The 56,320-nt window shown below is 64.3% G+C and carries 54 protein-coding genes and 4 pseudogenes (2 of these 58 cut by a window edge); 35 read left to right on the top strand and 23 right to left on the bottom strand.

Annotation, left to right across the window (positions count from 1 at the left end; translation table 11 throughout):
* On the bottom strand, positions 1 to 163 hold the 5' portion of the coding sequence (locus G6N43_RS05210) for a helix-turn-helix domain-containing protein (protein WP_083155353.1). Its footprint begins 488 nt before the window's first position; 163 of the gene's 651 nt are visible here — the first part of the coding sequence; the start codon lies at positions 161 to 163; its stop codon lies beyond the left edge, outside the window.
* An 88-nt stretch (positions 164 to 251) separates the two neighbouring features.
* On the opposite strand from G6N43_RS05210, the gene G6N43_RS05205 reads away from it, so the two are divergent.
* Complete coding sequence (locus G6N43_RS05205) at positions 252 to 449, top strand: helix-turn-helix transcriptional regulator (protein ID WP_074377345.1); 198 nt, start codon at positions 252 to 254, stop codon at positions 447 to 449.
* A 181-nt stretch (positions 450 to 630) separates the two neighbouring features.
* Entirely contained in the window at positions 631 to 2,847 is a 2,217-nt protein-coding gene (locus tag G6N43_RS05200) for an AICE element replication initiation protein (protein ID WP_083155356.1), read from the top strand.
* Between the two features lie 158 nt (positions 2,848 to 3,005).
* Here the strand turns inward: G6N43_RS05200 and G6N43_RS05195 are convergent, their stop codons facing one another.
* A complete protein-coding gene (locus G6N43_RS05195; protein ID WP_244960512.1) occupies positions 3,006 to 3,230 on the bottom strand; it encodes a hypothetical protein in 225 nt (74 codons plus the stop codon).
* Between the two features lie 444 nt (positions 3,231 to 3,674).
* Between G6N43_RS05195 and G6N43_RS05190 the strand changes: the two genes are divergently transcribed.
* From G6N43_RS05190 to G6N43_RS05180, 3 genes are all read left to right on the top strand, one after another.
* The gene (locus G6N43_RS05190) at positions 3,675 to 3,962 is read left to right on the top strand and encodes a hypothetical protein (protein ID WP_083155362.1); all 288 of its coding nucleotides are present in this window, start codon (positions 3,675 to 3,677) and stop codon (positions 3,960 to 3,962) included.
* A 108-nt stretch (positions 3,963 to 4,070) separates the two neighbouring features.
* Positions 4,071 to 4,232, top strand: coding sequence for a hypothetical protein (locus G6N43_RS05185; RefSeq protein ID WP_163657898.1), 162 nt, complete (start codon positions 4,071 to 4,073; stop codon positions 4,230 to 4,232).
* A 361-nt stretch (positions 4,233 to 4,593) separates the two neighbouring features.
* Entirely contained in the window at positions 4,594 to 5,082 is a 489-nt protein-coding gene (locus tag G6N43_RS05180; RefSeq protein WP_234810188.1) for a hypothetical protein, read from the top strand.
* Positions 5,083 to 5,351: 269 nt separating this feature from the next.
* Here the strand turns inward: G6N43_RS05180 and G6N43_RS30630 are convergent, their stop codons facing one another.
* Entirely contained in the window at positions 5,352 to 5,645 is a 294-nt protein-coding gene (locus tag G6N43_RS30630; protein WP_234810189.1) for a hypothetical protein, read from the bottom strand.
* 320 nt (positions 5,646 to 5,965) lie between these two features.
* Positions 5,966 to 6,496 (bottom strand): hypothetical protein, encoded by a 531-nt coding sequence (locus G6N43_RS30625; protein WP_234810190.1) that lies wholly within the window; start codon positions 6,494 to 6,496, stop codon positions 5,966 to 5,968.
* A 28-nt stretch (positions 6,497 to 6,524) separates the two neighbouring features.
* On the opposite strand from G6N43_RS30625, the gene G6N43_RS30620 reads away from it, so the two are divergent.
* Both G6N43_RS30620 and G6N43_RS05170 read left to right on the top strand, forming a co-directional pair.
* Positions 6,525 to 7,592 (top strand): EspK C-terminal domain-containing protein, encoded by a 1,068-nt coding sequence (locus G6N43_RS30620; protein ID WP_234810191.1) that lies wholly within the window; start codon positions 6,525 to 6,527, stop codon positions 7,590 to 7,592.
* Entirely contained in the window at positions 7,589 to 8,065 is a 477-nt protein-coding gene (locus G6N43_RS05170; protein ID WP_083155372.1) for a hypothetical protein, read from the top strand. The genes G6N43_RS30620 and G6N43_RS05170 overlap by 4 nt, the downstream gene beginning before the upstream one ends.
* Positions 8,066 to 8,076: 11 nt before the next feature.
* Here the strand turns inward: G6N43_RS05170 and mobF are convergent, their stop codons facing one another.
* On the bottom strand, positions 8,077 to 10,914 hold the full coding sequence (gene mobF, locus G6N43_RS05165) for a MobF family relaxase (RefSeq protein WP_083155375.1): 2,838 nt from the start codon (positions 10,912 to 10,914) through the stop codon (positions 8,077 to 8,079).
* Between the two features lie 504 nt (positions 10,915 to 11,418).
* Between mobF and G6N43_RS05160 the strand changes: the two genes are divergently transcribed.
* The 3 genes from G6N43_RS05160 (at position 11,419) to G6N43_RS05150 (ending at position 13,451) form a co-directional block, all read left to right on the top strand.
* The gene (locus G6N43_RS05160; RefSeq protein ID WP_133056564.1) at positions 11,419 to 11,751 is read left to right on the top strand and encodes a hypothetical protein; all 333 of its coding nucleotides are present in this window, start codon (positions 11,419 to 11,421) and stop codon (positions 11,749 to 11,751) included.
* A 164-nt stretch (positions 11,752 to 11,915) separates the two neighbouring features.
* The gene (locus G6N43_RS05155) at positions 11,916 to 12,242 is read left to right on the top strand and encodes a hypothetical protein (RefSeq protein WP_133056565.1); all 327 of its coding nucleotides are present in this window, start codon (positions 11,916 to 11,918) and stop codon (positions 12,240 to 12,242) included.
* 12 nt (positions 12,243 to 12,254) lie between these two features.
* A complete protein-coding gene (locus G6N43_RS05150) occupies positions 12,255 to 13,451 on the top strand; it encodes an Rv0964c family protein (RefSeq protein ID WP_083155382.1) in 1,197 nt (398 codons plus the stop codon).
* A 7-nt stretch (positions 13,452 to 13,458) separates the two neighbouring features.
* On the opposite strand, the gene istB is transcribed toward G6N43_RS05150, so the two are convergent.
* Both istB and G6N43_RS05140 read right to left on the bottom strand, forming a co-directional pair.
* Positions 13,459 to 14,313 (bottom strand): IS21-like element helper ATPase IstB, encoded by an 855-nt coding sequence (istB, locus tag G6N43_RS05145; RefSeq protein ID WP_083157897.1) that lies wholly within the window; start codon positions 14,311 to 14,313, stop codon positions 13,459 to 13,461.
* A pseudogene (locus tag G6N43_RS05140) lies at positions 14,310 to 15,660 on the bottom strand (IS21/IS408/IS1162 family transposase). The gene istB and the pseudogene G6N43_RS05140 overlap by 4 nt, the downstream one beginning before the upstream one ends.
* 88 nt (positions 15,661 to 15,748) lie before the next feature.
* On the opposite strand from G6N43_RS05140, the gene G6N43_RS05135 reads away from it, so the two are divergent.
* Both G6N43_RS05135 and G6N43_RS05130 read left to right on the top strand, forming a co-directional pair.
* Positions 15,749 to 16,306 (top strand): alpha/beta hydrolase, encoded by a 558-nt coding sequence (locus G6N43_RS05135; protein WP_083156505.1) that lies wholly within the window; start codon positions 15,749 to 15,751, stop codon positions 16,304 to 16,306.
* 137 nt (positions 16,307 to 16,443) lie between these two features.
* Entirely contained in the window at positions 16,444 to 16,926 is a 483-nt protein-coding gene (locus G6N43_RS05130; protein ID WP_234810242.1) for a hypothetical protein, read from the top strand.
* A 326-nt stretch (positions 16,927 to 17,252) separates the two neighbouring features.
* Here G6N43_RS05130 and G6N43_RS05125 read toward each other — a convergent pair.
* The 3 genes and pseudogenes from G6N43_RS05125 to G6N43_RS05115 all read right to left on the bottom strand — a co-directional run.
* Positions 17,253 to 17,652: pseudogene (locus G6N43_RS05125) on the bottom strand (transposase); the annotation flags it as partial.
* Positions 17,653 to 17,700: 48 nt separating this feature from the next.
* A complete protein-coding gene (locus tag G6N43_RS05120) occupies positions 17,701 to 19,056 on the bottom strand; it encodes a protoporphyrinogen/coproporphyrinogen oxidase (RefSeq protein ID WP_083156509.1) in 1,356 nt (451 codons plus the stop codon).
* 20 nt (positions 19,057 to 19,076) lie between these two features.
* Complete coding sequence (locus tag G6N43_RS05115; protein ID WP_083156511.1) at positions 19,077 to 20,174, bottom strand: LLM class flavin-dependent oxidoreductase; 1,098 nt, start codon at positions 20,172 to 20,174, stop codon at positions 19,077 to 19,079.
* 442 nt (positions 20,175 to 20,616) lie between these two features.
* Between G6N43_RS05115 and G6N43_RS05110 the strand changes: the two genes are divergently transcribed.
* The 3 genes and pseudogenes from G6N43_RS05110 to G6N43_RS30615 all read left to right on the top strand — a co-directional run.
* Positions 20,617 to 21,729, top strand: a complete 1,113-nt coding sequence (locus tag G6N43_RS05110; RefSeq protein WP_083156512.1) for a phosphotransferase family protein — start codon at positions 20,617 to 20,619, stop codon at positions 21,727 to 21,729.
* A 148-nt stretch (positions 21,730 to 21,877) separates the two neighbouring features.
* Positions 21,878 to 22,891 carry a DUF7064 domain-containing protein gene (locus G6N43_RS05105; protein ID WP_083156515.1) on the top strand — a complete coding sequence of 338 codons (1,014 nt, stop codon included), beginning with the start codon at positions 21,878 to 21,880 and terminating at the stop codon, positions 22,889 to 22,891.
* Between the two features lie 511 nt (positions 22,892 to 23,402).
* Positions 23,403 to 23,773 (top strand): annotated as a pseudogene (locus G6N43_RS30615) (hypothetical protein); the annotation flags it as partial.
* Here the strand turns inward: G6N43_RS30615 and G6N43_RS05100 are convergent.
* The 3 genes from G6N43_RS05100 to G6N43_RS05090 are packed head-to-tail and all read right to left on the bottom strand — an operon-like array spanning position 23,758 to position 25,556.
* Complete coding sequence (locus G6N43_RS05100) at positions 23,758 to 24,072, bottom strand: cytochrome C oxidase subunit IV family protein (RefSeq protein ID WP_083156516.1); 315 nt, start codon at positions 24,070 to 24,072, stop codon at positions 23,758 to 23,760. The pseudogene G6N43_RS30615 and the gene G6N43_RS05100 overlap by 16 nt on opposite strands.
* Positions 24,073 to 24,090: 18 nt before the next feature.
* On the bottom strand, positions 24,091 to 24,705 hold the full coding sequence (locus G6N43_RS05095; RefSeq protein ID WP_083156519.1) for a cytochrome c oxidase subunit 3: 615 nt from the start codon (positions 24,703 to 24,705) through the stop codon (positions 24,091 to 24,093).
* 14 nt (positions 24,706 to 24,719) lie between these two features.
* Positions 24,720 to 25,556: a hypothetical protein gene (locus tag G6N43_RS05090; protein ID WP_133056579.1), complete on the bottom strand. Its 837-nt coding sequence runs from the start codon at positions 25,554 to 25,556 to the stop codon at positions 24,720 to 24,722.
* 181 nt (positions 25,557 to 25,737) lie between these two features.
* Here G6N43_RS05090 and G6N43_RS05085 point away from each other — a divergent pair, with 181 nt between their 5' ends.
* Positions 25,738 to 26,334: a TetR/AcrR family transcriptional regulator gene (locus G6N43_RS05085; RefSeq protein WP_083156523.1), complete on the top strand. Its 597-nt coding sequence runs from the start codon at positions 25,738 to 25,740 to the stop codon at positions 26,332 to 26,334.
* 22 nt (positions 26,335 to 26,356) lie between these two features.
* Here the strand turns inward: G6N43_RS05085 and G6N43_RS05080 are convergent, their stop codons facing one another.
* Entirely contained in the window at positions 26,357 to 27,154 is a 798-nt protein-coding gene (locus G6N43_RS05080) for a TetR/AcrR family transcriptional regulator (protein WP_163658007.1), read from the bottom strand.
* 187 nt (positions 27,155 to 27,341) lie between these two features.
* Here G6N43_RS05080 and G6N43_RS05075 point away from each other — a divergent pair, with 187 nt between their 5' ends.
* The 4 genes from G6N43_RS05075 (at position 27,342) to G6N43_RS05060 (ending at position 31,359) form a co-directional block, all read left to right on the top strand.
* Positions 27,342 to 28,553 carry a Rieske 2Fe-2S domain-containing protein gene (locus G6N43_RS05075; protein WP_163658005.1) on the top strand — a complete coding sequence of 404 codons (1,212 nt, stop codon included), beginning with the start codon at positions 27,342 to 27,344 and terminating at the stop codon, positions 28,551 to 28,553.
* Positions 28,550 to 28,702 (top strand): hypothetical protein, encoded by a 153-nt coding sequence (locus G6N43_RS05070; RefSeq protein ID WP_163658004.1) that lies wholly within the window; start codon positions 28,550 to 28,552, stop codon positions 28,700 to 28,702. Before G6N43_RS05075 ends, G6N43_RS05070 begins: the two co-directional genes overlap by 4 nt.
* Before the next feature lie 17 nt (positions 28,703 to 28,719).
* Positions 28,720 to 29,715 (top strand): flavin reductase family protein, encoded by a 996-nt coding sequence (locus G6N43_RS05065; protein ID WP_163658002.1) that lies wholly within the window; start codon positions 28,720 to 28,722, stop codon positions 29,713 to 29,715.
* Between the two features lie 66 nt (positions 29,716 to 29,781).
* Entirely contained in the window at positions 29,782 to 31,359 is a 1,578-nt protein-coding gene (locus G6N43_RS05060; protein ID WP_083156528.1) for a phytoene desaturase family protein, read from the top strand.
* Between the two features lie 70 nt (positions 31,360 to 31,429).
* Here the strand turns inward: G6N43_RS05060 and G6N43_RS05055 are convergent, their stop codons facing one another.
* A complete protein-coding gene (locus tag G6N43_RS05055) occupies positions 31,430 to 32,053 on the bottom strand; it encodes a TetR-type transcription factor C-terminal domain-containing protein (protein ID WP_083156529.1) in 624 nt (207 codons plus the stop codon).
* A gap of 274 nt (positions 32,054 to 32,327) precedes the next feature.
* Here G6N43_RS05055 and G6N43_RS05050 point away from each other — a divergent pair.
* From G6N43_RS05050 to G6N43_RS05040, 3 genes and pseudogenes are all read left to right on the top strand, one after another.
* Positions 32,328 to 33,298, top strand: a pseudogene (locus G6N43_RS05050) (thiolase family protein).
* A 4-nt stretch (positions 33,299 to 33,302) separates the two neighbouring features.
* Complete coding sequence (locus G6N43_RS05045) at positions 33,303 to 34,370, top strand: acyl-CoA dehydrogenase family protein (protein ID WP_083156531.1); 1,068 nt, start codon at positions 33,303 to 33,305, stop codon at positions 34,368 to 34,370.
* Positions 34,371 to 34,434: 64 nt separating this feature from the next.
* Complete coding sequence (locus G6N43_RS05040; RefSeq protein WP_083156532.1) at positions 34,435 to 35,229, top strand: alpha/beta fold hydrolase; 795 nt, start codon at positions 34,435 to 34,437, stop codon at positions 35,227 to 35,229.
* Here the strand turns inward: G6N43_RS05040 and G6N43_RS05035 are convergent.
* The 3 genes from G6N43_RS05035 to G6N43_RS05025 are packed head-to-tail and all read right to left on the bottom strand — an operon-like array spanning position 35,226 to position 38,478.
* Positions 35,226 to 35,792: a TetR/AcrR family transcriptional regulator gene (locus G6N43_RS05035; protein WP_083156533.1), complete on the bottom strand. Its 567-nt coding sequence runs from the start codon at positions 35,790 to 35,792 to the stop codon at positions 35,226 to 35,228. The genes G6N43_RS05040 and G6N43_RS05035 overlap by 4 nt on opposite strands.
* A gap of 43 nt (positions 35,793 to 35,835) precedes the next feature.
* Positions 35,836 to 36,984: an acyl-CoA dehydrogenase family protein gene (locus G6N43_RS05030; RefSeq protein ID WP_083156534.1), complete on the bottom strand. Its 1,149-nt coding sequence runs from the start codon at positions 36,982 to 36,984 to the stop codon at positions 35,836 to 35,838.
* A complete protein-coding gene (locus G6N43_RS05025; protein WP_234810243.1) occupies positions 36,985 to 38,478 on the bottom strand; it encodes a carotenoid oxygenase family protein in 1,494 nt (497 codons plus the stop codon). It abuts the gene before it with no gap.
* A 333-nt stretch (positions 38,479 to 38,811) separates the two neighbouring features.
* Here G6N43_RS05025 and G6N43_RS05020 point away from each other — a divergent pair, with 333 nt between their 5' ends.
* The 11 genes from G6N43_RS05020 to G6N43_RS04970 all read left to right on the top strand — a co-directional run bounded on the left by G6N43_RS05020 (position 38,812) and on the right by G6N43_RS04970 (position 50,782).
* Positions 38,812 to 40,053, top strand: coding sequence for a cytochrome P450 (locus G6N43_RS05020; RefSeq protein WP_083156535.1), 1,242 nt, complete (start codon positions 38,812 to 38,814; stop codon positions 40,051 to 40,053).
* Positions 40,046 to 40,252: a ferredoxin gene (locus G6N43_RS05015; RefSeq protein WP_308206477.1), complete on the top strand. Its 207-nt coding sequence runs from the start codon at positions 40,046 to 40,048 to the stop codon at positions 40,250 to 40,252. Before G6N43_RS05020 ends, G6N43_RS05015 begins: the two co-directional genes overlap by 8 nt.
* A gap of 2 nt (positions 40,253 to 40,254) precedes the next feature.
* The gene (locus G6N43_RS05010) at positions 40,255 to 41,808 is read left to right on the top strand and encodes an aldehyde dehydrogenase family protein (RefSeq protein ID WP_083156537.1); all 1,554 of its coding nucleotides are present in this window, start codon (positions 40,255 to 40,257) and stop codon (positions 41,806 to 41,808) included.
* On the top strand, positions 41,808 to 43,622 hold the full coding sequence (locus G6N43_RS05005) for an AMP-dependent synthetase/ligase (RefSeq protein ID WP_083156539.1): 1,815 nt from the start codon (positions 41,808 to 41,810) through the stop codon (positions 43,620 to 43,622). Before G6N43_RS05010 ends, G6N43_RS05005 begins: the two co-directional genes overlap by 1 nt.
* Positions 43,619 to 44,764 carry a CaiB/BaiF CoA transferase family protein gene (locus tag G6N43_RS05000; protein ID WP_083156541.1) on the top strand — a complete coding sequence of 382 codons (1,146 nt, stop codon included), beginning with the start codon at positions 43,619 to 43,621 and terminating at the stop codon, positions 44,762 to 44,764. The genes G6N43_RS05005 and G6N43_RS05000 overlap by 4 nt, the downstream gene beginning before the upstream one ends.
* A 370-nt stretch (positions 44,765 to 45,134) precedes the next feature.
* Positions 45,135 to 45,800 (top strand): cytochrome c oxidase subunit 3, encoded by a 666-nt coding sequence (locus G6N43_RS04995; RefSeq protein WP_083156543.1) that lies wholly within the window; start codon positions 45,135 to 45,137, stop codon positions 45,798 to 45,800.
* A 28-nt stretch (positions 45,801 to 45,828) separates the two neighbouring features.
* Positions 45,829 to 46,158 carry a cytochrome C oxidase subunit IV family protein gene (locus G6N43_RS04990; protein WP_083156544.1) on the top strand — a complete coding sequence of 110 codons (330 nt, stop codon included), beginning with the start codon at positions 45,829 to 45,831 and terminating at the stop codon, positions 46,156 to 46,158.
* A 10-nt stretch (positions 46,159 to 46,168) separates the two neighbouring features.
* A complete protein-coding gene (locus G6N43_RS04985; RefSeq protein WP_083156546.1) occupies positions 46,169 to 46,966 on the top strand; it encodes a hypothetical protein in 798 nt (265 codons plus the stop codon).
* Positions 46,963 to 47,853 (top strand): SDR family NAD(P)-dependent oxidoreductase, encoded by an 891-nt coding sequence (locus tag G6N43_RS04980; protein ID WP_163658000.1) that lies wholly within the window; start codon positions 46,963 to 46,965, stop codon positions 47,851 to 47,853. The genes G6N43_RS04985 and G6N43_RS04980 overlap by 4 nt, the downstream gene beginning before the upstream one ends.
* A 47-nt stretch (positions 47,854 to 47,900) precedes the next feature.
* Positions 47,901 to 49,433, top strand: a complete 1,533-nt coding sequence (locus tag G6N43_RS04975; protein WP_110810516.1) for an AMP-binding protein — start codon at positions 47,901 to 47,903, stop codon at positions 49,431 to 49,433.
* A 176-nt stretch (positions 49,434 to 49,609) separates the two neighbouring features.
* On the top strand, positions 49,610 to 50,782 hold the full coding sequence (locus G6N43_RS04970) for an acyl-CoA dehydrogenase family protein (RefSeq protein ID WP_083156551.1): 1,173 nt from the start codon (positions 49,610 to 49,612) through the stop codon (positions 50,780 to 50,782).
* Between the two features lie 153 nt (positions 50,783 to 50,935).
* Here the strand turns inward: G6N43_RS04970 and G6N43_RS04965 are convergent, their stop codons facing one another.
* Genes G6N43_RS04965 through G6N43_RS04945 form a run of 5 tightly spaced genes read right to left on the bottom strand, consistent with a single transcriptional unit; the run spans position 50,936 to position 55,672 of the window.
* Positions 50,936 to 51,232: an LLM class flavin-dependent oxidoreductase gene (locus G6N43_RS04965; protein WP_163657999.1), complete on the bottom strand. Its 297-nt coding sequence runs from the start codon at positions 51,230 to 51,232 to the stop codon at positions 50,936 to 50,938.
* Between the two features lie 50 nt (positions 51,233 to 51,282).
* A complete protein-coding gene (locus tag G6N43_RS04960; RefSeq protein WP_083156554.1) occupies positions 51,283 to 52,533 on the bottom strand; it encodes a cytochrome P450 in 1,251 nt (416 codons plus the stop codon).
* 12 nt (positions 52,534 to 52,545) lie between these two features.
* Positions 52,546 to 53,310 (bottom strand): enoyl-CoA hydratase/isomerase family protein, encoded by a 765-nt coding sequence (locus G6N43_RS04955; RefSeq protein ID WP_163657997.1) that lies wholly within the window; start codon positions 53,308 to 53,310, stop codon positions 52,546 to 52,548.
* Positions 53,311 to 53,341: 31 nt separating this feature from the next.
* Complete coding sequence (locus tag G6N43_RS04950; RefSeq protein ID WP_083156557.1) at positions 53,342 to 54,454, bottom strand: NDMA-dependent alcohol dehydrogenase; 1,113 nt, start codon at positions 54,452 to 54,454, stop codon at positions 53,342 to 53,344.
* Between the two features lie 39 nt (positions 54,455 to 54,493).
* On the bottom strand, positions 54,494 to 55,672 hold the full coding sequence (locus tag G6N43_RS04945) for an acyl-CoA dehydrogenase family protein (RefSeq protein WP_083156558.1): 1,179 nt from the start codon (positions 55,670 to 55,672) through the stop codon (positions 54,494 to 54,496).
* A gap of 94 nt (positions 55,673 to 55,766) precedes the next feature.
* Here G6N43_RS04945 and G6N43_RS04940 point away from each other — a divergent pair, with 94 nt between their 5' ends.
* Positions 55,767 to 56,320, top strand: partial view of a TetR/AcrR family transcriptional regulator gene (locus G6N43_RS04940; protein ID WP_083156559.1) — the 5' portion only. It continues 52 nt past the right edge of the window; the window shows 554 of its 606 coding nt (coding positions 1–554); it begins with the start codon at positions 55,767 to 55,769; the stop codon falls past the right edge of the window.

Here is a 56,320-nt window from a genome sequence, read left to right as displayed (position 1 = left end):
CGATTCGTGTAACGGCCGAGGGGTCGAGTCGAACACCTTGGCCTTCCAAAGCCTCTGCGAGTTGCCTCTGACTCCAACCCCTTTGTCCGCGCGCTATGCGCATGTTCCGCCCAAACGTCTGGCTGAAGTCTTCGTCAGCGCCCGGAGGAGGATCATCATGCACAAATCACACTGTATTGCTTGACCCACACCAAAGAAAGTGCGATCGTTGGCGGTGTTGATTCAGCATTATGATGTGAAAGGAACATCAAATGAGCATCATGTCAGCCCGCCAAGTCTCGGATCTCACTGGTGTGCCAGTGGGCACTCTCCGGTACTGGCGCCATGCCGGGACGGGACCAGCAAGTTTCACGTTGGGGCGTCGAGTTGTTTACCGACGCAGCGAAGTCGAGCGATGGATCGCCGAACAAGAGAGCGCAACCCGCCGTGGAGGTGACGGCGCCGCCTGAAGCAATGAAAATGAGAGACCCTGGCTGAGCCCTGGCTGAGCCCCAGGGCCTCTCGGAGAACTGCCACCCTTCGCAGAGGACGGTTCATGTCGAGTTTAACTCCCGATCGCGGTCCCAAGAATCGAAAACTTGCCCACCACCGACAAGAGCAAGGCCCTGGTTTCTCGCACGGTGCTACACGATGAACCCACTGCCTCAGCCTGCGGAAACGGCCTACCAGCGGATTCTCACAGCGCTCAATACCAGTAATCGCCAAGTCGTTGTCCGCGATGACCGTGCTATGGCACAGTGCCCGGCCCACGATGACCGGAACCCGTCACTTGCCGTCACCGCAATAGAGGGTCAGGTGCTGATTTACTGCCATGCGGGCTGCGACACCGAATCGGTGGTCCGCGCGCTTGATATGACGCTTGCTGATCTATTCGACGCTCCCCGCGGTGCCACGTATGTCTATCCCGACGAGCGCCGGGTGCATCGTGACCCTCAGAAGCGGTTTCGCCAGTCCGGTAATACACGTGGGCGCAGCCTATTTCGTGCTGACCTTATTGCGAACGCCGAGCTCGTCTACGTCGTCGAAGGCGAGAAGGACGTCTTGGCGGTCGAGGCGGCGGGAGGCACTGCCGTCTGCCCTGCGATGGGGGCGGGCAAATCAGCCAACTTTGACTGGAGTCCGTTGCGCGGCAAGAAAGTCGTAATTGTTGCCGATAGAGACGAAGTAGGACGCCGTCACGCGTCTGCGGTGGCGATACACCTCTATGCCATAGCATCCAGCGTCACCGTCGTCGAACCGCGTTCAGGTAAGGACTTTGCTGACCACTATGCAGCTGGTTTCAGTCTTGCCGACCTCGAACCTGTCGTTCATGCACAAAGCGAACCGGAGCATATGACCCCAACACCCGCCTCGCAGGAAAAGAAGTCTGCTGCCGTAAGACTCGTCGAGCTGGCCAAGGAGCAATACCACCTAGGTTGCACCGACGACGGCGAGCCCTTTGGGGCGAGAAAGTCACAGCCGCATATTGCTATACCTCTTCGTGGTGGCCGAGCCGGCTTGCGCGCAGACCTTGCTGCTCAATACTTTTCGGATAACGGGACCGCGGCGGGCGGTCAAGCACTGATGGATGCCATTTCGATTCTCGACGGTCTTGCGGCGCGGGAACAGCCCGAACGCCTATACCTGCGGGTAGCAAGTGCAGCAGATGCCGTTTACGTCGACACTGGGCGCCTCGATGGCCAGGTCTTTCGAATAAGCGATGGCAGGTGGTCGCTCCTTCCGTCGGCGCCAGTTCGATTCCTGCGAACCAAGTTGACCGGTGAAATGACCCTTCCTGCCGGTGAGCCGAATCTCGACCTGCTATGGGAATTCATCAATGTGGCTGTCGAAGACCGCCCCATCCTCTTGGCCACGCTTATTGCAGCCCTCGTGAGCAGCGACACGCCACATCCGGTATTAGCCCTTTTCGCCGAGCAGGGCAGCGCGAAAAGCACTGTCACGAGGATAATTGTCGATCTGATCGATCCGTCGCCTGTGCCTCTCCGACAGGCACCTCGCGACGCCGATTCGTGGGTTACGGCGGCTGCCGGCTCTTGGGTTGTTGCCCTCGACAACTTGTCTGCTATCCCACCCTGGCTGTCAGATTCGTTGTGCAGAGCGGTGACTGGAGACGGCAGCGTCAAACGTGCTTTGTACACGGACGGAGGACTGTCAATCGTGAGTTTCCGCCGATGCCTCATTCTCAATGGGATCGATGTCGGCGCGTTGCGCCCAGATCTCGCGGAGCGACTCGCTGTGGTGGAACTCAAGAGGATCGATCTACGCTCCCGAAGAACAGAATCAGAGATCTATCTGGAGTGGGCGAGGGCTCGTCCGAGGATCATGGGCGCTCTGCTCAATCTCGCCGCGACAGTGCACAATGGCCGGCCCATCGCCAGCCTCGGCTTCACTCCGAGGATGGCCGACTTCGCCCGCCTGCTGGCTGTAGTGGATAGCGAAATGGGAACGAATGGACTTGCGCGCTATATGGCTCGAGCGAACCAGCTGAGCGAAGATAGCCTTCAGGGCGATGTCTTCATCGAGTCGATGCGCAACAGTTGCACTGAACCGCTATTAGGGAAGACGGGCGCCGAGCTCCTGGCGATTGTGCAGCCGACCGGCGACGGCGGTCGGCGTCCTATTGGATGGCCCAAGAATGGCCGCGACGTCACCACGGCGCTGAAGCGGAACGCTACTGCTCTGCGTGCTTTGGGTTGGACAATCGAGGACGACGGCGCCTGTAACCATCGGAATGTGCTGCTGTGGTCGATCCGTCCTCCGCAGGAAGACCAGAAGCGGAACTGTTCCTCGCCACCCTCGCAACCCGTCACACCGGGAAGGCCGTTGACCGAAAACATGGCGTCCTGACCACGCCGAGGACGCCTTAACATGAATACGTTTTCGCCGTTCGGCGGAGTTCATTGAACGGCGAAAAATTACTCTTAGCGGCCAGCTGAGGGGCCAGAGGCGAATGGGCAGAGCGGCTGCTGCAGATTAGGCTGGGGCCAGGCCGTGCCGACGTGCATCTAGTCGGGAATGACGACTCCCGGCTCAAACGGCTCGCCAGCGTTGAATTCATCTTCGAGCCGGTCACATAGGTCAGTAATTGCAGCTCGGATGAACTTCTGCTGGTGACCGATTCCGGTGTACGGCTGTGTCCACGTAATGGTGTTGACCATCCGCTCCTTGAGCTCGACGGGCAGCGACAAGAGGATGTCGGCGGAGTTGCGGCCGGGAGCGCTCTGAACCATCAAACCATCTTCGCCTGACGCTTGATGCTGTTGTACGCTTTCGACCATTTCAACCACTTCCCTTTATCGCCGTCCAGAGCACCTGTGGCGAGTCCCCGATACTCAGTCCACCCGGTCATAGAGTTGGGTTGGTTTGATCCGCTCTCAGTTGAGGCTGCAGGCCATCGGCGTGTGGGTGCAGCGGCGCGCCGCAGCGCACTCGGCGGGCGTGCGGTAGCCCAAGCCGAGTGGCGGTGTCGGTCATCGTGTTCGTGCTTGAAATCGCCGATGTCGACGCGGGACTTGAGCAGGGTGCTCTAGTAGTTGCGGTTGAGGCGGACCCGTACTACAAAACCTCGACGAGGTAGCCCGAATATGCCAGGGGAACTGACCCGTCCACGCCGCGCCGCAAAGCGGCAGCGTCGCTGAGCCATCTGTCGGACCGAGCTGTTACCGTCCAGCGCCATGAACCAACAAGAAAGCGCAAGCTCACTGGTTGCGGACTACGCCAAGAGCGCTCTCATCGAAACCGACAATCAGATTATGAAGGCGGCTTACCTCGTTGACGCCCAGTCTGACCCGCCGGACGGCATGACACGAGCAGACGCGATCGCCAGCGCCGCTGCAACCGCGGCGCTGGCCCAGGCGCATTCGTTGTCCGCACTCGTGCGACTGCAGGCCCACCGGATGGTGGAAGAAGAACAGTTCCGGTACCAGGTCCTGCAGATCCTGGCCCAGCTGCGACCCAAATAATCGGCGGAGTCTTGGGTCAACCTGCCGATCAGCCTTCACCGGCTACGGTGGGAGCAGCGCCGATGCCAAGCCAGGTCGGCTTGGTTTACCTTCCCTGGGAGGCTAACCATGACCGCTCAAGATCGTGGCAGCGCACGCCTAGCCAAATTGTTGGCTGACCCGCATCGCGCAGCGCGCGTAGCCGCCATCCGCGAGCAGATGAACGAGCCGAACCCCGACACGCCCGTTCTCGACCACGACGACAACGACCGTCCGACAGCCGGTGATTGATCCCGCGAGCGGTCGTCACGCGCAGACCCTGACAGTCGCGCTGACCAGTCCGACCGCCGGATGTTGACTGTCGACGATCTGCACCGCGCCGCCGACGCTGCCTTCAACCTCGATGATTCTGACCTTATGGACGCCGCGTGGCGGCGGTGGCAGCTGCACTGATGCTCGAAATCGGCAGTGCTCCAATGACTGCCGATATACGGCAAAACCGTAATGGTGTATGCCGACGTCGGTGTCCGGCTATAGAGTTAGAGCCGTGTACCCGAGGTCAGGACCACGCGGGGCGGGGCCATTGCAGGCGCCGCAACTGCTGCATCCTCGCCGCCGAAGTGGTCAAGGACTGACTCTGGGGCTAGGTCTGGTGGCGGTACTGCTTTCCACCGCCGCTCTTGTGGTTGCTTTGATCGGATTGGTCCGGGAGCCCGATCAAATGAGTCGGGCCGAGCAATCACCGCCCGCGACAACGACCGCGGCCACCGATTCGGGTGATCAGGCACTGTGCGAAGAGATCGCACCGTTGATCAAGGAAAGTTCGGCAAACAAGAATGAATTTGTAGGGCTAGGGGAGCCCGACTCTCCGGAGCGCAACGCGGGAATCCCGACTTTTGTTGAGATAACTCGGGATTGGGCTTCTCGTGCACAGAAGGTGCTCGACACGCACGCCGAGCCGCCGCGGTATCTAACTCGTACGCTGCAGCGCTACATAGACGATATGCGGCTCTTTGTCGATGGACTGAGGCCCGGACCTGAAGACGATGCAGACCGGGCGCTGTGGACGGACAGCATCGGCGCGCTCGGCGGACCTCTTACAGCCTGTCTTGATCAGGGGATTGAGTTATGGCAGCGGTAGGGGCGCCTGCATCGATGCCGTCGCGGCCGTACTCGCCGCGCATTGTGGGGCCGGTTTGGCCTGAGACCTCCCCGGAGGCTTGGCTGGAAAACGCGAACGGCCTCAACCGAAAAAGCGCCGAACTGCGGGAATCGGCAGCGAGAATCCGGGGTGCTGTTGATGAGCTTGGCAGCTCAAACTCAGGACAGATGATCGACGCTATGTGCGAGCGCGGTTACCGCACAGCACAGACGATCATCAACCAATCTGACCTCTACGGCGACATAGCCTCAGCTGTCAAAGAGACCGCCGAGCTGATCTGGCATGCCCGCGAGCGACTTTACGAGATCGACCGTAGAGCTCATGAAGACATCGAGCGGCTCCGACAGCAATTCGCGGCAGCTGCTTCCCCTTTGGGAGCTGGCGCGGCGAGCGCGGCGCTGTACGCCGCGATCGAAGCCATCATCAACGCCGCTGCCGCCGAAGCGCTTGGGGTGGGCACGGCTACTGCTGCTGCAGTCGCCGAGCAAGCTGCACACATCGGCGGCAATCCAGGCGGCACCGCCGGCAGCAGTGGAGATCATCCGGCGCTGCAGTCGCTAAGTCAACAAGGCGAATCTAGCCGCGCAGAAGCTATGACTGACGGCACGCCCATAGGTACGCCGCCCTCCAACTACGGGGTGAATGACGCACAATCCCTGGGCTACGGAACGGAAAAGCAATCACCACCCGACCCCTCGGATGTCGAATCTGGATCTGACGGCGTCAGCCGCGAGACACCCCACGGCGGCAGCAACGCCGAATCAAATGAGCACAGCGGAAGTGAGGGGAACCCAGCTACTACGGCGAGTGCAGAAGGCGCCGGCGCACCGAGTCCCCCTGATCCCAGTTCGCTCGAAAACCCCTACACGGCAACAGGAACACCGACGCCAATGCCTGCGCCGATGACACCCGGTGGCGGTGGGCTGTCGTCTACGGGTGGTAGCAGCGGCGGGTTGAGGATGCCGAGTGCGGGTCTGTCGGGGGCCGGTTCTGTCTCCCCGGCGAGCGGTGCTGGCGGGTTAGGTTCTGGGGGGTTGAATCCGGCCGCAGCGGGGTTGTCGCCGACGTCGGCGGGCGCTGGCCTGCCGTCCGCGGCGAGTGCGGGGACGCCAACGCCGCCTTCTGATTTTTCGCGGGGGTTCAACGCGGGCCTGGCGAGTGGTGGTTCGGTGTTGCCGCCGCCTGCACAACCGGCGAACTCTACGGCTGGTGCGTATGGGCCTCCGAGTGCTGGGGGTGCGCCATCGGTGCCGGCTGGCGGCGGTCCGGTGGCGCAGAGCGCGCCGCCAGCGGCTGCGGGCGGATCAGCGGCGCCAGCTGGGCCGGTGGGGACACCGATGGTGTCACCGGCACCCGCTCCTGGGGGTCCGTTGCCGTCGTTTAATTCCGACATTGCGCCGCGCCAGGCGTCTCCAGCGTCTGTGTCGGCCCCGCCTGGTGCACCAGCAGCCTCGGCGTCGTCGGCTGCGGGTGGGCCGGGAACACCGCTGCCTCCTGGAGTGGTGGCGTCGGGAGGTGCCGCGGCGGCTGCGGTGGCGGGAGCGGTGGCGGGAGCGAAATCGGCCGCGCCTGATCCATTGCTGGCCGACGCGTGCGCGTTGGCGGAGGAGCTGATGGAGGCTTCTCGCCAGTACGGCACCATCGACTGGTGTGTGGGGGTGTTCAAGACTCCTGCGAAAACCCTGACAGTGGTGACATCCGGCGAGGGTGCGGGGTTTATCCCGGCGGGGGTGCATCTGCCCAAAGGGGTGGAGTCGTTGTTCTCGGATTCTGGGTTGGACAACGCTTTTCGGCGTCGCTGGTTCGGCTGGATCAATCCGGCGCAGACCATGGTGGCTTACGGGAAGTCATTGACCGCGCTGAATCCCAATATTGAGCTGTGGGCGGTGGCGGTATCGACGGGCTTCGGCGGATCAGCACAGCCAGCCCGCGCCGCCGGTGTGCCGCACTATGCCGACTGCCAAATGCACACCACCGATACACCCCTGGGCGGGGGTGTCATGCAGCCCTCGTTGGATGAGACCCGGCTACACCGCTTACAGGCCCTCAATCCTTCCGCCTACGCGCAGCTGAACACCGCAACCCCGGTCGACGTGCGCAAATCACTGGCCATCACCAGACAGACTGCGAACGTGACGTTCACCCAGGCCAGTGAACTTCTGTCACTGCCGATACCGCCGCTGCTGCGCGAAATCGCCACCCACCTCGACCGAGGCACCGCCATCACCGAAGCGCAGTGGGACGAACTCGCTAGTGCCGTGCTACCGATGGCGATCACCGACAGCTCGGGGCAGCGGCCCGGCCGGATCGGCACCGACACTGAGGCGTCTTCGTACGCGCGAGTGCAGCACAATCTGGCCCGGCTCGCCGAGCTGCTGCTGTTGTGGCGCCACGGTGCCCCAGATCACCGCGAGGTGGTCTATCTGGCCCACCACATCGCTGCTGAACGCCAACTTTGGGTAGGCCATGAGGATGGCGGTGTTCGATGACTGCGGACGTATCAGTCAACCAGTGGAATCCGTTAGAGGTAGCCGCTGAAGCGACAATCGCTGCCGCCACAGCCGCGTTGGTGTGGGAAGGCCCAGACAGCTACGGGGTGCTGGAACGGGTAGCCGGGGCCACAGCGAAAGGCATAGCAACAGCTCGGATTGCCGCCGAAATCATGGCTGACGTCACCACCTCATTTCAGTTCACTGCGGCCACCGAACATGCGCGCGGCGGCGCTGTAGCGGGGCTTCCGGGGTGGCTGGCGCCGCGGTGGGCGGCGTCCGTGCGTGGCGCACTGGACGAACTCGAAGCCGCCGGGCGGCCCGGCTACGCCATGGTCAAGGCGATCACCTGGCCCGCCTTGCGCAGCATCGCGGGGTGGACCCAAGACGAGCCGCTGCTGACATGGGAGATCGCACTGATCGTGGACGAAGCGCAGACTGCTTTAACTCACCGCGTAGGTGTCTGGGCGTAAAAGGGCTGAAATCAGAGTTCGAAGGCACCGACGTCGCGGTCCCGACCGCGAGAGCGGGAGTGTGATCGTTCGGCGCTGCGCTCCAGTCCGGCGCGGAAACGTTCGTACGCCTGGTGGCGACTCTGCTGGGTGCGGGTGTGGTCACGCCAGGCGGCCCGCCAAGTCCCGCGGCGTTGGTCATGGCGGTCGAGAACCTGGTCGATGATGTCGGGGAGGTGTTCGCGTGCGGTGTGTTCGGCTTCGGTATGCATCGTGCGGGGACGGTCGTCGTTGGCCAAGATCATCTGAAGAGCCTGCGCGGCAGCGCGTTTGGTCCCGCGCCGGGCTATGTGCATGCCCGCAGTAGGGGCGCTGTGTTCGTGGTCGGCTTCGCCACTGAATCGGGTGTAGAGGTAGGCGTGGTTCGTCTGGCGGCCACGGGTGAGCCCGACGTATACCTGGGTGCGGGAGGCGTTTTCGCCGAGCACGGTGTGGGCGGTGTCGACGGTGACACCTTGGGCGGCATGCACGGTGACGGCGTATCCGAGGTGGACGTGCTGGCGTAGGTAGTCGCCGTCGAACAGAACGCGGGCTTTGTCGGTGAGCCGTTCGGCGGCGACGCGGTTGGTGTTTTTGTCGACGCCGGCCACCCGCCACCGGTTGCCGTTGCGCACCTGATCCACCGATTGCCCGGCCGGGTGCTCTGCTCCTGGGTGGACGGTGATTGTGGGGTCGTTGTCGCGGCTGACGATGACGTCGCCGACCCGCACCTTCTGGTCGCGGGCCACCAGCGCGGCGGGTCCCTCGGTGGTGAGGGTGTCGTGGAGGCGATGGTTGAGGGCATCTGCGATGTCCCAGGTATCGCAGACGAGCAGGGTGTTCTTTCCGGCGGCTCGGTCATCGAGGTAGGCCGCGAGTGCGTCGGCGGCCATGCTGACCTGATCACCGGTGTGCAGACGGTCGTGGCTGCGGTACCAGCCGACCGCTCTGCGGAGCCGGTTGCCGCGCCCGCTGCGGATCGCTAGCGAGGCGTCGCGTTCGGCCGGGTCGTGCATGCGCCACACCTGCGACAGGCGCTGAGTCCAGGGCAGCTCGGTGCACAGTTGGTCGAACATGCCGCCGCGAGCTTTGACCGGGGCCAGCTGGTAGGGGTCCCCGACAAGGACGGTTTTCGCCTGGGCGGCGGTGGTGGTCTCCAGCAGCTGCCGCAGCTTGGGGGTGGCCACCATGGACGCTTCGTCGACCACCACCACAGTGCGGTCATCGAGGTCCAGGGTGCCGGTGTCGAGCTGGTGCAGCGCTTTGTCGAGGGTCATCCCGTGATCGCCGGCGCCGTCAGCGAGTGCTTGGTCGACCGCTGTCCCGGTCGGGGCCAGCACCACGACGTTCTTATTCGCTCGGTGGGCGGCGGCGCGCAGCGCTCGCAGGGAGTGGGTTTTGCCGGCGCCGGCCGGCGCGGCCAGTGGATTGACCAACCACTGCGACATGCCGATCGCGGTCACCGCGCGCGCCTGATCCGGTGACAGCGCGGTCAGGTCGCTCGAGCGCACACCGAGGCGCGCACGCGCATCGGTGGCACCGGCGGCCTCGAGGACGCGCATCTCCTCTTTGAGGATCGCGGTGAGGGTGTATTTCTCGTGTCCTTCGCGCTCATGTGCGGCGCGCGGTGCGGTGATGCGGAGACCGACGCGCGCGGCGAGATCCTCGATGCGCGCCCGCACATCCCGCCCCTCACCAGGTGATTCGTCGTAAGGCATGACCGCACCGATCAGCTCGACGACATCGGCGCGGGTAAAGGCAGCCTTGTCGATGCGCGCTAGCGCGGTGGCAATGCGCGCTCGTCCGGCAATGTGCGCTGTTGCGCGCCGCTCAGCGCGCGCGGCGAAGTGCGCATCGCGGTCCAGATCCAGACCGCGCGCATCAGCGCGCCACAACTGTTTGAGTTCGTCCCAGGCGAGCTGCTCGGGTTTGGAGGGCCGGGTGGCCTTCTGCGCGGTGGCCAACTGCGCCGCGGTGGGTTCACCGTCGACGACGACGAGGTTGTCTTTCGCCCATTCCCGCAGCCGCGTCGACCGCTGCGACCACGCCTTGATGTCCGCCTTGGTGACGCCGGCGATCTCGGCCATGCCGGAATGCTCGTCGACGGGCTGCCATTCGAAGCCCCGCTCGGCATGCAACTCGTGACGCAGCGTGGCCTGGTAGATGATCCCAGCAGCTTTGGCTTCGTGATACAGCGACTTGGAGTCGATCGACACAAGCCGCCCATCAGCTCTGACCTGGCGATTCGGCACGATCACGTGGGTGTGCAAGTGCGGATCCCCACAGCGCGACGTTTCGTGCTGATAGGCGATCCCCACCAGCCCGGGCAGCCGCTGCAGATCCTTCATCGCCGTAACCCGGTTGTGCACCCGCGTGTACCCGGCGTGCTCGTGCAGGTAAGTCATCGCGGCTTCGACCGCTTTGACGTGGGCGTTCTGCATGACCTTCTCGGCCACATCATCCGTCAGCGAGCGCAGCAGCGAAACGCTCTTGGGCGCGGCGAACGTCAGGTCGAATCCGTGCACCCCGTTAATCCCGAACGCCCGTCCGGCCTCCCCGTTGGGGGTCACTCCGTCGTCGAGCCAGCGCGCCGCAGTCTCGGTGTTAGCAAACCCCCCATCGAGCGCGGCACCGTCCAATCCGGTGGCCTCACCGACCGTGCTTTTGTCCCCCACGACGATCCACGTCGGGACGCGGGTGTCGTTTTCGGAGTAGTACTCGCCCAAGCCGCCGCCGGCGGCTTGGCGGTCCATCGAGGCCTGACGGGCCTGATTGGCGGTGTCGTTGTAGTAGCCGATGCTCCAGCGCGACAGCCGCGAGACCGTCAGCACGGTCGCACCGCCACCAGAGCACCTCACCAATCCGGACAAGCCGCCGCCAGGCGGCCGGGGTTCGGGCGCGCCAGCGCCCGAAGCCAAGTATTGCACACCTTTGTGCCAATGTGCCGGTCCCTAATTATGTTGTGATCCAAAGGTTTTGATGGTCGGTTTGGAAGCATTAGTAGTGAGCTATGGACCATGAGGGGTTCGGGTTCGGTAGGAGTGTTTGTAGTTGCGTTGAGGAGTGTTGATTGGGTTGCGGGACCTGGGGGTCTGTTGTTGAGGGAAGTGACAAACCGGGAGCCGACACATTGCAGGCAGGGGCAGGGCGAGCTGTCCCAGCGTCGCCGGCACGACCGCGTCGACGCACGAATATTGGGGTGGGTCGAGCACGGCTACCGTTGACCCTGCTGCGCCGTCAATACGGGCGGTGCCAAGCATCGCTGCGGTGAGACGCGAGCGAGTCCCTGACTAAGGGCCGCAGCAAGCCAAGCGCTAGCTAACATGTGAAAGGATATGGCTGCCGCATTTGCACACGATCGTGGTGACACGCATGCATCGTTCAACTGCTGGATCACTTTCCGGTCTATCGTCACGGTCGTGGATTTCTTGCCGCGGACCTATGAGCTGTGCGACCAATGCGCGGCCGAGCTCGCAAACGGCCAACAAGGGCAAGAATTCATCGTCACCCACGCAGGGGAACAGGTCGCTCGCCTCCAGCTCACCAGCCCGCGCCAGTCCCGCAGCGTGCCGCCTGCGCGCCACCCGGTGTCGCCACAGACCAAGTCGTCAAGTCGGGAACGTTTTGATGGCATAGCGAAGCTCCGTGAGCGCCGAAACAGTATCTAAACGAAGTCGCCGCTTAATCGCGCTAGGTTTAGCCGAGGCGCTGATGGGCCTCGGCTCGCTTTGAGCTAATCGCGGAGGCAGGCCAAGTGAAATTGCTGCACTGAGGGTCTGCTTGCTCACGGTAACCTCGGATGAGCCATCGCAGCCGCCACGAGGGAGGGGTCGTGCCGAATACCGTTCGCGTGGTTCCGGAGGATCTGCATCTGTCCGCTGCGACCGTGGACATGCACGCGGACACTGTCCGGGTGAAGCACGCAAGCGCTGATAGCCGGGTCGAGGGCGCGCAGCGAGGACTCCCGGCGAGCTCGGCAGCAGTGCTGACCAGCACCGTCGCGAAGTGGCAGGCGGATAGCGCAATGATCTTCGGGCGGATGGTCGACCACAGCGCTGGTCTGCGCACCAGTGCCGTGTCCTATACCTCCACCGATACCAACAACGGTGCTGCGGTCAACGCAGCGGGCAACCGGATTCAGCCGAACGTCAACCTCTAATCCTCGGGCCGCATGACCGTTTCCATCGAGGACATCGACCGCTGGGATGCTGGTGACGTTCGGGAGGTCTTCCACGCCACTCGCAGTCGTGCTGAAGCGGCCTTCGAGGCCGCGGATGGCATCGCTGAGCTACCGGCTTTCGGAACGTGGGGCGGTGAGGCATCTGAGGCAGCCAAAGAATCGATCGGTCAGGTCCGCAAGGATCTCGACGCGCACGGCAACGAAGCACTTGCCGTCGCTCAGGCGGCCCGCAAAGCTGCCGACGACGTCGAGGCGGTCAAATCCCGCCTGACGCAACTGCGAGCCGACGCCACCAGCGCCGGCTTCGAGATCGATCCAATCAGCAACCAGGTCTTGCTCGGCCCGGCACTAGAAGCCAACATGGTCGAGGCACTGGCTGCCGAGGCGACACGACAGGAGCTACAAGCGCGCCTGACGGCAATTCTGGCCGAGGCCGCACGCGTCGACCAGGAACTCGCCAGCGCAATCGCCATGGCGACAGGTGCAGAGCTGATCCCAGAGGGGCCACACTCGAACGACCCCGCAGTGCAGGACATGCTGACCGATCCGCCCGAGGATCCGCAACAGTTCCACGACGCCTGGGAAAACCTGAGCCAAGAACAAAGGGATTGGCTGTACGAGCAGGACCACGCCATCGGCAACCACCCCGGCATGCCCTTCGAGGACAAAGACCATTACAACCGGATGCACCTCAGCGAGCTGCAGGCCACCAATCAAGCCGACCTGGACCGCTTAGCCAAAGAACATCCCGGGTGGACCGATGGTCGACCTGACACGCCCAACCCCAGCCCACCAGGCTTCCAGGAGTGGAAAGCACAGTGGGACAACGCAAACAAGACGCGACAGGGATACGAGCAGGTACAGCGGGCGCTGGAATCACCTGATGGTTTGCAGCGCTACCTCGGCCTCATTGATGACCAGGGCCACGCCGCGGTGTCGATCAACAATCCTGACACGGCCATCAGGAACGGCACGTTTGTTCCCGGCACCGGGCAAGACCTGAGCCGACTTGAATACAGCACGTCGAAATCGGAAGCAATGCTGCAGGCAACGCTCGAAGCCGACCGCAACCTCAAGGTTGGAGATGTTTCGATGACGACCTGGATGGGCTACGACCGCCCAATGAGCATCCTTGATCGCGCTCATCGAAAGTCCTCAGGTGTGCTCGCCGAAATTCCTCACCTGTGAGCAGCGCTCAGTGTAGTTGTTGGCGGTTGCCGGTGGTGGTTCGGCGCAGGGTTTCGGCGGCTGCTTGGTGGTCGCGTAGTCGGTAGGACTCGCCGTCGAGGTTGATGACCACCGAGCGGTGCAGTAGGCGGTCGAGCATGGCGGCGGCGACGGTGGTGTCGCCGAGGATGTCGCCCCATGCACCCACCCCGCGGTTGGTGGTGATGACGATGCTGGTCTTCAAATAGCGTTGGGAGACAACCTGAAACAACGCTGAGGCGGCCTCGGCTGGTAGCGGCAGGTAGCCCAGTTCGTCGATCACCAGCAGTGTTGGGCCGGCGTAGAACCGCATGGTGGTGGCCCAGCGTCCTTCGATCGCGGCGCGGTGGCAACGGGCGGCCAGATCCGCGGCGGTGGTGAAGTAGGTCCGGTAGCCGGCGTGGGCTGCGGCTCGGGCAAGTCCCACGCTGAGGTGCGTCTTGCCGGTGCCTGGTGGGCCGATGAGCAGGATGTTGGTCGCTGATTCCAGGTAGCGACAGGTGCCCAACTCATCGATGAGCTTGCGGTCGATCCCGGCGGCGGCATCGACATCGAAATCGGCGAGGGTGGCCGGGGTGGGCAGGCAGGCGAACCGCAACCGGCCCGCCAGCCGGCGCGCGGTGCTGGCCTCGACTTCGACGGCCAGTAGTCGCTCCAAGGCAACGGTGAGCGAGAGTCCTTCGGCGCTGGCCTGGTCCAAGACGGCGGGTAAGGCTTCGGCTGCGGCGGCTAGTTTGAGCTCGGCCAGATGCGAGCGCAGTTGTTGATAGCGGCTTGCGGCTGTCGACGGTGCTTCCTCGGCGGTGGTCGTGGTGGTTTTCGGGGTGCGTGGGGTGGGGGTCATTGGATGGTCCTGTTCTGGGCGGCCCGCTCGTAGGCGGACAGGTCGATGACGGTGGAATCGGTTGATGGAGGTGATGCTTGGACTGTTTCGGCATCGAGCCGCAGTAGTTGTGCGGCAGCGACTTTGGCTGCTGGGCCGGGTGGGATGCGTTCTTTGCGGCGGTGCGGTCGTCCGGTGGTGGCGGTGGCCATCGCGGCGGTGTCGAGAGCGATGACATGGCCGCTGTCTGCACCATGACACCGAGCCCGTCGGCGGGCATCTGGTGTCGGGCGATAACGATCCCGCTGGCGGTGGCGATGTCGCAGAACTGGCCACCGACAGGATGGCTGACCACGACCTGAGCCGCCGCCAGTTCCGGGGGCACCGAGTAACGGTTACCGCGGTAGGACACCAACGCTTGCCGTGACGCGGTGCGGGTCTCCGACACGATCACCGGGTACGGCACGGCTGGTGTAGGCGCCAGCGGCTCGGTGGTGGCCACCACAGCGACCGAGGACCGGCCCTCGGCGGTGGCCCGCAGCCGGGTGTCGCCGCGCACCCGCGCGAAGCGGTCCACGCTGACCTGAGCCGCCTCCACGGTGGCCTCGTCAGCCAGGGTGCGCCACCAGCGTTGTGCGGCAGTGTGATTGACCTTCTCCACCACACCTTACGGTTGCCGCGCCGAGGCGGGCAGATCGCCACCGCCACCCCGTAGTGCTTGGCGACTCCGGCGAACGACGCGGTCACCCGACCCGAGCCGGGGTCACATACCGTGGCCATCCGGTCGAAGCGCCACACCCGTGTGACGCCGCCCAGGCCTCGGGTCACCCGGTCGAGGCCGGCGACCAGGTGCGGCTGGTCTTCCGAGGGTGCCAGCGCTGCGCGCCACTTGCCCGAATGCGCCAGCGAGCCCACCAGCAGATGCGCGGTCTTGCCCCATCCCCAGGATTGCGGCGGATCGGGCAATTCCAGCCAGTCCCATTGGGTTTCATCACCGGGCTCGTGCGGGATCACCGCGTTCGGACGCTGCGTGGCCGTGCGGCACGCCTCACACACCGGGCGTAGATTGCGGGCCCGGATATTGCGCGTCAAGCTCTGATACGACAGGCCGAACCCCAGCTGCTCGAGCTCGTCGAGCAGGGTACGCGCCCACAGGTGCGGGTCCTCGGTCAACCTCGCGGCGACGTAATCGACGAACGGATCGAACGGATCGGGTACGGAGCGGGCCCGAACCCCCGGTTCGCCGTCACCGTTGAGATATTTGCGGACCGTCTTGCGGTCGAAGCCGGTGTGGCGGGCGATCGCTGAGATCGACCAGCCACGACGGCGTAGGGCATGTACTTCCAAGTCGTCCTCCCATGTGAGCATGAGAAAGCGGGCCTCCTTCGATGGAACTACTGGCGTCAGACACCAGCAGCTTCGAGGGAGGCCCGCCCTTCTCGGCGGAGCCACACGGATGGGGAATTTCGATGAGCGTCAGTGGGGAATTTCAGCGAGCGCGGTCATCCTCACCGATGCCCCGTCGCCTAGCTTCGCGCATGACGGCGCCGCGGCGCTGGACGACTTCCAAGCCGGGATGCGCGCCTCACATGACCTGGCCGCTGGCCCGTCCGTCAACACAGTGATCGGTCACAGTTACGGTTCAACGCTGGTGGGTGCAGCTGGACTGGACGGTCACCTCGATGCCAATAACGTTGTGGCCGTCGGTAGTCCCGGTGTGCTCGCCGACCATGCGAGCGACCTCAGCCTGGCACCCGGTGCGAACGTCTTCGCGTCGCGCGCCGAGAACGACCTCATCGGCATTGCCACCTACGCGACACTCGGTCCAGATCCAATGGGCCAGGGCTTCGGCGCGATTCCGTTCGAGGCGGCGCCCGGGGCGGCCGGGCCTTTCGGCACGCCCACGATCGACGCCCACAGCAGCTATTGGTCCCCCGGCAATCCTGCGCTTCTCAACATGGGGCGCATTATTGCGGGCAGGACCGATGTCACTCCGCCCACGTTCACACCATGACTGAACAGGACTGCATGAGTCGCGTAATCACGATCGCCACTGTGGCAACGCTCCTACTTGCTGCATGTTCGACGTCCGAGCCTGAATCACTCGGTCCACCGGTACCGACAGGTGCCACTGAAATACCCGGAGGGCCAATGGAACCAACACCTATCGTGCCGTCGCCCGTCGTCCCGGAGAGCCAGCGACAAGCGCAGGACACGATCAATCGCTATCTTTCCGACACAGTCAACGCCATGCCCAAGGGGACCACGTTGGACGGAACCCGCTACATCGTCGGAGACGGCACCTCCTTCTGCGAAGACAACCCCAGTGGAGACGATCCGCCGGTCAGGGTGACCGACTGGCGCGACGTCGAACCGACCGCGGAAACGGACTTTGGGGCGCTTATTGGCCAGACCGGAGAACTATGGAAAAGCTGGGGCTGGCAAGTGCTGGAGCGCGACGGCTTCGACAAACCGAACCGATTTGGTTACGCACCAGACGGATACGTGCTCCAGATAAGCGCGCGCCCCGACCCAACCCAGCCACCATCATTGATCGCCTCCTCGCCCTGCTTCCCCGAGAGTCGGCGTGACAGTGGTGTCCGCAAGATTCCGGTCATTCGCCAAACCCCATGATCTGCCTCTGCGGTCGCTTACCGGCAACCTCAATTTCGTTCGCTGCAGCAGCTCACGCTGTTCGGTGGCCGTAAGCGGGTTGTCTAGCACTTCGCTGCCTCCTCGCTTGCTCCGGCGTGGGGGCTAGGGCCGGGTACAGCCTCCGCTCGAGATTCCGCCGGAAAGGTGCATCTTCACAGTCAGCCAGCGTAGGCAGGGAAGGCCGGCTGCTATCGAGTAGGTGGATACTCCACTTCGGGAGCTGAATACTCGAATGACGTTGAGTTCACCGCTGCCGCCTGTGTTTGGCGCGTCGACGGGGTGCGTGGCTTCACCCGCGACCATTTCGAATGCAGCAGAGTGCGCACCCACGGCCAGCGCGCTTCGGCGTGATCGCCATCAGATTCGTCGTGTGGTGGTTTCTGCAGCGCTGCCAGGCCGCACCGGGCATCGCGCGCCGATCACGGCGAGCACTCCAGCATGTGCGTCGCTGGCGAGCAGGCGCACCCCCGAGAGGCCGCGGGCGGTCAGCGACCGCCCGCGGCCCGTCCCCGGCGGTGGTGACATCGATACCCAAGGATTTCCCGACAGCCTCGGCAGTACCGCGGTGGCCATCATGGCATGCACGTCGACCACCCAGCCGCCCTCGCCGACTTCGAGGACCAGGGCGTCGGCGGCCATGAAGGTGCAGGGGCCGACATCAAGCAGGCGGGCACGGAACGCCCCCACGGCGGCGCCGAGCTCTTCGACTCCAGTTCCGGCCCGCAGTATGGAGACCCCACCACTTCAGGGGACTTACCGTGGTGGAGTCCCATGGATTCTGGACGGCGCCGGCGTCGCTTTTTCTGCCTCGCGTATGACGCGATCGGCGGCGCGTTCTCCGCCGAGAACCGCGCGTTCCATCCCACCGGAGCCGAATAACGTGCTCGTCACGTGCACCCGGCCCTTGGGTAGACGCTTACGCATGTCGCTTACGCCTTTCCAAAAACCCGGCGTCGGCCAATACCCGGTGTGGGGCCATCTGGCTACCGTGCCCAGATCACGGCGTCCTCGCAACGTCGGGTAATAGGATTCGATGAACTGGGCTGCCCAATCCACCAGCTCACTATCGGTGCGCTCCATCATCCGCGCAGTGATGCCAGCCTCGGTGAACACCGTCACCAGAGTCTTGCCCTTGGGAGACCGGTCGGGAGCCTTGTTCTGTTGGAACATCACCAACAGCGCCTCATCTGATTCGTTGCTGGGTACCAGCACCGAGTAGGCCGGAGTCGGTGAGGGCACGTCATAGCCTAGTGAAATGCTCAGCAGCGGAAGATCTTTGAGGCTACTGCCGAACTCACCACCGGATTCCGCCAAGGGCGACCACATATGGACTGCCTCGTGGAACGGCACCGCAAGAACGACAGTGTCAGCGGTCAACTGAGAGGCCTCACCGCCGAGACGCACGTTGACAGTGACTTTCTCCTCGTCCTCCGCGACGGCCAAGACCTCGGTCCCGTAGCGCACGTCGAGCCGACGAGCCACCTCTTGGGGCAAGCGCCCCATTCCACCCTCAATCGCGACCATCTTCTTGGTGCCCACGGCGAATGCGGCGAGAACCGAAACGCCGCTTGCATTCTTGGCTCCCGTTCCGGCGAAGCCGCGCAGAATCGGGTCGACAAGCTGCTCGGTGACCTCTTCGTTGAAGTACCGAAGCGACAACTCGTGCGCCGTGGTGTTGTCGGCCCCTGAATGCTCGGTCAGCGCGTAGGGATCCATCCCGTGGATCTTTGGTCGCAGCCGCAGATAGCCGAGTGCCATCACCAACTTGGACCGGAACGACACCACCGGCGTCGTCACCAGAGACAGCGGCTTCCGGCGGTCGACGGTGATCGCACGACCGTCGCGAAGGACGTCCACTACCTGGCTGCTCGGCACGATGCTGCCGTCTAGCCCCACCTCTCGGGCCAGACGCAGATATCGGACGAAACTCTTGTTGATCAGGTCCGGTCCGGTGTCGATCAGGTAGCCGTCGTGGTTCTCGGTTTGCGCCAGGCCGCCCGGCTTGTCGGCCCGCTCGAGGACCGTGACCTGATATCCCGCTTGTTGCAATCGATAGGCCGCGGCGAGGCCGGAGAGGCCGGCGCCAACGACTATGGCTTTTCCACCCATATCTGACCTAGTCCCCGGTCTCAGTGCGCCACGGCGCTCTGAGGAAGCCCGCTGCCAGACGTGGCCACATCGCGGAAGGCGTCGATGATGTTGCTGAAGCAATCAGCGCTCTCCTCTGCTGAGAACGGTGGTACGTAGGGACAATGCAGGACCACGTGGTCGATCACGCCTTCGAACTCGGCGAGTTTCTGCCGCGCCTCTTCCGGAGTGCCCGTGATGCTCAGCGCTTCGACGATCCGATCGTCGGTGTGGGCGAATGCCGCCAACCCCTCACGGCGCATCCGCGCCCGCAAATCGTCGACGGCGTCCTGGAAACCGTGCAGGGCGGCGACCGCATCGCTGACGGGGTGAACGGCGTAGAAGCCCACCTGTAGACGAGCGCGACGCATGGCGACCTCACGGTCGGGATGCACGCAGCAGATGTTCTCGACACACAGATCGATGTCCGACAGGTCCCGGCCGGCCTTCGCTGCACCAGCGGCGATCTTCGGTTTGACCGACTCTTCCAGGAACTTCGGGGTGGCGAAGTACCCGAGCCAGCCGTCGGCTTTGCGTCCGCACAAGTCGAGCATGGCCGGACCCATGGCGGCCAGGTAGATCGGGATCTGCGGCCGTGCCAATTCACGGCCGCCCCACGGATTCAGCGGAGGCGGGTTGAACCAGTAGTGCTCGCCCTCGAGCGGCTCCGCCTTGCCGGTGCCGAGGTATTCCCAGGAGCGCCGAAGCACATCGATGTACTCCGACATCCGGCCCACCGGCTTTTTCGCATTCGTCGAGTGGAGGCGCTTGAGCAGTTCGGGTGCGCCGGTACCCAGGCCGAATATCATCCGGCCGCCAGACATCTCATCCACGTCGGCTGCCGCGTTTGCTGCCTCGAAGGGACTCCTGCTGAACCCGGCCGCCAAACCGGTACCGAGTTTGATTCGCTCCGTTCGTACTGCGGCACCGGCCAACATGGTGAATGGGTTTCGATAGACCTCGTAGTCGAAAGCCGAGTAGAAGCCGGCATCCTCGGCCTGCTTCGCATACTCGAAAACATTCGGTATGGGCCCGGTACGGCTGGGTAAAGTGACTCCGACCCGCAACTTAGTGCCCCTCCTTCTATCCGCGATCGACATCGAAGTGATTAACGTACGTTAACACGATACGCCATCGGCTCTCGCCAACAAAGAGGTTGATCTGGTTTCGGCGTGCAGGAGCGCAGGGGAATGCGCTGGTAACGATGGTTACCATGCTTCGTGCATCTGCTCGCCAAGCCCTGCTCCGTCCAGGCCTGTCGGCGACGCCCTATCGGGCTGCAGTTGGAGACGACCACCGGCGTGGGACCGGTGTCCGTGAACGATCGTTGACGGCGGTCACATTGCATGACAGACTGTGATCCGCTGCACGGCCCCGCGTTCCCATGCCCACGCGGGGTCGACGCAGATCAAGCGGTGCCCCCGTGCCGAGGGCAAACGTGGTGACGAACGCAAGACTGCCGACAGGACTTGTCGACCTGCGAGCTTGGCGAACCGAGGACGGGCTCCGAAGTCACAGCGTGCAAAATCAAAGGAGAATCTCGTGGCCCTAAAAAACAGTATCGACGCCGACCTGGCTGCCAAGCGGCTCGCCGCCTGGCTGTCCACAAAGATTCCTGATGCTCAAGACGTCACGGTGACCGACGTGCACGTGCCCGGCGCAGGCGGCCTGTCAAACGAGACGGTGCTGTTCACTGCCGAGTGGACGCAGGGAGGGGCCAGGACAACGCAGGGCTTGGTCGCACGCGTTCAGCCGGAAGGCCCCGGCGTATTCCCGCGATATGACCTGCGCAAGGAGGCCGCGGTTATCAAAGCCCTCGGGGAGAACTCGCAGGTTCCTCAGCCGAAGCTCTATTTCCACGAGGACGACCCCGCCGTTTTCGGTGCTCCGTTCCTAGTAATGGAACGCATTGACGGCCGCGTCCCCGCCGACGATCCCCCGTTCACAGCCGCGGGTTGGGTGCTGGACCTGACGCCGGAGCAGCGCGAACGGATGTGGCACAACAGCATCGACGTCCTCGCCCGGATCCACTCCGTGGATTGGCGTGAGCTCGGACTTGATTTTCTTGACACAGCCGAACATCACAGCGGCCTGGACGCCGGATTGGCGAACTGGCGGCGCACATTCGAGTGGGCCGCCGAAGGTAAGCCCAACCCCACCATCGAGGCGGCGCTGGACTGGCTTGAAGATCATCGCCCCTCCGGCGACCAACCGAAAGTTCTCAACTGGGGCGACGCGCGGATCGGCAACATCATCTTCTCGGACGGCCTGATCCCCGCCGGCGTTCTTGACTGGGAGATGGTGGTGCTGGGGAGTCCCGAGCAAGACCTCGGGTGGTGGCTGTTCATGATGCGCCATCACACCGAGGGCATCGGATTGCCGCTCCCGGAAGGTATTCCAGATCGTGATGCCACAGTGGACTACTACCAGAGCGTCAGCGGTTACCGCCCGCAGAACCTCGACTACTACGAGGCGCTCGCGGGCACGAGGCTCGCCATCCTGACACTGCGCGCCGCGCACCTGATGATCGCTGCCGGACTGCTGCCACCGGACTCTGCCATGGGCCTGAGCAATCCCGCGACCCACCTCGTTGCACAGCTGGTGGGGCTGCCTGCACCCGACGCTGCTGTATCGAGCTACATCGGTAACCGCTAGTCCAGTCTGGCAATTCCACAGTTGGGCAGGACGGTGGTGTCGGCGATTCAGTTCGCCGATACCAGCGCAGCCCTTCTGAAACTGATCACACCGTACGGGCACGATGCGATACCTAATCGCCCCCTCGAAGAGAACCGGGAGAACCGACATGACGACCGAGACGCAGGACAAGCCGTTCTGGGAGCACAAGAACACTGGATTCTTGACCGCCGCTCCCGATTGCGATCTGCTCCATCCGACGTTCAAGGATGCGAACCCCTCGCCGACCCTGACTGAAACGCATTTCTTTGGTTTCAGCGTGCCAGAAGAGAACATCCACGGCTGCACATACATGTGGCATCACCCGAACCTGGGTGTTGTCAGCGGTGGCGCGTGGGTTTGGCAGGGGATCAAAACGCATGCTCTGAAGTCCGAGCTGTTCGCCTGGACCAACTACATGAGCGACGACCTGCTTGTGAAAGACCTGTGGGAGTACGAGTTCGAAAACGGCTACCGAGTCGAGACAATCGAGCTGCTCAAGCGCCATCGGCTGCGCTATGTCGACGAATCACGACAGAACTCCTTCGATATCGAGCTCGAAGCACTGATGGAGCCCATGCTGGTTCAGACCGGCATGCACTTCGAGCAGGCGATGCGGGCTCGTGGTGAGCTGACGTTGCGGGGCAAGACCTATGAGGTGGACTGCACCCACGTCCGAGATCGCTCCTGGGGTCAAGCGCGCAGTGAACGACCGGCGCCGACGCCGCCGATTGACTGGATGACCGGTGTGTTCGACGAGAATCTCATGTTTGGTTGCACCGCCTATGACCATCCTGACTGGGATCCGGCGTGGAAAGGATTGCTCGATGTACCTGGCGGGGAGCCCACCAAGGGCGGCTGGGTCAACCGTGACGGTAGGCTGATCCCAATTGTGGACAGCCGCAAGCGGGTGTACGAGGACCCACGTACGCTGGCACCGACCAGGGCTGAAATGGTGCTGACCGACGCCGAGGGGCGCGACTACGAAATCCACGGTGAAGTCGTGGCCACCAACCGCTGCGCGTTTTGGCCCAGCATGGACTGCTGGATCTCGCTGGCGCGCTGGGAATGCGAAGGCAAGGTTTGTTACGGGGACCTCCAGCACATTCAGTGGCACGACTATGTCCGGCATTTCCACCCGTAGAGTCATCGACTCGAAGCGTCTGACACGCGATCGGCACGTACACCCGTTGATTGCACGCGACAACGCCGCCCCACAGAAAGGGGGCGGCGTTGTCCTCTTTGGCGCTGATCAACCGCCACTACCGTCGGCGCCATTCCCGAAATCGTTTTGCGGGCCGCGAAGTTCCGCCTTCGGTTGACGCCGGATACCTCGTCGCCCCTGCGACCGAGGGTCCGGCCGAACGCTCGGCCGCCGAGCCGTTGCCGATTACGTCCACGAAGATTCCGCACTGCTGTGGAGTGCCCTGTACACCGCCTAGGCCCAACTCGGATTTCTCGAAGCCGCCGCCGAGAACGAGGTGTTACGGCAGTTGGCGCGGATCATCGAGCGACACCAGTAAGGCGGACTCAATGCGGGTAATCGAGGAGACCGGGGTGGCGGCGGTGTCGTACCCAAGGCTCATTTGCCGTCTACCGGTATCGGCTAAATCTACTTTCCGGCAATCGCTTTCGGCCGCGTTCCCGACGGAGTGGCGCTCACCCAGCCCTGGCCGGCTCGGAGGGGCTGCACCACCAACCTTGTCGACCCACCCGCCACCTTCGTCATCGACGCCTACCACCAGTTGTGGCGCATCAGGCCCTTCCGATCTACCACCGCAGCCGCGACTCCGTCGAAGCCACCTAAGCATCGTCTTCGCCCGGGGTTTCGGACTGGACCGAGCACCAACCTGGCTGGAGCATAATGAAATTCGTCCGCACGGCACAGCGCTATCGCACCGTCTCCATCCAGGCCGGCAGCCAAACCATCACCGCCGGCCGACCTGGCCGAAATCCCCGATCACGTGCGCACAAGTTCGATGGAAGTCAGGCCCTGGACATGGACCCGGATCAGGCCCACAGATAGAGCGCCAGGGTCACCACCATGGCGACGCTGAGCAGGGTTCCGACGATCCAGCGCAGCGGCGGCGCCGCAGACTTGACTTCCATGAAGTGGGCCGCCACCAGCCCGGCTTTGGCGAAGGCCACAACCAAGATGATCATCGTCGCCGCACGTCCGCTCATACCGGCGACACTGTGGCCGGCACCCAGCCACAGTGAGGTCAGCGTCAGTGCCACCAGCACCGCCCAGGACACCACCAGCGGGTCGGTCAGCGAGATCTTGGTGGAATCCGTCGGTTGAATGGTCCTGGATTGAACAGTCATCGCTCGAACGGCTCCTTTTTAGACGGCAAGATAGAGGACGGCGAACAGGACGACCCACAAGAGGTCGACGAAATGCCAGAAGACACCACCGGATTCGGTGTTGCGCTTGAGAATCGGCGAAGGCCCCGCTCCACGACGGATGTCCCTGGTGATGGCCAGGTACAGGTAGGCCAGCACCACCAGCCCGATCAGCACGTGCAGCAGGTGAATGCCCGCGGAGGTGTAGTACATCAAGAAGAAGTGGTTCTCGTTCGGAATATGGCCGGCGCCGATCTCCGCCGTCCATTCGATGGCCTTGTTGACGACGAACCACACGCCGAAGGCCGCGGTGACCGCGACGAGCCGACGGGCCTGCACCAGCGCGCCCTGACGGACGCTGCGGACCGCCAGTGCCATCGTCAGCGACGACGTCAGCAGTATCAGGGTGTTCACCGCGCCCCAGCCGACCACCAGCTGCGCACGCGACTGGTCGAACACCGCGGGTGCGTTGCCCCGTTCGACCATGAACACACCGAATATCGCGGCGAAGAACATCAGGTCGACGAGCACCAGTATCCAGATGCCGGTCTCACCCGGAACGGAATCAGCGTTGCGGCGCGTCTTGGCCCGGGTGGTCGCCACGGTAGTTGCCATATCGGATCTCCTGCTCAGACGGTCAGTGGTTGACGGGAGGTGTCGTCGACCGCGGGGGAATCGGCGGTCCCGGCTGCGATGGATCTGCCAGCCATCCCGTCCTCGAGGTCGACGTAGTGGCGATGGACGCCGATACCAGCCGATTCATCAAGGGCCGCTTGCCGATCGAGCGCCTTCCAGCACAGCGTCGTCATCACCAGCACCCAGACGAAGAAGGTGCCGAACGGCCACCAGAGCGCCAGGAAGCCGTTGTAGGCGTACGGCCCGCTCTTGAAGAAGATGATCATGATCGCCGGGGCGATGGCCAGCGCTTCGATCAACGTGTAGTACCCCGCCCAGCGCGGCAGCATCTGGTGCTCGCGCGGGGTCCACAGCATGCCGAGAGCCAATGCGACCAGCCACATCGAGAACGGCGCCACGTCGAACAGGAACAGGAACCAGCCCAGATCGTGCATCACCTGGGTGATATCGGCGGGTACCTCCCCCGCACGCAGGGCCGCGACTCCCCAGGGCACGAACACGATCACGAAGATCGCCACCGAGCAACCGAGCGAAACCAGCTGCGTGTAGGTGAGGACCGGGAACCGCGATTCGGTCTTCTTCGTCCACATCGTCATCGCGACCGCCCACGGCGCCATCAGGGCCGCCGCGATGATCATCGTCACGAATCCGGCCTGAAAGCCGAATCGGTTTTCTTGGTACATCACCGATACCTGCTCGGCGCTCATCATCGGACTCGGCGCCGGCAGCCATTTCGCTCCGGCGAACCACCCGACGAGGAACAGTAGGGTCAGCATGGGTCCGGCGGCCAGGCACAGGCGCTGCGCGGAGAGGGTCATTCGTTGCTCCACGTGATGTCTCCTTCGTTTCAGAGCACGCATCAGCGACTCATTCCGGTGGGCCGTTCGTCCCATGGTGACCTTCATCCCAACGTGGACGATCTATGAGCCGCGTCACAAAGTACCTCCGTAGGACGCGCCGCGTCAATAGACGCGCCGCGTCAATAGATGTATCGCTTATGCTGACTACCTGATGAGTGCCCTACGGGAACGGAAGAAGGCCGCCCTTCGCTCGACAATCGTGCGCTGTGCCGTCGAACTGTTCATGGCGCGGGGTTACGACGCCGTCGGGATGGAGGACATCGCGGCGGCGGCAGTGTGCTCGCGCAGCACGCTGAACCGCTACTTCGGCACCAAGGAAGACGTCCTGTTCGCAACGGCCCCGGAAGTGACCGAACGCCTGCGGACCGCGCTGGAGAACGTGGAGACCGACGATCGATGGACCGTCGCCCGCCGAGAGGTCACCTCGCAGCTGGCGCAGTTCTTCGACAACATGGATTCGGATCTCCGCGTCGACATCATGCGGCTCTGGTACAGCGAGCCGCCCTTGCACCGCCGCTATCTGTCCTTCGTCTCCGAATGGGAAGACATCCTCAAGCGGTTCTTCGCGCAGGGGCTTCCGGAGGACACCGCGAACCGCCTCCGAGTGCAGTTGCTGTCGACGGCCATGGCGTCGGCGCTGCGCTCGGTTGCGCATACGGCGGTGCTATCGGGCGAAGACATCGACACGTTGGCAGACGTGGCTTTCGGCATGCTCGAAGCGGGGTTGTTGACCAAGCCCGCGCTGTGACGCCGCGCCGGCGAATGAATGCTCAGTAATACAATCGGAGTTCGCCGTTGTGCCACGACATGCTCTCCACGGTGCGGCCCGATCGGGCAAGCCATTCAGCCGCTTCGCGTAACAGCACGGGTTGCGCTGCACCGCGGAAGTCAACCCGCCAACGGTCCCGGTGCTCGGTGACCACGCACCCCGATGAGGCCGACTGCGCACGGCTGCCACTCGCGCCACTGATGAGAATCTCGACCATCTCGTCGATGATGTGATCGTCCGGCACCGAGTCGGGCTCCGTGTAGAGCCACTCCTTGAAAACCGCAGCAGCCAAGACCATTCCGAAAGCGATGCGGACCAGCACCGGGATGTCCACCGCGTGCCACCCACGCAGCTCGAGTTCACGGGCAGCAACCGCCTCGATTCGGTCCAAAAACAGTGCGATATCGGCGTTGACTGCGACGTCGGGCTCGTGCACGTCCGCTGCCATCAGCGTCAACAGAACCCCGCGTTGTTCGCGCAACATCTGATACATCTCGGCGAAGAATGCCCGGGTGGGTATCTCGGCCTCGTGCGGTTCCTCAACAGCCAGCCACGTGTCGACGAAGCGCCTGATGAACGACGAGAACGGCTCGATGATCGACGCGTCGAACAGTCCGGCCTTGGAGCCGAAGTGCCGAAACAGCACCGTCTCGGAGGTCCCGGCCAGTTCCGCGATATCGCGGGTGGTGGCACCAGCGAAGCCGCGCTCGGAAAACGTCGTCCGAGCCGCGGCCGTCAGGAGTTCCCGCAATTCTGCACTGGACTTACGCGGACGACGCACGGGTGGCACTGCGGTCATGACATCCAGCGGCTTTCGGTGTGGCGACATGATGGGGCGCCACGGGCTCGATGTCCGTGATCGCCTGCCGCCATCATGCCGAGGTCCACAAGATTGGACAATATGTGTAGTGACCACTTGTGATGCGTGTCATAAAGTGCTAAGAATTTGGGACTATAGGAAGTGTTCACTACATTGGAGGGTGCTGATGAGGTCCGCGAACGACATACCGTCGACTGCCGGCGCAACGACGGGGTATTCGGCGTTGAATCGCGCCTATCCACGATCCTGGTGGACGATCGCCTGGTCGTCGGACGTCAAGCCCCGCGAGGTGGTGCCGGCCCGCCTCCTCGAGCGCGACGTCGTGTTGTGGCGCGACAGTTCCGGGACACTGCACTGCATGGCGGCCCACTGCCCGCATCTCGGTGCGCATCTGGGCACCGGCGGCACCGTCGTCAACGACCAGCTGCAATGCCCCTTCCACGGGTGGCGCTACGGCACCGACGGCGCGCTCGCCGGCGTCAACGGCCCGGATCGGGTACGCAAGGGTATCTGCTTGCCGCGCTATCAGATCATGGAGCGGCACGGCGCGGTGTTCCTCTGGAACGGGGCCGACGAGCCCGACATCGAATTCCCGGACATTCTCGGCGATCTCGGCCTGACCGAGGACCAGGTCGTGTTCTGCAAGCACCGGTGGTTCTTCCCCTACGCGGCCAAGCATTTCGCCGAGAACAACGCCGACGGATCGCATTTCGCCATCACCCATGACACCGGAGGGTGGGCGGAGTCGGTGATCATCGAGGACAGTCCGACGGTGCTGCGCGTGGAGAACCGCGTCCACGATGCACCGGGCTGGTGGACCTGGCAGAACCTCGCCAAACGTACGCGCAAACGCGAGATCACCAACTTCTTCTCGCCGGTGACCGGTGACCTGACCAACCACTGCTACGGAGCGACGCTGTTCCAGATCCATCTGACCGGCCGCAATAGCATCTTCGGCTCGACACTGCTGTGCATGACGCCGGTGGACGAGAACAGCTTCTGCATGATGGACATGATGCTGATGCCGCGCATCAAGCTCCCTGTCGTCGGACCCGTCCTCCAGCGCGCGCTCGACTTCGGCGTGGGCGCCCTCAACTGGGGGATCACCCGGCAGGACTCACCGCTGATGCTGCGCCGCCAGGAACCGGCCAATCCCCCTTATGCCCCTAGTGACCGGGCGACGATCGCGTTCCGACGCCTATGGGACCGCCGCGTCGACAGCGACGAGCCCCTGGACGGCCCCAGCGTCCGCCATAACGGCAGACGAGCGGGAATCCGGGTCACGGGCAAGAGCGAACAGGCCGAATCGGAGCAGAGCAACGGTACCGGCCCGCAAGCACCGCTGACCGCACCGGCAACCGTGCAGGTTCTCCGATGAGGGCGGCTGTGGCGCTGGCCGTCGTGGTCGCCGGCCTCGGATGGTGGCGCTACCGCAGCGGCATCCGCTATCCGTCCAGCCTGACCACGTACTCGAAATCCGACGGCTTGACCTACCTGAAGAGCCGTCGTCGCCGTCCGGTCTACTGAGCGTTGGACACCGCACGATGCAGCAAGCCCACACCTTGCGTGTCACCGACGTCATTCGCGAAACCCCGGAAACCATCTCGATTGTGTTCGACTCGCCGGGGCGTCTCGACTACCGGCCGGGGCAGTACCTGACCTTCAGCCTGCCCGGCGCTGGCGGCGGCCGGACCGCGCGCTGCTACTCGCTGTCGAGCTCGCCGCACGTCGACCGGCGGCCAAGGATCACCGTCAAACAGATACCGGGTGGCCACGCGTCGAAATGGCTGCACGACAACGCAACTGAGGGTCTGGAGATCGTCGCTCACGGTCCGGCCGGTTCTTTCGGTCCCGACGGCTACGACTCCGACCTCGTCTTTCTGGCGGCCGGCAGCGGTATCACGCCGATAATCTCGATCATCACCTCGGCCCTGCGGACCGGTTGTGGGCAAGTGAACCTGTTCTATGTCAACCGGGCCGAAGGCGCCGTCATCTTCGATGCGGCACTCGATGAGCTCTGCAGCGAGTTTCCCGACCGGCTCAGGATGTCCCGTTGGGCCACCGCACGAAACGGTCGCCCGTCGCCAGAGGTGTTGGGCGCCTTCCTAAATCAGTGCCCGCCCGGACCGGTGTACGCATGCGGGCCCGAGGGGTTCCTCCAGGCGTTGGCGACGGCCCTGGCCGGCGAACCCGTCCAGCGTGAGCTCCACGTTGAGCGCTTCGCACCAGCTGATGTCGGCGACCCGGCTGCATCGGACGGGCCGGTGAGCACTGATCTGGTCGTGGACATGTACGGTGACACGCACGCAATGCCCTGGCCGGACGGGACCACCCTGCTGGGTCTGCTCAAAGCCCGGGCCATCGACAGTCCCTACGCGTGTGAGGAAGGCGGCTGCGGATCCTGCACGGCTCGGGTGACCGCCGGAACGGTGGACATGCGCACCAACGAAGTTCTCAGCGCTGACGAAGTCGACGATGGATTCATCCTGGCGTGCCAGGCGATACCCATCGGGGGCACGGTCCACGTCGTCTACGAGTGATATGCCCGAACCCCACTGTCTTTCACGCACCAACGGCGCGCACCACGCGGCCACCAAGGAGGGTCCATGACAGTCACCCACGATTACGTCGTCATCGGCGCCGGCCACAACGGTCTCGTCGCAGCGACCACGCTGGCCCAGGCCGGCTCCGACGTGCTCGTCGTCGAGCGTCTTCCCCACATCGGCGGGCTGACCACCAGTCTGCCTCGGGTGCCGGAAGCGCCCGGGCATCTGTTGCATGTCGGCGCGATGGACGACATGTTCATGGCCGGCACCAGCCTGGCCGACGACCTGGGCATCGCCAAGCACGGTTACCGCTCGATCGCACTCGACCGGCCCTACGGCTGGATGGCAGATGACGGTGCGACGCTCATCCTGCACCGTGAGATCGCCCGCACTCTGGAGGAGATCCGGTACTTCTCCCGCCGCGATGCGCGCACCTACGAAGAAGTCTCGCCGGTCTTGGACTTTCTGATCGGCCTGCAGGTCGAACTCGGCAGCCAGCGTCCGTCGGATCTGTCGAAGAAGCAGTTGCTGCGCATCGTCGGGAAACTGGGGCTCGATAAGCGCGCCCGGTCCTTCTTGGTGAAGATGCTCACGATGAGCATCTTCGAGCTCGTCTCCGAAACCTTCGATTCCGATGCCATGCGCGGATTATGCGCATATTGGTGCAGCATGTTCGGCCCGGCCAGCCTCGACGGCAGCGGTGTCTATCTCGCCGGATTCGCCGCCGTGCATCGCGGCCGCGGTGTCCTGCGGGCGCGGGGCGGCATGAGCGCGATCGCCGAGGCGCTCGCCTCGTCGATCCGGTCGGCCGGCGGCGACATCAAGACCGGTTCCGGTGTCGAGCAGATCTTGGTGGAGGGTAACCGCGCCGTCGGCGTGCGGCTCGAGGACGGCACCGAGGTCCGAGCTCGGCGCGGAGTCCTGGGTGCCTGTGCGCCACAACACACGTTGGGCACGCTGCTCGATGACGCCGTGCTGGACGCAAACACCAAGATTCAAGTGACGATGATGCCCGCCAACTCGGCCGACGTCGCACTGTTCAAGATCGACGTCGCCCTCGGCGGCCGAGCCGGCTACCCCAAGGCTCAAGCGCTGCGCGATAAACGCGACGGCATCGATCTGCGGACCACCACCTGGATGACCGGCACGCTCGAGGACCATGTCAACCAGTTCCAGCAGATCACCCACGGCCACAACGTGACGGCCGATCCGCCGGTGTATATGGCCATCCTGTCTGCCAGCGACCCGACCCTGGCGCCAGACGGCCAAGATGTGTTGTACACGTTGACGAACTGTGCCGCGCGACCGGCTGCCGGCTGGGAGGCCGAGAAGGCCGGCTACAGCAAGGTCATGACCGCATCGCTGGAGCGCTTCCTCAGCGGCTTCGAGACCGAAATCGGCCGGGTCGAACACTCGCCGGCCGACCTCGAATCGGTGTTCAACATTCCCAACGCGTGCTTCTTTCATGTCGACATGACTGCCACCCGCCTGGGTTCCAACCGGCCCGCCGCGGGCCTCGGGGGCTACCGCACTCCGGTGGACGGCTTGTTCCTGGCCGGCTCGGGTGTACACCCCGGCGGCGGTGTCAACGGATGGCCGGGACGGCTGGCCGCGCAGTTCGCGTTGGAAGACTTCTGATCTCCGGCCGCGAAACCATTCCTCCCCCGCGGCCTTCGAGACGCGGCCCATCCGGCCGCGCGCGAACCACTCACTCGTCAGGTGGCAACACCAGCCGAATGACGGTCTTGGCGATGTCTTCGGTGCGAATGCCTTCCTCAGGTCGATACCAGCGTGATATCCAGAGGCACATGCCCAGCAGCAGCAAGGTCGTGGTCATCACGTCCGCCGGCGGCAGCACACCCTCGTCCATCGCATCCTGAACACAGCTGGCACACAACGCTTCGTAGTCCCGGCGAAAAGAGTCCCAACGATCGAGGACGTCGGCCGGCAGCCCCGCTCCGCCGAAGAAGACCGGCATGTAGCCGCGCATCCGCACGCAGGCGTCGACGTGTATCTCGATCAGCATCCTGAGTCTCTCCCGCCCGGAGAGATCGGACTCCACCACGGCCGACATATTGTCGGCGAGCTGCCGCGTGGCCCGCTCGAGCATGATGCTGACCAGATCGTCTTTCGTCGGCACCAGTCGGTAGAGCGTGGCACGCGAAACGTCGAGACGCTCGGCCGCGCCGACAATCGACAAGGCTTTATCGCCGCCTTCGACGACCAAACCGGCGACCGCATCGGCCACTGCATCGAGGTCGATCTCCATACGTGGCCGGCCGCGGCGGCGCGGCGCGGGGCGCGGAAGATCACCCGACCGCTGGTCCGCCATTCAGGGACCCCTATCGCGCAATAATTGAGACGCTCAGCTTCAGAATAAACCATACGGCCGCCGCGGGCAGACTCTTCTGCGGACAACGGCGGGACCAGCCGGCACCACCATTGCTTCGGGATTAGTGAGACGATAGAGTTCTAAAATATCCGGTCGCCACCCCAACGCTGGGCCTGGGTTGCCCGCACACCGGCACATCGCGGCGCACTGCCGCAGCAGATCGTCGGGGCCGCGGTCGCCGGGGTATGCACGAGGACACCGAATAAGGAGAACCATGTCCCGACAAGCGGTCATCATCGATGCTGTTCGCTCCCCGATGGCAAAAGGCAAGGCACCCAAGGACGGTCGTCCGGGCGGTGCCCTCAGCGGGTTGCACCCAGTCGAACTGCTGGGACAGGTGATCGGCGCTCTCGTGCAACGCACCGGCATCGACCCGGCGCTGGTCGACGACGTCATCACGGGCTGCGTCAGCCAGGTTGGCGAGCAGTCCGGGCCGGTGGGCCGGTGGGCGTGGCTGGCGGCCGGACTCCCCGAGACGGTGCCGTCGGTTGCGGTGCACCGCGCCTGCGGATCCAGTCAGCAATCCGCCGACTTCGCGGCTCAGTCCGTCATCGCTGGAGCCTGTGACATCGTGGTCGCCGCCGGCGTGGAGTCGATGAGCCGTATACCCATGTTCACCGCGCGCATCGGTCAGGACCCCTACGGCCCCTCGGTCACCGAGCGGTACGCGCCGGGGCTGATCCCTCAGGGTGTGTCGGCGGAACTGATCGCGGCACGGTGGAAACTCGACCGGGAGGCGATCGACGAGTTCTCCGCACGTTCGCACCGCAACGCGGCCGCCGCCGACTTCAGCGCCGAGATCGTACCCATCACGACGCCCGACGGTGTGGTGAGCACCGACGAGACGATTCGACCGAACACAACCGTCGAGGGCCTCGCGACGCTCAAACCCTCCTTCGACCGATCACCGATGGAGCACACGACTCCTCGCAGCTCGCAGACCGTTGCCCGCCACCGAGAAGGTGCTGCGCGTCGGGGCGCAGACGACCACTGACGATGCGACCGTTCCGAGGCCGAGAGGGCCGACCGATTGAATCGTGGCCATCGCACTGGGCCGGTGCGTCCGGGGCCCGGCTGCTGACCACCATGCTCTACGCATTGGAAGCCGGCGGCGGGCGTCTCGGACTTCAGTCGATGTGCGAGGCCGGCGGAATGGCCAACGCCACCCTGATCGAGCGGTTGTAAGGGCGTGGCAACGGTAGCGCCGATCGCCGCCGGCAGGCCCGTTTTCACCAACGATCACGAAGCGTTCCGCGAGAGCGTGACGCGTTTCATCGACTCCGCGGTGGTGCCCGATCTCGACGGCTGGCGACGTAACGACGGCGTGCCGCGCAGCGTGTTCGGTGAGGCGGGTGCCCACGGCTTTCTGGGCACTGCCGTACCGGACCGTTTCGGCGGCGGCGATGCCGAGGATTACGGGTTCCTCGCGTTGCTCATCGAGGAGACCGTTGCCGCCGGCGCCACCGGCCTGGCAGTCCTGTGGGCCCTGCACGCCGGCGTCACCATCCCGTTCCTACTCGACCACGGCGACCCGGAGACCCAGCAGCGGTTCCTGCCTTCCCTGGTGACCGGCGCGCAGATCGGAATACCCTCGCCGGGAGTGGCCGTGTCCGGGTTGCCGGGCGGACGGCTGGCCGATGTGCTGCTGGTGAGTGTGGACGAAGCGGTGAACATACTGCCCACCGACCTCGCCGGGGTCCGGATCGGCGTGGTGAGCGGGAACCTCGGGGCACCGGAAGCGGGAATCGCCGATGTCGACGTCACAGCGGCACCCTCAACGGAATGGACGGCCGTCCCGGCGAAGAGGTCTGCCATACATCGCGACGTCGACCTGTGGCTGGCCGTAGCCGCACTGGCGAACGCCCGCAAGGCCATCGAGCTCGCCGTTGAATACACCGGCAGCCGCAAGGTGTTCGGAAGGCCACTCGCGGAGTTCGAGAACACCCAGCTGCGGCTCGCCGAGCTAGCCGCCGAGCTCTCCGCGGCCACCAGCTATGTGGATCTGTGTGTGGCTGCCCGCGCGCAGACGAGGCTGACGCCGGCCGACGCCGCCGCCGCCCGCCAAGTGACCGTCGGCCTCTCCGATCGGGCGGTGGACCAAAGCCTGCAGCTGCACGGCGGTTATGGGTATATGCGCGAGTACCCGATAGCGCAGGCATTCGCTGACGCACGGTTCATCCGCACGGTCGGTCGGCTGTACTCCGACCCACGACAGGCGGTGGCGGAGCGACTGTTCGAGATCCACCGCGCGCCCTGACCCTTGCCATTCGCCTGTACGCAAGGGCAATTGACCACCATCCGACCGAAGGAGCCCGGACAACATGCCCATGATCGACGTCGAAGACCGGGTGCGGTTGCACGTACAGGATCTGGGCAGCGGGCCGGCCGTGGTCTTCATTTCGGGGTTCGGCCTCGACCACGCACTCTGGGACAGGCAAGTACGAGTTCTCACCGGTGCCGGATACCGCACGGTATGCGTGACACAGCGTGGTCACGGCCATTCCGACCATCCCCTGGACGGTTACGGCATTGATCGACTACGCGACGACCTGGTGATCGTCCTGGAGACCCTCGGCATCAACGCGGCGACGGTGGTCGGGCACTCGTTCGGCGGGCGGGTGGCGTTCCACACCGCCGCCACGGCTCCGCACCTGGTGGCCAAGCTGGTGCTCGTCGGTTCGAATGCGGTGCGCGCCACCCGAAGTGAAGAGTTCCCCTTCGGTACACCGCCGGAGCCGACCGTGGCCCGCATGGTCGGCGATGAGGAAACCGACCGTGTTGCCGCCCGGTGTCGGTTGCTCCAGTCCAGCTTCGCCCGCGAACAGCATCCTCGGGTGATCGATTGGTTGCTGCAGACCTGGATGCAGATGCCCAGTTGGTCGGCCATCGCATGCTACGACACCCTGCTGCGGACCGATCTGATCGACGAGATCGAGCTGGTGCGTCAGCCGGTGCTGCAACTCAACGGGAAGGCCGACCCGGTGCACTCGGCCAAGGGCGGATACTGGCTCCAGTCACGGCTGAACGACACCCGCATGGTCGAATTGGACTGCGGACACTTCCCGATGCTCGAAGCACCCGACGAGTTCGACGACGCGCTGCGCGCGTTTGTCTAACTCGTCGCCCTCACCGGCTCGAGTGCCTGCAGGCTCGCCAATCCCATCCGGACAAGCAGATCCTCCGGGTGCCGCGCGCTGCGCCCCCCTGGCGGGCGCAGCGCCTGCGACAGCAAGAGCAGTTGCAGGCCACGCGTCGCGGTGATCACGTCGTCCAACGAGGCTTCGGGATAGCGGCGCCGCAGACAACCCACCCACCGTTCGGTGACACGCTGTTGCCTGCGGTCATGATCGCGCCGATAACGCTCCGCCAGCGATCGCTGCTCCCGCAGCCAGATCGAGAACAAGCGCTCGTGGCTGTCCACCAATCCGGCAAAAGCCCTCATCAGCTTCGCCAGATCGGCGTCGGGGTCGGGGTCGGGTTCCCCGATCCGAACGAGCAGGGTGTCGAGAACTTTGTCGAACAGAGCCGCGAGGATGGCGTCCTTACTGGCAAAATGGCGGTAGATGGCAGATCCGCTGGTGCCGGCCGCCCGGCCGATCTCGTCCACCCCGACGCCGTCGAAGCTGCGTTCGAAGAACAGCTTCTCGGCCGCCGACAGGATTTGCTCGTCGCGGCTCACGACCCTAAGCCTACGACTGGTCCACAGACCCTCACAATGCGGCTCACAAACCGAAATCCTGACCGATGATCACTTTCATGATCTCGCTGGAGCCTCCATAAATCCGGCTCACCCGACCATCGAGATAAGCGTTGCCGATCAACGAGTCGGCGCGCAGCGCGGCGCCCGGGGGCCACAACTCGAGGCACCGGTCGACCACGCGGCCCTGCAGCTCGGTGCAGTACAGCTTGACCATCGCCGCGTCTCGTCCGGTGAGCCTGTCGTCGACGTGCGCGGCTAGGCACTGATCCACCAGCGCCTGCCCGGCCGCGACCTCCGTAGAGCATTGGGCGAGGATGAACTTGGTGTCCTGGGAAACGCTTCTGCCCGCGCCCCCGTCCTTGAGCATCTGCACCGTCCACGCCAGCGACGCCGACGCCGCGGCCTGCGAATTGACCGCGATGGACAGTCGCTCTTGCGCCAGGTTCGACGTCAGATACGAGAACCCTTCATTTTCTGCGCCGAGCAGGGCGGTCACCGGGACTTCCATGTCGGTGAAGGACATCTCGGCAAGATCTTGGGCGTGCAAGCCCAGTTTGTCGAGCTTGCGCCCTCGCTCGAAACCCGGGGTCGAGGTGTCGACCAGCAGCAGGCTGATGCCACGACGTCCCGCTTCGGGGTCGGTCTTCACCGCAAGGATCACGAGCTCGGCGGCGGCCCCGTTGGAGATGAAGGTCTTCGCCCCGTTGACCACGTAGTGATCCCCAACTCGCCGCGCGCGGGTGGACATGGATTTGAGGTCCGAACCGGCACCCGGCTCTGAGAGCCCGAGGGCGACCACCGACTGCCCGGACGTCAGCCGCGGCAACCACGTCGTGCACTGCTCGGGCGTGCCGTAGTGCAGTAGGTAGGGCAGACAGATGTCCGTTTGGACGCGCAGCCCCCCGATCGCCATACCCAGTGCTTGGATCTCTTCGGTGACCACCACGCTGTGCCGGAAGTCGGACTTGGGCAGGCCACCGTAGTGTTCGGGGACTCCGATGCCGAGGATGCCTCGGGCGGCGGCGGCTTCCCAGAAACGCCGTGGCGGCCTACCGTCACGCACCCATTGGGGGTAGTCGGGAAGAACGTCGTCACGCAGGAAGTCGCGCACCGCCGACCGGAAGTGCTCCTGATCGGCGGTGAAAACGGCACGCTGATTCACGCCGGCCATTCAGCGGAAATCCATCCAGTGGCCGTGGGGCGTCCAGCCGAGCGCGAACGGCAGCTCAATGGTGCAGATCGGGCCATGCGTGATGTCGTCGGTATCGAAGATCAGGTATTCGCCGCGCTTGTCTGCCCACCAGGACACCGGGACGATGATGTAGCCATCGCCCTCGGGCGAGTCGATCGACCTCGGTGCGAAACTGGCCTCCAGCACGGCGGCAGGCTCGCCGGCGCGGATCTGGTAGACCTGCTCCGACAGCGTCTCCATGTCGGTGACGACGAGGCTGTTCATCGACATCCCGCCGCGCTTGACCACGCCACCCACGGAGAAGCCGTGGCGATAACCCTTGCCGTAGAAGCGTTCGTCCACTTTCGGCAACTCGCTGGGTCGATCCGACAGCTGCTCACTCTTGGTCGCCCCGGAGGACAGGTCAACCGTCCAGCGCCCGAGGGTGCTCGAGGCGATCGAGAAGAACAGCGCGATATCGTCACCCTCGGCGAAGTCCTGCTCGAATGGGAACGGTGGCCTATTGAAGATCGGACCGTCCAGCAGCAGATTGCCGTCCTTCACGTTGGCCGACATGGTGTGCATGATGTACTGCGCCGGCAGGTCGGTGGTGATCCACCGGATCTCACCCTCGACGTCGTGACGGGGAATGAGTGCCAGCACGATCGGCAGTTCCGGATCCCAGCCCCACACACCCAAGCCCTTGAGGATCCGCTCCTTGCTGAAGATGAACGGCTGAAACGGCATCACCATCCACTCGGGCGTCAGCCAAATATCGTGTGCCACCGTGTTGTACGGGGCATCCCAGAGTTCACGGGTAAGTACGCGGCCGTCCGGATGCACGATGTGCAGCGTGACGTAGGGCGCGGTGTCACGGTAGGTCCAGCCGTAGAGCACACCGGTCTCGTGATCCCATTTCGGATGGGCAGTGAACGCGTTGTCCCCATAGGCAACCGGTGCGTGGATGCCCGGCGATAAGGAGGGTGACCAATCGACAAATCCCTTGGTTTCCAACGTGATCGGGTCCAGCGCGATCGGCGGTGCGCCCTGCTCGCCAGATACCACCATCTGGCCCGCGAACGGAAACACGTTGATGTTGCTGGTGCCCTGGGGCGTGTGCCGGTTGTAGTCGTCCCGCTCGACATCGCCGTAGGCGAAGTCACGCCAGTCGCCGAACGCGCCATCAGTCCACGCGAACATCCCGCGATGCTGCTTTTCTTCCAGCAGGTACTTCGGAGTACGCACCCAGCGGTTGCGGAAGTCGGCACGACCGTTGTCGAAGGTGATTGCCTGCACCATTCCGTCCATGCTGACCAGCGGGTTGGTGCCCTGGGACGTCGGCCGTTTCCAAGTCGGCCCACACCGGTAGTACCCACCGGCGAGATCTTTGGGGATCTCACCCTGACTGACAATGCACTCCTCGACCGTCGCCTCGAAGCGCATGGGCGTGAACGGGCCTCTGAGTGCGGTCTCCTGTGGCAGCGGGTATCCCACTGAGCGTCCTTTCTCGGCTGAACCAGGACGTGGCACGTGCGGCGTCCTTTCGATCGACTGTAAACGAACGTTATCGTTTAGTCGAACCCGGCATGCATCCACCGAGTTGGCGGTGACTGTCGAGAGTCGGCCCAGCAGGGACGCAAAGGCCGAGTCTCCGAGCTCCCAGCTATTCTCTCGCCCAATGTGACGCTTGACACTGGCAGCCAGCGATCCGATAATTGAGATTCAGCGACTCATAAAGATTCCGGAACCGCCCGAACGAAGGACGTACTCCCAACGGTGGTCCGGTTCCGAGTTCCACCACAAGGTCGACATCCAGGAGGACCCGACATGACAGTGAGCAGCCGTCCCGACATCCGCGTGCTGGACTCCGATACCTATGCCAACGGAGACCCGACGACCTTCGGCTTGCCCCTGGATCAGTACAAGTACTTGCGCGATGAAGAGCCCTGCTATCTCTACGAGTTCGATGACCCGATGCTGGTGGAGCGCGCCTGGGTGATCAGCCGCAACGCCGATATCTGGGCTGTGGACCGCAACGCCGAGCTGTACTCGACTGCTCGGGGTGGGGTGAACATGTGGAAGATCACCCCGTTCGACGCCGTGATGGGCGGTAAGCCGGCGATGCTGACCACTGAAGGCGCCAAGCATCGTGAACAGCGTGGCGTGATGAGCAAGGCGTTCAACCCGGCGATGGTTCGCAGGCTCGAAGAGAAGTTCCGCGAGTACGCCGTCAACATCGTTGACGCCGCTCTGGAGAAGGGCACGTTCAACTTCGTCACCGACATCGGTCACGCGATGCCCATGGAGGCGCTCGGCGACGTGCTCGGCGTTCCTCCCGCGGACAGGCCGAAGTTCTTTGAATGGGTCGACACATTCGCGGCGCCCTTCGACACCCGGATCACCCCGTCGTTCGAGCATGTATTCACCGCTGTCATGGCGATTTTCGACTACGCGTTGGAGCTGGGCGACCTCAAACGTCGCGAACCCGCCGACGACGTGATCACCCAGCTGGTGCAGGCTGGCTCGGACGTCATTTCACAAGACGAGTTGCAAGGCAATGTGGCGTTGCTGGCCGCCGGCGCGGCGGAGAGCACGCGCACAGCGCTGTCGCACGGCATGCACGAACTCATGCGCAACCCGGACCAGATGGCCTGGCTGCGGGAGCACGCCAATGACATTCCGGGCACGGCGATCCAAGAGATCGTCCGCATCGCAACGCCGTTCACCCATCTGCTGCGCACCGCCACGGCCGACCACGAATTCCACGGCCAGGAGATCAAAGAGGGCGACAAGGTGCTGATGATGTTCGCCGCGGGCAACTTCGACGAACGGGCCTTCGACGACCCCGACACCTTCGACCTGTCCCGAGAGAAGAACCCGCACGTCAGTTTCGGCCGTGGTCCGCACCAGTGCCTCGGTAAGCACGTCGCATCATTGGAGATGAAGATCCTGCTCGAGGAACTATTGCAGCGCACCAAGGACATCCGGCCCGCCGGCGATATCAGCTACATTCGCGACGCATACTCACGCGGCGTGTACGAGCTCCCGATCACCATCACGGGTGCGTGACTTCATGAAGGTGATACTTCACGCTGAGAAATGTGAGTTGCACGGCGAGTGCATCCTCGCCGCACCAGAAGTCTTCGCGATTGACGATGATGCCGAAGTGGTCACGGTACTCGACGAGAATCCGCCCGAGCGCCTCCGCAAGTCAGTCGAGGAAGCAGCCATGGTGTGCCCGGTCGCGGCAATCGAGATTCAGGATTAACGATGACAACCACTGAAGCTGATACCGCGCTCGGGAACGTAGTCGAGATACACAACCCCGCCGATGGTTCGGTCGTCGGCACGGTGCCGGAGATGTCAGCCGACCAAGTCGCCGAGCTGGCTGCCCGGCTGCGCGAAGCCCAACCGGCGTGGGAGGCGCTCACGCCGCAGGCGCGCGCCCAGCACTTGCGGAATTGGCTGAACTGGATCGTCGACAACCAGGAGCGGATATTCGGCCTGGTGCATCGCGAAGCCGGGAAATCTTGGGGCGACGCGCAGATCGAACTGCTGGTGTGTATGGAAGTCATCAACTACTACACGAAACACGGTGCCGAGTTCCTGGCCGACGAGAGTCGCACGCCGCACACCCCGGCGTCGTTGACCAAGAACCTGCGGATCCGCTACCGGCCGTACCAGCTGGTCGGCGTCATCACGCCGTGGAACTACCCGGTGGGCATGCCGATGATGGACATCCCCGGAGCACTGATGGCCGGCGCCGCGGTGCTCAGCAAGCCCTCTGAGGTCACCCCGTTGGCGTGGGCGGAGATCGTTCGCGGCTGGAACGAGGAGATCGGAGCGCCGCCGGTCCTGGCTTGCGCGACGGGGCGCGGCGACACCGGGCGCGCCGTCGTCGACGTGGTCGACATGGTGCAATTCACCGGTTCCACCGCCACCGGTCGCCGCATCGGCATGCGCTGTGCCGAACGCCTCATTCCGGCCAGCCTCGAACTCGGTGGCAAGGACGCGATGATCGTGCTGTCCGACGCACCGATGGAGCGCACCATACGCGGCGCCATCTGGGGCGGGTTGTTCAATGCCGGGCAGTCGTGCATCGCGGTCGAGCGTCTCTATGTCGAGGCATCGGTGTACGACGAGTTCGTCGACCGACTGGTCGCAGAGGTGAAGACGCTGCGCCAGGGACACGATCCACAGGGCGGCTTCAGCACCGAATTCGGCGCCATGGCAACCGAATCCCAACTCGAAATTGTCGAGCGTCATGTCGCCGACGCGCTTGCTAAGGGGGCCCGCGTGCTGACCGGCGGCAAGCGCGCGGACAAGGGCCTGTTCTACCCACCGACCGTGCTGGTCGACGTCGACCACACCATGGCCTGCATGCGTGAAGAGACGTTCGGTCCGCTGCTGCCGATCATGAAGGTCCGCGACGAACACGAAGCGATCAGTCTGGCCAACGACAGCGACTACGGCCTGGGCGCGAGTGTCTGGACCGCCTCAAAGGATCGCGGCGAACGAGTGGGCATGCGTCTGGAAGCCGGTGGCGTCGATGTCAACAACGTGCTGATGCACGTCTTCCAGTTCCCCCTGCCGATGGGCGGCTGGAAGAGTTCGGGGCTGGGCTACCGATTCGGGGGCCCCAACGGCATCCGGAAGTATTGCCGCCAACAAGCGTTCGTCACCGAGCGCGTGCATCTGGACAACGAAACACATTGGTATCCCTACTCCCTCACCAAAGGCCGGATCACCGCCGCGGTTCTGCGCTTGATGGAGATGCATGACTGGCGGCGCAGGCTCGGGTTAGCTCCTAGGAAAAGGCGTTGATGAGCCAAGCAATTCACGAACGAAGCGATCTCGACGAGCCCATTCACGCCGATACGGTGGCCGCCGCTTTCCAGCGCACCGTCGCAAGACACCCGGACCGCATCGCACTCCGCACAGCCGATGGCGCATCGGAATTGACGTGGTCCCAGTTCAACGATCGGGCGCGGCGGGCAGCGGCAGGAATGGCGGCGCTCGGTATCGGCAAGGGTCACACGGTAGCTATGATGCTGCCGAACACGATCGACTGTCACGTCCTCGATATCGCTGCTGTCCATCTCGGTGCCGTACCGTTCGCGATCTTCAACAGTTCGCCGGCCGAACAGATCGAGTATCAGTTGCGTCAAGCGGACGCCACGCTGGTCGTCACCCAGGAATCGTTTCTTCCCAGGGTCAAGGAAGCCAGCGCGGCGCTGGGCAACCAGATTCGCCACATTGTGGTTACCGACGACATCGTCGCCGAAGGTGTTCTTTCACTGAAGGAACTGGAAAACTCGGGCTCATCGGATTTCGATTTCGATGCCGTGTGGCCCACCATCACGGCCGATGATCTCGTGACGTTGATCTATACGTCGGGAACCACTGGGCCGCCGAAGGCCGCCCAGTGGTCGCACCGCACCGTTATGTCCCAGTTGCGTGCTCTCGACGCCGCCGTGCCGCTCCCGCGCGAGGCGGTCATCTCCTTCCTTCCGCTGGCGCACGCCGGTGGCCGTATCACCTCGCACTACATGGCGTTGCCCTATGGCGCCGCTATCACGACGTGTCCTGATCTGACTCAGCTCGCGCCCACTCTCGCACGAGTCCACCCGGACGCGTTTTTCTCCGTGCCAAGGTTCTGGGAGAAGATCCAGGTCGCCATCGAGACCGCGATCGCCAACCAGCCTTCCGAGATCCGTGAGGAACTCGAGCGTGCCGTTGAAATCGGCCGGCGGCACACAGCCGCTAGTGATGCCGGTTCGTCGGCGAGTACGACCGAACTCGCCGATCTGGATGCCGCTTACGAATCCGCCACGCTGCTGTTACGGCCGATCCTGGCCCAGCTCGGTCTGGACCGGATCAAGTCGGCATTCGTCGGGGGCGCTCCAGCAGCACCTGAACTGTCCCAGTTCTTCCGGGCTGTCGGGGTCCCGATGCTCGAGGCATACGGGTTGACCGAAGGTTCGCTCAACATCTTCAACCAGGTCGAGCGGTTCAAATCCGGCACCGCGGGGATCCCGCTGCCCGGTGTCGAGGTCAAGCTCGCCGATGACGGCGAATTACTCGTGCGGTCCGATCTCAACTTCGTCGGCTACCGCCATCTCCCCGAGGTAACCGCGCAGACCCTCGACGCGGACGGTTGGCTGCACACCGGCGATATTGCCGAGATCGACGCGGACGGCTACGTGAGCATTGTCGATCGAAAGAAAGAAATCATCATCAACGCCGCCGGAAAGAACATGTCCCCGGCGACGATCGAATCCGCCATCAAGGGCGAGAGTTCGCTGATCGGTCAGATCGTCTCGATAGGGGATGGTCGCAGATATGTGACCGCGTTGATCACGCTGGACCCCGAAGCGCTGGCCCATTGGGGTCGGCAACTGGGACTCGTTGACCGGCCGATCGCCGAAGTGGTGTCTGCTCCGCAGATCCAGGACGAGATCGCCGCTGCAGTGGAGCGCGGAAACCGACGGCTCAACAGCAACGAACAGATCAAGAAGTACACCGTGCTGCCGACATTCTGGCTGCCCGACAGCGACGAGCTCACCCCTACCGCGAAAGTGAAACGGCGGGCTGTCATCGAGAAATACGCCCTGCAAATCGAGGAGATGTACGCGTGACGGTCGGTGGGCCTTTGACGGGAGTGAAAGTCATCGAGCTCGCCGGCATCGGGCCCGGTCCCTATGCGGCGATGCTGTTGGCAGACATGGGCGCCGAGGTCGTGCGGATCGAACGCCCCGGCCCGTCGGCCAGCGGAATTCCGCCCGAGCTGGATGTGCTTCGCCGAAACCGCCGCTCGGTGGTCATCGATCTGCGCGATCCGAGGGGTGCGCAAACCGTTCAGGCGATGACCGCCCACGCCGATGTCCTGTTGGAAGGCTTCCGGCCCGGCGTCACCGAGCGGCTGGGACTGGGGCCCGCCGACTGCTGGGAGGTCAACCCGCGGCTGGTCTACGGCCGGATGACCGGCTGGGGCCAGACCGGACCGCTAGCCCACAGCGCCGGACACGACATCGGATACATCGCGCTCACCGGCGCATTGGGCGCGATCGGCCGGGCCGGCGAAGGACCGGTCCCTCCGCTGAACCTATTGGGCGATTTCGGCGGCGGCTCAACCTTTCTGGTGATCGGGGTTCTCGCTGCGCTGCTGGAAGCTGCCCAGTCCGGTCAGGGACAGGTGGTGGATGCCGCGATCGTCGACGGCGCGAGTTCGCTCACCGCGGCACTACACGGCATGATGGCTGCCGGCGGCTGGAAGGACCGGCGCGGTGAGAATCTGCTCGATACCGGCAGGCCTTGGTATGACACCTACCAGACCGCGGACGGCCAGTGGATGGCTGTCGGCGCGATCGAGCCGAAGTTCTACGCCGAATTCGCTTCGCTGCTGGGTCTTCCCGATGAGATTGCCGCACTGCGGGACGACCCAGACGGATGGCCCAAGTTGCGCTCAGCGATCGCCGACGCGTTCGCCAGTCGAAGTCGCGAGGAATGGGCGACGGTGTTCGACGGCACCGACGCTTGTGTGGCACCGGTGCTGTCACTGACCGAAGCCGCGCACCACCCACATCTCGCCGCCCGCGACACATTCATCGATGTCGGTGGAGTCGTACAGCCTGCACCAGCCCCCCGTTTCAGCCGCACTGCGGTCGCGCATCCGAAGCCGCCCGCCGCCGTCGGCGCCGACGCCCGGGAAGTATTGGCGGACTGGGGCATTGACGACGCGGAAGGACTCATCCGTGACGGTGTGGTGCACGCGGGCTGAAGTCGGAGGTCGGTCATCCGGACCGCGACATTCGCTGACGTCGCGGTCGCGACCACACGCCTCCTCGTGTGCCACTGGCTGCCCTTCGGCAAAATTGAGACGTGCCGTCTCACCTTGTTGTACCCTGGGCCACAGGGAGCTGGTGACCTCAGGAGCTCGCGATGTCTGAATATCTCGTGTCCGATGGATCGCGTACCCGAACGATTGTCAACCTGCCAACACGGTTGCGCCGGCAGGAGGGTGATCCATTGTGCTGCTTTCGTCCCACCCTGCGGTGCCCCGGCACACCCACGCCGACCCAACTGCCATCGCTCATCGCTGCCGTCCGACCGCGGTCATCGGCGTAGCACAGGAAGGGACCGATCGAAGTATGTCGGAGCACGTAAGCCTGGCCATTGCCGACGTCCGTGGCGTCGGCCGTCATACCGAAACAGCTGAACTGTCGCCCAACGGCACCCGCGAGGGGCTTGGGCGACAAAAGCTGATTCCCGGCGAACCGGGACTATGGCTTCTGCTGATCTGCGACCTCATGCAGTTCTCGTTGTTCTTCGCGCTGTTCTCCTACCATCGCGGACGCGAGCCTGAACTTTTCGAGGCGTCCGCCCGGAATCTGCACATCGGCCTCGGCTTCGTCAACACGATCGTGTTGATCGTCGGATCGGTGTTGGTCGCAGTGGCAATAGACCGTTGGCGAGGTGCCGATTCGCATCGGCTGGTCAGCCGCATGCTGTTCGCCACAGGCGTCTTGGGCCTGGTGTTCGTGACGATCAAGATCGTCGAATACATGTTGTCGGCTCACGCCGGTCACACCATTGGGTCCAACGACTTCTATATGTTCTATTTTTGCCTGACCGGATTCCACCTCGTGCATGTGATCGCCGGTTCGGTGGCATTGTTCATCGTCGCACGAGCCGTCAGCAACGGACGCGTCACACCATCACCTGAAAAGCGCGGCACAGTGTATTCGGTCGGGCTGTTCTGGCACATGGTCGATCTCGTGTGGTTGCTCCTGTTCTCGCTGTTGTACATCTCGTAGTCCACTACGCATTTTGGAGGTCCAAAGCATGCCTGGCCCGGCGAAGACACCGACACTGCGAACATTGCACTACGCGGTCGGCGTCGCCTTGGTGGCCCTTACCGTCGTCGGATTGCTGCTGTTTCGGATCCTCGACCCGGGCGCCGGGGGCGATTCCGCCCTGCTCGTCGATATCGGCGTGATCATGGGATTGGCGTTGATCAAGGCGTACCTCGTGGGCGCTGAGTACATGGAAATCCGGAAATCTGTCACCTGGCTCAAGGCAGCATTTGGGTCATGGCTACTGCTGACCTGGCTGAGCATCATGATCACAACCTATTTGGGCATGCATCTCGATGGCTACATCCACTTCCTCTAGGAGCAATACGATGAACTTCACCAGCCAGCGTGTCTGCGCCTACTTGGGGCTCGTCGCGGCGTTCTGCTGGATTGTGGGATTGGTGGTTTTCGCACGATGGGTGCCGCCCGTCAGTCCAGCCGACACCGCAGAGATGGTCGCCGACCGCTACGCATCGAATGTCAATTCGATCAGGCTGGGCGCCATCTTCGTCGCCCTGGGCGGGGTGCTGTACGGTGCCTGGACCGCGGCGATAACGGTGCAGATGAAGAGGATCGAGGGGCGTTACTCGCCGATGGCCTACACCCAGCTGGCCATGGGCACCGCGTTCACCTTGGTGTTCATCATTCCCGTCGTGATCTGGAATGCAGCCGCCTTTCGTCCGTACGAGAACATCGAAATCACCCATCGGTTGAACGACCTCGGCTGGTTCATGTTCCTCAACCCCGGCCTGGTGGTGGGTCTGCAGGGAATGGCGTTCGCCTTCGCTGTGCTGGCTGACAAATCCCGATCACCGGTTTTCCCGCGCTGGCTGGCGTATCTGAACATTTTCGTGATGATCGATGTGCAAGGAGCCATCCTGAACCCCTTCTTCAAGGAAGGGCCCTTCGCCTGGGACGGGTTCTTCTCATGGTGGGTCGCCCTGCCCGCCTTCACCATCTGGATGGTGACGATGTCGATCTGCCTACTTCGGGCGATCCGAAACCAAGAACGCGAGTTCCTGGCGGAAACGGGGGCAGAGAACGCGCCGACGACCGGCGGCGGCCCAGAAGCGGGACCCGGTGAATGGCAGGGCGCCGGACCCGCAGCATTGCGAGCCGCGAAATGACCGCCGCGAACGGTGTTGCGGGTGTTCGCGCGGTCGTCACCGGTTCGACCCGCGGACTCGGACTGGCTATCGCGAAACGCCTGTCCGCCGGCGGCGCGCACGTGGTCGTCAACGGTACCGACACGGACCGATGTCGCTCAGTCGCAGAGGATCTCGGCGCCATCGGCGTTGGCGGCCGCGTCGAAGCCGACGGCGTTGCCGACGCGTTGGTCGACACCTGCGTTGCCGAATTCGGCGGCATCGACGTCGTGGTCAACAACGCGGGGATGACGCGCGACGCCATGCTGACCAGGATGAGCCGCGGCGACCTGCGCGACGTCCTGGCCGCTCACGTCGAGGGAACCTGGGCGGTGTCACAAGCGGCAGTGCGGGCGATGAAGTCCGGTGGGACCGGTGGCGCGATCGTCAACGTGACGTCGGGGACCGCCCTCTTCGGCAACCCTGGGCAATCCAACTACGCCGCAGCCAAAGGCGCGATTTTGGGTATGACCCGCGCGCTGTCGCTCGAACTGGCCCGATTCGGCATCGATGTGAACGCCGTCGCCCCTACCGTGAAGACCGATATGACCGCCTCGCTCGCCAAGTCACTGGCAGACGAGGATGCCGAACTCGGCACGGTTTTCGGTGAACCCGAATCCGTGGCCCTGTTATTCGGTTATTTGTGCTCGCCGGCCAGTCGCGGAATGACCGGCCAGATCCTGTCATTCGATGGCGGTCAGCTATCTGTCTGGTCGCATCCACGCCCCGCCTCGTCGTTCGACCCATCCGGCACGAGCTGGGACATCACCGATTTCGAATCTGCACTGGGAAATCCATCGGTATGGGAACCGCTTCATCCCGACCGGCTGGGCCGGCTTTTACAGGGACAGCGAGCAGGAGCTCGGTGAGCTCACCGCGGCGAGGACGAGCGCCGCAGCCGCAGTCGTCCCGGCGGATGGACTGGTCGGGCCTGGTCGCCCGCCACGCTACTGCGAAACCGTCGGATGTGGCCGTCCGCTTCGACGACGAGTCGATCACCTGGGAGCAACTCGACGCCCAGTGCGACGGCTTGGCGTCCTGGCTCGCCGGACACCGTGTCGGTCGCGCTGACCGCGTGGTACTACTGCTGACCAACCGGCCCCAGTTCATCGTCGGCGTGGTTGCCGCCCACCGGGTCGGGGCGATCGCCGTCCCGGTGAACTTTCGCCTCAGCGCCGCCGAGATCGACTTCATTCTCACCGACACCTCAGCCGCCGCGGTGATCACCGAGGACAGGCTGGCCGGCCTGCTCACCGGAACTTACGCACCACCACCGTCGGTGCTCGTCATCGACCGTGAAACCAGTTGGCGTACCGCCACATCCGAGATCGAGTCCGTGACGTATTCAACCGACGACCCCGCAGTGATCCTCTATACCTCGGGCACCACCGGCCGACCTAAGGGCGCGGTACTCTCCCATCTCAATCTGCAGGCCCAGGGTCTGGCGCTCATCCGGACCTGGCGGCTGGTCGAGGAGACCGAGACCACGCTGCTGTGCCTGCCGCTGTTTCACGTGGGGGGATTCGTCATCGGCTCGGCGATGCTGCTCGTCGGCGGCGCGATGATCATTGCGCCCAGTGGCGCGTTCGAGGCGGCGCGGACCCTCGACACCTTGGAGCGTGAGCGGGTCACCAGCGTGTTCATGGTCCCCACTCAGTGGCAGGCGATCGTCGAAACCGGTTTGGGTGAACGTGATTTGGTGTTGCGAGTGGCGGCCTGGGGCGGTGGGCCGATGAGCGCCAGTCTGCTCGAGGACCTCAACACGCTGTTCCGAGGCGCCGCTGTGGTCGCGGTATTCGGGCAGACCGAGATGACTCCGGTGGCATCCCTGCCCGGCAAGGACGCCGTAGGCAAACTCGGATCGGTCGGCAAACCCGTTGACACCGTCGCGATTCGGGTTGTCGATGAGGCGATGAACGATGTGCCGCGAGGCCAGGTGGGCGAACTGGTCTACCGGGGGGCGGCATTGATGCTGGAATACTGGGAACGGCCCGAGGCGACCGCCGAGGCGTTCGACGGGGGCTGGTTTCATTCCGGCGACCTCGGTTATATCGACGCCGAGGGCTTCCTCTACGTGGTCGACCGAAAAAAAGACATGATCATCTCCGGTGGCGAGAACATCTACAGTGCCGAGGTGGAGAGCACGCTGGCCGCCCATCCCGATATCGGCGAGGTCGCCGTCATCGGCCGGCCCGACAACTACTGGGGCGAGGTGCCGGTTGCCGTCGTGGTCCCCCGCTCACCCGGGTGCCCCACGCTGGACGTGGATACTCTGGGCGGCTGGCTGGAGGGCCGGCTGGCTCGGTACAAGCGGCCCAAGGTTGTGCATCAGGTCGATGCACTGCCGCGCAATGCCGGCGGCAAGGTGCTCAAGCACGTACTGAAAGCCGCGTTCGAGCCGGGCGCCGAACCCGGCGCTGCGCCGTCGAAACGGGTAGATGAGCGGTGAACTGCCGAACAGATCGGTCACCGAGCTCATCACAGTCCCGGCCGATTCCCTCTATCGGCCGGGAAAACGCCATCCGGGGTAAGGGGCGGGGACAGCAGCGCTATCGGCTGTAGTGGAGCGACAAGCAGTCGTATTGCCCCGGCCCGCACCGTCATCAACCGTCGTCGGAGGATGCCATGCAGCCGTTGTCGTTGACCGAGGAGCAGCGCGAGTTAGCCGCTGTGGTACGTGAATTCGGTCGGCGCGAGTGCGGCACCCGTGAGCAGCGTGACGCGCTGACCGACCACGGCGCCGAGCAACACCATCAAGGCACCTACCAGAAACTGGCCGATCTGGGCTACCTGGGCGTCTCGATCCCCGAACAGTACGGCGGCAGCGGCGGTGGCCTGACCGAACAGGTCATCCTCTTCGAGGAACTGTGGCGCGCTCTGGTGCCGGTGCACGGTGCGGGCACCTCACATACCGTGGCCGGGATCTACAAGCGCTTCGCCACCGAGGAACAACGCACCGCCCGCTTGGGCGCCATCTGCGCCGGCGAGGTGATGTCGATCAGTATCTCCGAGCCCGGTGCCGGCTCAGATGCCGCGGCCATCAGCTGCAAAGCCGACAAGGTGGACGGCGGCTGGCGCATCAACGGCCAGAAGACCTGGTGCTCGGATGCCCAACACGCGACCACCATCCTCGTGGTCGTGCGCACCTCCCGCGGCGCACGTCCCCACGACGGACTGACCCTGCTGGAGGTTCCCGCCAACGCCCCCGGGCTCGACATCCGTCCCATCGCCACCATGGGCGGCAGCGAGGTCAACGACCTGTACTTCACCGACGTCGAAGTGCCCGAATCCGCCCTGGTCGGCACCGAAGGTGGCGGCTGGAAACACGTCATGGCCGGGCTCAACGGTGAACGGTTGGTCTGTGCCGCACAAGGTCTGGGCATGGCCCAACGCACCTTCGACGACCTGCTGGCCTACGTCACCGAGCGCCAGCAGTTCGGCGCCCCGATCGGCACCTTCCAAGCCCTGCGGCACCGCATCGCCGACCTGGCGATCGACATCGAGGCGGCAAAAGCACTCACCTACGCCACCGTCGCCCACATCGAGAACGGAATCGGCACCCCAGAAGACTGGGTCCGCGCCACCTCGATGTCCAAAGTCAAAGTCACCGAAACCGCCAAGAAAGTAGCCCTAGAAGGCGTCCAGATGACGGGTGGCTACGGCTACTCCTCAGAGTTCGACATGGAACACCACCTACGCATGAGCATCGCCCCCACCATCTACGCCGGCACCAACGAAATCCAACGCGACATCATCTCCTCCACACTCGGGCTGCGGGGGGCTGCAGCACGGCGCTGAACGCCGGACATGCCGACGACAGGCATGAGCTCGATCATGAGATCACCAGTGTCACAGCGTATTTTGCTGATCCGACCCCAGTTAAACTACCCACCGGGCCCGCACGGGACGGCGCACGCACCTAACTTGTCCTCAGCACCGGGGCAAAGGTGCTCACGATATTTGCGAATCTCGCCGCCGTAATAGGCCCGCAGCGCTTCCGGCGCACCGATACCGATGCCGAGCATCATCCGGCCCTTGCGACAGATCGTCGACATCGGCGGCGGTGTTGGCGAGGTCGAACGGAGTGCGGAAGAAGGCTCCGACGATTCCGGTGCCCAACCGGGACTGATTGGTCACCGCGGCGGCTGCCGCCGCCACCATGAGCGGATTGCGAAGAATCTCGTAGGACCACTGTGCATCGAATCCTGCGGCGTCCGCCTGCCGGGCCAGTCGCTGCGTGTTGATCACTGATCCAGCCCGGCTGGGACTCCGCGAAACGCTACCCGCGGCGGGCCGCGTCAGGCCGGCTCCAGGGTGACGGGCAGCTCGTAGACGCCTCGGGTGAACACGTCTCGGACATAGGTGATGTTGCCGGCAGGCCGGATTTCCTTGGTGCGCTGCAGCAATTCCTCCATCAGGATCTTCATCTCCAACACCGCCACATGTTTGCCCAGGCAGCTGTGCGGTCCGCGGCCGAAGCTCAAGTGCCGATTCGGATTACGTGACAAGTCGAAACGGTCAGGCTCGTCGAATGCCGCGGGATCGAAGTTGCCCGACGGCAGCAGCATGCACACCCGTTCCCCCTCGGCGATCGGCTGGCCGTGCAGCTCGATGTCCTTGGTGACGGTGCGTACGAAGTGGATGAAGGGCGTCGCGATGCGCACGATCTCCTGAATCGCGGAGTCGGGTACATCGTCGGCGCGTTCCCGCAACCAGGCCATTTGATCGGGGTCGCGCATCAGCTGGTGCAGGCCGTGGCTCAACGCCGCACGGGTGCTCTCGGCGGCGCCACTGGCCAACAGGATGATGTTGCCCAGAACCTCGTCCTCGGAGAGCTTCTCGTCTTCGTCGGCCTTGACCATCTGTGAGATCACGTCCTCGCCGGGGTCCAGCCGCTTGCGGGCCACCAGATCGGTCGAGTAGTTGCTCAGCTCCATGATCGCCCCCAGCGTCGTCTCCAGCGACGGGGTCAGCCGGGTGTCGAACGGGGCGGCGAACTGGTCGACCCACCCGAAGAACTGTGGGCGCTCGGCCGGCGGAACCCCCAGGACGTCGCCGAGGGCCTCCATCGGCATCGCGTGGGCGATATCGGTCACGAAGTTCAGCGTGCCCTTCGTCAGGGCCTGGTCGATGACGGCGCGGGCGTAGCCGCGGAACTTCTCTTCGAGGCGGCGAACGAACGTCGGGGTGAAGGCACGGCTGATCACCTGGCGGTGCCGCCGGTGATCGGGGCCGTCCTGGTTCAGCATCGCAGGCAGCCCGCCGACCGCCGGGTCCACCGGGTTGACCTTCCAGATGTTGATGTGGCCCCGATTGGCGGCGAATGTTTCGGCGTCACGGTCGATGGCGGAGATGTCGTCGTACCCCGAGACTACCCAGACCTTGTCGATCAGCAGCGGGTCGTTGAATTTCTGCAGATAGACCGGTTCGTTGTCGCGCAGGTACGCGTACCGATCCAGCGGCAGGCCAAAGGTTTCCGGATTGCCGTTGGCGTAGGTGTCGGGGTCGAGGACACCCAGCTGCGGTGCGGTGCGGACGGAAACGCTCATGTCGAGAACCTCTCAGTGGGACGCGATGGGCCGGCGTTCGCCGGCGAGGGCACGGAAGTCGTCGGAAGCCATGCACGCCTGCTGGGCGAGGAGTTCCTCGTCGAGCGCCACCGACAGGTTCGGCCGCGCGGCGTGGTCGAGCACCTGTTTGGCCAGCCCGACGGCAACACGCTTGCACTCCAACAGATCTGCCACCAGAGCGGTAACGGACGCATCGAGTTCCTCGGGTGGCACGGCATAGTTGACGAGGCCGATGGCTTCGGCGCGCAGCCCCGAGACCGGGCGGGAGGCCATGATCATCTCCTTGGCGCGGCCGAGCCCGATGAGGGCGGGCAGCCGAGCGCATCCGCCGCCATCGGGCACCACGCCGTGGTAGGTCTCCATGAAGCGCAGCGTGGTGTCGGTTGTAGCGACTCGCAGGTCGCAGGCGAGGCTGGCTTCCAGCGCCCCACCCAGCGCCGCGCCGTGCAGCTGGGCGATCACCGGCTTGGGCATCTGCTCGATGACGGTCCCCATCTCGACCCAGGACCGGCGAAAACCGAACAACGTCTGGGGGTTTTGGGCCAGGCCCTGCAACGTTGCGAGGTCGATACCGGCCGAGAACACCTTTCCCGCACCCCGCCACACGACGCACCGCACGGCCGGATCGTCCCCGGCGGCGCGCAGCGCGGCGATGGTCTCGGCGAGCAGCTCGTGGTGGAACGCGTTGCGAGTTTCGGGGCGGTTGAGCACGATGTGACGTACCGGCCCGTGGTCTTCCACCAGCACCAGGCTCACTGTGGGTCTCCTCTCATCGCGGCCAGGTTGATCAATGTGTGTGTCGCAGCACGCCGCGGATGTTGCGTCCGGCGAGCATGTCGGCGTAGCCGGTGTTGATCTCGTCGAGGCGATACTCCTGCGTGATCGACTCGTCGAGCAGCAGTTGACCGGAGCGGTACAGCCGCAGCAGCCGCGGAATGTCGGCGCGCGGGTTGGCCTGCCCGAAAAGGCTTCCCAGCAATCGCTTTTCGAACAGTGTGAACAACGGCAGCGACATGGCGACGGTGCTTTCCTTGATGCTGCCGATAGCGGTCACCACCGTTGCCCCACCCTTGCGGGTCAGGTCGAGGGCCCCGGCGATCTGCTCACCCTGCAGCAGGCCGACGGTGAGCAGGACGGAGTCGGCCATTACCCCGCGGGTCAGGTCCGCGACCAGCTCGCTAGCTTCGGCCATCGACGGCACAAAGTGGGTGGCACCGAATCCGCGCGCCGCTTTTTCTTTTGCGGCAACGATGTCGACCGCGACGATGTTCTCAGCCCCGGCGATGCGGGCGCCCTGCACTGCGCCGGATCCGATGCCTCCGACGCCCACCACCACGACGGTATCCCCGGGGCGAACGTCGGCGGTGTGCACCGCCGAACCCCATCCGGTGGTGACGCCGCAGCCGATGAGGCAGGCACGGTCCAGCGGAATATCGTCGTCGATCTTGATCAGCGAGGCCTCCAGCACCGTGCCGTACTGGGCGAACGCCCCGAGCAGTGCCATCGCCCCGACATTGGTGCCCCGCACCCGGCGCCGGAACGTGCCGTCGGGCTGGGCGCCAGCCATCAAGAACGCGCCGAGGTCGCAGAGGTTCTGGTGTCCCGTCGAACACCAGCGGCAGCGGCCGCACGCCGGCAGGAACGACGCCACGACGTGGTCCCCGGGGGCCAGCCCGGTGACGCCCTCGCCGACCTCGACGACGATACCGGCGCCCTCGTGACCGCCGACTGTCGGAACCATCGAGGGCAGGTCGCCGAGACGCACGTGTTCGTCCGAGTGGCACAGTCCGGCGGTTTCCCAGGACACCAAAACCTCGCCGGCGCTTGGCCCGTCGAGGTCGACATGTTCGATCTCCCAGTCCTTGCCTTCACCCCAGATGACCGCCGCCTGCATGCGCATGGTGGTACCGCCCCTTCTCTTCTTTCCGACCAGCGTGGTTCAGTAGGACTTGGGTAGCCCGAGTGAGTGTTCGGCGATGTAGTTGAGGATCATCTGCCGAGACACCGGGGCGATCGTCTGGATCCGGGTCAGCCACCAGTAACTGGTGAGGTCGTATTCCCGGGCCATCCCGTTGCCACCGTGGGTCTGGATGGCCTGGTCCAGACAGAAGATTCCGGTCTCGGCCGAAGCCAGTTTGGCGATGTTGCTGGCCTCACCGGCCGGCAGGCCCGCGTCGTAGAGCGCCGCTGCCTTGCTGGTGACCAGCGTGGACTGTTCGAGCTTGATCTTGCCCTCCGCCAGCGGATGCGCCACACCCTGGTGCGCACCAATGGGCGTGTCTCCCCAGACCTTTCGGGTCCGGGCGTATTCGGCGCTCTTTTCCAGCGCGTAGCGGGCGATGCCGTTGGACACCGCGGCCACCAGGATGCGTTCGGGATTCAGTCCGTCGAACAACGCGCGGAGCCCATGGCCTTCCTCGCCGAGACGCCGCTCGACCGGTACCTCGACGTCGTCGAGGAACAGGGTGAACTGGTGCTCGGGCTCTTCGAGCGCGGTCTCGATCGGCTGGCGCACCAGTCCGGGAGCGTCGCGATCGACGGCCAGCATGGTGATCTGTCCACGGCCCTTCGCGTCGGTTCCGGTGCGGGTCACCAGCAGGATGTAATCGGCGGTGTCGGCGCCGGAGATGTAGTACTTCTGCCCGTTGACGATGTAGCGGTCACCGTCGCGGCGGGCGGTCGTGGCAATGTTGTGCGTGTTCGATCCGGCGCCGGGTTCGGTCATGCCGAGGGCGAACCGCAGTCGTCCGGCGCCGATCTCGGGCAACCACTCTCGGCGCTGCTGCTCGGTGCCGTGGCGTTGGATGATGGGCGCGACGATTCCCGGTGTCACCAGCAGCGCCATCAGGGGACAGCCCGCGGCGGCGGTCTCCTCCAGCATTGCGGCCAGGTCGGCAATTCCGCCGCCGCCGCCGCCGTACTCCTCGGGAAGGTGAACGCTGAGGTAACCGCCCTCCCCCAGTTCACGCCACAGTTCAACGGGGGTCCGGTTCTCCACGTAGCACTTCTTGTAGTACGCCGGCCCGTAGGCGGCGGTGATGGCGTGGATGGTCTCACGGAAGGCTCGCTCTTCGGGCGAGGGGGCCAGCGTGAGCGCGGGAGCCGCGGCGATAGTCATGATGGGCCTCTTGTCCGTGCGGGTCAGGGTGAATTCCGGTAAATTTTATGCACACCAAATTTTTGGTGTCAACAAAATTAGTGAGGTTGGGATTGTGGAAGCTCGAACCGAAGTGCCGATCGCCGCCGGGAGTCTGCGCGAGCGGGGCAAGCAGTCTCGGCGGGAACGGATCCTGGAGTCCGCACGCGCTCTGCTGCGGGAACGACCGGAACGTACCTTCACGCTGCCCGAATTGGCCGACCGCGCCGAGGTGTCGATTCCGACCATCACCAACCTCATCGGAAACCGCGACGCCATTTGGGCAGCGTTGGCCGACTCGGCGGTGGCCACCATCGATTTCGGTGAACTGCCGGCCGATCCCTATCCGCGGGTCCGCGGCATCATCGATTCCATCGTGGCGACGCTGGTAACCGACGTCGCGGTGCATCGGGCGCTCATCCGCGACTGGAACGACGGCCTGCACGCAATGACGACGAACCCGACTCGCGAGTTCGTCGCCTGTTTCCGCGCGGCGCGCGATGCCGGCGACCTCGCGCCGTCCGCCGAGCCGCGCCGACTCGCCCGGGCGATGACCGCCGGCCTGGTCGGCTCGCTTCAGCAATGGGGCGTCGGGGTACTGGACAACGCCGCGGTCCGCGCTCAGCTACG

Origin of the sequence: Mycolicibacterium moriokaense (genome assembly GCF_010726085.1) — a bacterium.
GTDB lineage: Bacteria > Actinomycetota > Actinomycetes > Mycobacteriales > Mycobacteriaceae > Mycobacterium > Mycobacterium moriokaense.
This window is presented reverse-complemented; position numbering and strand designations above follow the sequence as displayed.

What these genes read in the sequence shown, in the direction of transcription:
- G6N43_RS04975 (WP_110810516.1), top strand. Translation starts at nt 47,901, where the DNA reads ATGGACTGGTCGGGCCTGGTCGCCCGCCACGCTACTGCGAAACCGTCG.
- G6N43_RS05080 (WP_163658007.1), bottom strand. Translation starts at nt 27,154, where the DNA reads ATGACCGCAGTGCCACCCGTGCGTCGTCCGCGTAAGTCCAGTGCAGAA.
- G6N43_RS05020 (WP_083156535.1), top strand. Translation starts at nt 38,812, where the DNA reads ATGACAGTGAGCAGCCGTCCCGACATCCGCGTGCTGGACTCCGATACC.
- G6N43_RS05195 (WP_244960512.1), bottom strand. Translation starts at nt 3,230, where the DNA reads ATGGTTCAGAGCGCTCCCGGCCGCAACTCCGCCGACATCCTCTTGTCG.
- G6N43_RS05010 (WP_083156537.1), top strand. Translation starts at nt 40,255, where the DNA reads ATGACAACCACTGAAGCTGATACCGCGCTCGGGAACGTAGTCGAGATA.
- G6N43_RS04960 (WP_083156554.1), bottom strand. Translation starts at nt 52,533, where the DNA reads ATGAGCGTTTCCGTCCGCACCGCACCGCAGCTGGGTGTCCTCGACCCC.
- G6N43_RS05150 (WP_083155382.1), top strand. Translation starts at nt 12,255, where the DNA reads ATGACCGTTTCCATCGAGGACATCGACCGCTGGGATGCTGGTGACGTT.
- G6N43_RS05130 (WP_234810242.1), top strand. Translation starts at nt 16,444, where the DNA reads ATGGAACCAACACCTATCGTGCCGTCGCCCGTCGTCCCGGAGAGCCAG.
- G6N43_RS05005 (WP_083156539.1), top strand. Translation starts at nt 41,808, where the DNA reads ATGAGCCAAGCAATTCACGAACGAAGCGATCTCGACGAGCCCATTCAC.
- G6N43_RS05055 (WP_083156529.1), bottom strand. Translation starts at nt 32,053, where the DNA reads ATGGCGGACCAGCGGTCGGGTGATCTTCCGCGCCCCGCGCCGCGCCGC.
- G6N43_RS05170 (WP_083155372.1), top strand. Translation starts at nt 7,589, where the DNA reads ATGACTGCGGACGTATCAGTCAACCAGTGGAATCCGTTAGAGGTAGCC.
- G6N43_RS05160 (WP_133056564.1), top strand. Translation starts at nt 11,419, where the DNA reads ATGGCTGCCGCATTTGCACACGATCGTGGTGACACGCATGCATCGTTC.
- G6N43_RS04985 (WP_083156546.1), top strand. Translation starts at nt 46,169, where the DNA reads ATGAACTTCACCAGCCAGCGTGTCTGCGCCTACTTGGGGCTCGTCGCG.
- G6N43_RS05070 (WP_163658004.1), top strand. Translation starts at nt 28,550, where the DNA reads ATGAGGGCGGCTGTGGCGCTGGCCGTCGTGGTCGCCGGCCTCGGATGG.
- G6N43_RS04970 (WP_083156551.1), top strand. Translation starts at nt 49,610, where the DNA reads ATGCAGCCGTTGTCGTTGACCGAGGAGCAGCGCGAGTTAGCCGCTGTG.
- G6N43_RS05095 (WP_083156519.1), bottom strand. Translation starts at nt 24,705, where the DNA reads ATGGCAACTACCGTGGCGACCACCCGGGCCAAGACGCGCCGCAACGCT.
- G6N43_RS04950 (WP_083156557.1), bottom strand. Translation starts at nt 54,454, where the DNA reads ATGCGCATGCAGGCGGCGGTCATCTGGGGTGAAGGCAAGGACTGGGAG.
- G6N43_RS05075 (WP_163658005.1), top strand. Translation starts at nt 27,342, where the DNA reads ATGAGGTCCGCGAACGACATACCGTCGACTGCCGGCGCAACGACGGGG.
- G6N43_RS30625 (WP_234810190.1), bottom strand. Translation starts at nt 6,496, where the DNA reads ATGTCGGAATTAAACGACGGCAACGGACCCCCAGGAGCGGGTGCCGGT.
- G6N43_RS05205 (WP_074377345.1), top strand. Translation starts at nt 252, where the DNA reads ATGAGCATCATGTCAGCCCGCCAAGTCTCGGATCTCACTGGTGTGCCA.
- G6N43_RS05085 (WP_083156523.1), top strand. Translation starts at nt 25,738, where the DNA reads ATGAGTGCCCTACGGGAACGGAAGAAGGCCGCCCTTCGCTCGACAATC.
- G6N43_RS04980 (WP_163658000.1), top strand. Translation starts at nt 46,963, where the DNA reads ATGACCGCCGCGAACGGTGTTGCGGGTGTTCGCGCGGTCGTCACCGGT.
- G6N43_RS04995 (WP_083156543.1), top strand. Translation starts at nt 45,135, where the DNA reads ATGTCGGAGCACGTAAGCCTGGCCATTGCCGACGTCCGTGGCGTCGGC.
- G6N43_RS30630 (WP_234810189.1), bottom strand. Translation starts at nt 5,645, where the DNA reads ATGATCTCCACTGCTGCCGGCGGTGCCGCCTGGATTGCCGCCGATGTG.
- G6N43_RS05135 (WP_083156505.1), top strand. Translation starts at nt 15,749, where the DNA reads ATGGGGAATTTCGATGAGCGTCAGTGGGGAATTTCAGCGAGCGCGGTC.
- G6N43_RS05065 (WP_163658002.1), top strand. Translation starts at nt 28,720, where the DNA reads ATGCAGCAAGCCCACACCTTGCGTGTCACCGACGTCATTCGCGAAACC.
- G6N43_RS05190 (WP_083155362.1), top strand. Translation starts at nt 3,675, where the DNA reads ATGAACCAACAAGAAAGCGCAAGCTCACTGGTTGCGGACTACGCCAAG.
- G6N43_RS05030 (WP_083156534.1), bottom strand. Translation starts at nt 36,984, where the DNA reads ATGGCCGGCGTGAATCAGCGTGCCGTTTTCACCGCCGATCAGGAGCAC.
- G6N43_RS05105 (WP_083156515.1), top strand. Translation starts at nt 21,878, where the DNA reads ATGACGACCGAGACGCAGGACAAGCCGTTCTGGGAGCACAAGAACACT.
- G6N43_RS05040 (WP_083156532.1), top strand. Translation starts at nt 34,435, where the DNA reads ATGCCCATGATCGACGTCGAAGACCGGGTGCGGTTGCACGTACAGGAT.
- G6N43_RS05185 (WP_163657898.1), top strand. Translation starts at nt 4,071, where the DNA reads ATGACCGCTCAAGATCGTGGCAGCGCACGCCTAGCCAAATTGTTGGCT.
- G6N43_RS05200 (WP_083155356.1), top strand. Translation starts at nt 631, where the DNA reads ATGAACCCACTGCCTCAGCCTGCGGAAACGGCCTACCAGCGGATTCTC.
- istB (WP_083157897.1), bottom strand. Translation starts at nt 14,313, where the DNA reads ATGACCCCCACCCCACGCACCCCGAAAACCACCACGACCACCGCCGAG.
- G6N43_RS05120 (WP_083156509.1), bottom strand. Translation starts at nt 19,056, where the DNA reads ATGGGTGGAAAAGCCATAGTCGTTGGCGCCGGCCTCTCCGGCCTCGCC.
- G6N43_RS05100 (WP_083156516.1), bottom strand. Translation starts at nt 24,072, where the DNA reads ATGACTGTTCAATCCAGGACCATTCAACCGACGGATTCCACCAAGATC.
- G6N43_RS04990 (WP_083156544.1), top strand. Translation starts at nt 45,829, where the DNA reads ATGCCTGGCCCGGCGAAGACACCGACACTGCGAACATTGCACTACGCG.
- G6N43_RS04945 (WP_083156558.1), bottom strand. Translation starts at nt 55,672, where the DNA reads ATGACTATCGCCGCGGCTCCCGCGCTCACGCTGGCCCCCTCGCCCGAA.
- G6N43_RS05060 (WP_083156528.1), top strand. Translation starts at nt 29,782, where the DNA reads ATGACAGTCACCCACGATTACGTCGTCATCGGCGCCGGCCACAACGGT.
- G6N43_RS05115 (WP_083156511.1), bottom strand. Translation starts at nt 20,174, where the DNA reads ATGTCGATCGCGGATAGAAGGAGGGGCACTAAGTTGCGGGTCGGAGTC.